At 72.7% G+C, this 55,716-nt stretch carries 55 protein-coding genes (2 of these 55 cut by a window edge); 26 read left to right on the top strand and 29 right to left on the bottom strand.

All coding sequences use genetic code 11. From position 1 onward, the window contains the following. From AC07EG_RS12640 to AC07EG_RS12615, 6 genes are all read left to right on the top strand, one after another. Positions 1-2,140: the 3' portion of a nitrate- and nitrite sensing domain-containing protein gene (locus AC07EG_RS12640; RefSeq protein WP_478253515.1), read on the top strand. 839 nt of this gene lie to the left of the window's left edge; 2,140 of the gene's 2,979 nt are visible here — the last part of the coding sequence; its start codon lies off the left edge, out of view; the stop codon is at positions 2,138-2,140. Then, complete coding sequence (locus tag AC07EG_RS12635; RefSeq protein WP_478253201.1) at positions 2,137-2,604, top strand: roadblock/LC7 domain-containing protein; 468 nt, start codon at positions 2,137-2,139, stop codon at positions 2,602-2,604. The genes AC07EG_RS12640 and AC07EG_RS12635 overlap by 4 nt, the downstream gene beginning before the upstream one ends. 24 nt (positions 2,605-2,628) lie before the next feature. Continuing rightward, positions 2,629-3,213: a GTP-binding protein gene (locus AC07EG_RS12630; RefSeq protein WP_478253200.1), complete on the top strand. Its 585-nt coding sequence runs from the start codon at positions 2,629-2,631 to the stop codon at positions 3,211-3,213. 9 nt (positions 3,214-3,222) lie between these two features. Further along, positions 3,223-4,392, top strand: a complete 1,170-nt coding sequence (locus AC07EG_RS12625) for an acyl-CoA dehydrogenase family protein (protein ID WP_478253199.1) — start codon at positions 3,223-3,225, stop codon at positions 4,390-4,392. A gap of 538 nt (positions 4,393-4,930) precedes the next feature. Beyond that, positions 4,931-6,022, top strand: coding sequence for an MBL fold metallo-hydrolase (locus AC07EG_RS12620; RefSeq protein WP_478253198.1), 1,092 nt, complete (start codon positions 4,931-4,933; stop codon positions 6,020-6,022). A gap of 53 nt (positions 6,023-6,075) precedes the next feature. After that, a complete protein-coding gene (locus tag AC07EG_RS12615; RefSeq protein ID WP_478253197.1) occupies positions 6,076-6,765 on the top strand; it encodes an alpha/beta fold hydrolase in 690 nt (229 codons plus the stop codon). On the opposite strand, the gene AC07EG_RS12610 is transcribed toward AC07EG_RS12615, so the two are convergent. Together AC07EG_RS12610 and AC07EG_RS12605 are read right to left on the bottom strand one after the other, a co-directional pair. Next, the gene (locus AC07EG_RS12610; protein ID WP_478253196.1) at positions 6,734-7,528 is read right to left on the bottom strand and encodes a PIG-L family deacetylase; all 795 of its coding nucleotides are present in this window, start codon (positions 7,526-7,528) and stop codon (positions 6,734-6,736) included. The two genes, AC07EG_RS12615 and AC07EG_RS12610, sit on opposite strands and share 32 nt — an antisense overlap. 42 nt (positions 7,529-7,570) lie before the next feature. Continuing rightward, the gene (locus AC07EG_RS12605; protein ID WP_478253195.1) at positions 7,571-8,494 is read right to left on the bottom strand and encodes an acyl-ACP desaturase; all 924 of its coding nucleotides are present in this window, start codon (positions 8,492-8,494) and stop codon (positions 7,571-7,573) included. 158 nt (positions 8,495-8,652) lie between these two features. Between AC07EG_RS12605 and AC07EG_RS12600 the strand changes: the two genes are divergently transcribed. From AC07EG_RS12600 to AC07EG_RS12590, 3 genes are all read left to right on the top strand, one after another. After that, positions 8,653-10,431 (top strand): DEAD/DEAH box helicase, encoded by a 1,779-nt coding sequence (locus tag AC07EG_RS12600; protein ID WP_478253194.1) that lies wholly within the window; start codon positions 8,653-8,655, stop codon positions 10,429-10,431. A gap of 21 nt (positions 10,432-10,452) precedes the next feature. Then, positions 10,453-10,920 (top strand): DUF309 domain-containing protein, encoded by a 468-nt coding sequence (locus tag AC07EG_RS12595; RefSeq protein WP_478253193.1) that lies wholly within the window; start codon positions 10,453-10,455, stop codon positions 10,918-10,920. A 229-nt stretch (positions 10,921-11,149) separates the two neighbouring features. Further along, positions 11,150-12,115, top strand: a complete 966-nt coding sequence (locus AC07EG_RS12590; RefSeq protein WP_478253192.1) for a GlxA family transcriptional regulator — start codon at positions 11,150-11,152, stop codon at positions 12,113-12,115. Here the strand turns inward: AC07EG_RS12590 and AC07EG_RS12585 are convergent. From AC07EG_RS12585 to AC07EG_RS12575, 3 genes are read right to left on the bottom strand one after another with little or no spacing between them, the layout of a single operon-like run. Then, complete coding sequence (locus AC07EG_RS12585; protein WP_478253191.1) at positions 12,087-13,214, bottom strand: CapA family protein; 1,128 nt, start codon at positions 13,212-13,214, stop codon at positions 12,087-12,089. The genes AC07EG_RS12590 and AC07EG_RS12585 overlap by 29 nt on opposite strands. Before the next feature lie 39 nt (positions 13,215-13,253). Beyond that, a complete protein-coding gene (locus AC07EG_RS12580; RefSeq protein ID WP_478253190.1) occupies positions 13,254-14,141 on the bottom strand; it encodes a serine/threonine-protein kinase in 888 nt (295 codons plus the stop codon). A 10-nt stretch (positions 14,142-14,151) separates the two neighbouring features. Then, positions 14,152-15,708 (bottom strand): N-6 DNA methylase, encoded by a 1,557-nt coding sequence (locus tag AC07EG_RS12575; protein WP_478253189.1) that lies wholly within the window; start codon positions 15,706-15,708, stop codon positions 14,152-14,154. Between the two features lie 66 nt (positions 15,709-15,774). On the opposite strand from AC07EG_RS12575, the gene AC07EG_RS12570 reads away from it, so the two are divergent. After that, a complete protein-coding gene (locus AC07EG_RS12570; RefSeq protein WP_478253188.1) occupies positions 15,775-16,479 on the top strand; it encodes a PP2C family protein-serine/threonine phosphatase in 705 nt (234 codons plus the stop codon). Here AC07EG_RS12570 and AC07EG_RS12565 read toward each other — a convergent pair. Beyond that, positions 16,468-17,361, bottom strand: coding sequence for a transketolase family protein (locus AC07EG_RS12565; protein WP_478253187.1), 894 nt, complete (start codon positions 17,359-17,361; stop codon positions 16,468-16,470). The genes AC07EG_RS12570 and AC07EG_RS12565 overlap by 12 nt on opposite strands. Continuing rightward, positions 17,345-18,049: a transketolase gene (locus AC07EG_RS12560; protein WP_478253186.1), complete on the bottom strand. Its 705-nt coding sequence runs from the start codon at positions 18,047-18,049 to the stop codon at positions 17,345-17,347. Before AC07EG_RS12560 ends, AC07EG_RS12565 begins: the two co-directional genes overlap by 17 nt. Before the next feature lie 53 nt (positions 18,050-18,102). Here AC07EG_RS12560 and soxR point away from each other — a divergent pair, with 53 nt between their 5' ends. The 5 genes from soxR (at position 18,103) to AC07EG_RS12535 (ending at position 21,725) form a co-directional block, all read left to right on the top strand. Next, on the top strand, positions 18,103-18,564 hold the full coding sequence (gene soxR, locus AC07EG_RS12555; protein WP_478253185.1) for a redox-sensitive transcriptional activator SoxR: 462 nt from the start codon (positions 18,103-18,105) through the stop codon (positions 18,562-18,564). 65 nt (positions 18,565-18,629) lie between these two features. Further along, positions 18,630-19,895 carry a PP2C family protein-serine/threonine phosphatase gene (locus AC07EG_RS12550; protein ID WP_478253184.1) on the top strand — a complete coding sequence of 422 codons (1,266 nt, stop codon included), beginning with the start codon at positions 18,630-18,632 and terminating at the stop codon, positions 19,893-19,895. Next, entirely contained in the window at positions 19,892-20,893 is a 1,002-nt protein-coding gene (locus tag AC07EG_RS12545; protein WP_478253183.1) for a cobalamin B12-binding domain-containing protein, read from the top strand. The genes AC07EG_RS12550 and AC07EG_RS12545 overlap by 4 nt, the downstream gene beginning before the upstream one ends. Next, positions 20,890-21,201: an STAS domain-containing protein gene (locus AC07EG_RS12540; protein WP_478253182.1), complete on the top strand. Its 312-nt coding sequence runs from the start codon at positions 20,890-20,892 to the stop codon at positions 21,199-21,201. The genes AC07EG_RS12545 and AC07EG_RS12540 overlap by 4 nt, the downstream gene beginning before the upstream one ends. Beyond that, entirely contained in the window at positions 21,201-21,725 is a 525-nt protein-coding gene (locus AC07EG_RS12535; RefSeq protein ID WP_478253181.1) for an RNA 2'-phosphotransferase, read from the top strand. The genes AC07EG_RS12540 and AC07EG_RS12535 overlap by 1 nt, the downstream gene beginning before the upstream one ends. 18 nt (positions 21,726-21,743) lie before the next feature. Here the strand turns inward: AC07EG_RS12535 and AC07EG_RS12530 are convergent, their stop codons facing one another. From AC07EG_RS12530 to hisD, 5 genes are read right to left on the bottom strand one after another with little or no spacing between them, the layout of a single operon-like run. Continuing rightward, complete coding sequence (locus tag AC07EG_RS12530) at positions 21,744-21,902, bottom strand: hypothetical protein (protein WP_478253180.1); 159 nt, start codon at positions 21,900-21,902, stop codon at positions 21,744-21,746. Next, positions 21,902-22,501, bottom strand: a complete 600-nt coding sequence (gene hisB / locus AC07EG_RS12525; RefSeq protein WP_478253179.1) for an imidazoleglycerol-phosphate dehydratase HisB — start codon at positions 22,499-22,501, stop codon at positions 21,902-21,904. The genes AC07EG_RS12530 and hisB overlap by 1 nt, the downstream gene beginning before the upstream one ends. After that, entirely contained in the window at positions 22,498-23,628 is a 1,131-nt protein-coding gene (locus tag AC07EG_RS12520) for a histidinol-phosphate transaminase (protein WP_478253178.1), read from the bottom strand. The genes hisB and AC07EG_RS12520 overlap by 4 nt, the downstream gene beginning before the upstream one ends. 28 nt (positions 23,629-23,656) lie before the next feature. Further along, the gene (locus tag AC07EG_RS12515) at positions 23,657-24,781 is read right to left on the bottom strand and encodes an aminotransferase class V-fold PLP-dependent enzyme (RefSeq protein WP_478253177.1); all 1,125 of its coding nucleotides are present in this window, start codon (positions 24,779-24,781) and stop codon (positions 23,657-23,659) included. After that, positions 24,778-26,094 (bottom strand): histidinol dehydrogenase, encoded by a 1,317-nt coding sequence (hisD, locus tag AC07EG_RS12510; protein WP_478253176.1) that lies wholly within the window; start codon positions 26,092-26,094, stop codon positions 24,778-24,780. Before hisD ends, AC07EG_RS12515 begins: the two co-directional genes overlap by 4 nt. A 39-nt stretch (positions 26,095-26,133) precedes the next feature. On the opposite strand from hisD, the gene AC07EG_RS12505 reads away from it, so the two are divergent. Beyond that, positions 26,134-26,925, top strand: coding sequence for a carbon-nitrogen hydrolase family protein (locus tag AC07EG_RS12505; RefSeq protein ID WP_478253175.1), 792 nt, complete (start codon positions 26,134-26,136; stop codon positions 26,923-26,925). Between the two features lie 274 nt (positions 26,926-27,199). Here the strand turns inward: AC07EG_RS12505 and AC07EG_RS12500 are convergent, their stop codons facing one another. Both AC07EG_RS12500 and eccB read right to left on the bottom strand, forming a co-directional pair. Continuing rightward, entirely contained in the window at positions 27,200-27,841 is a 642-nt protein-coding gene (locus AC07EG_RS12500) for a LuxR C-terminal-related transcriptional regulator (RefSeq protein WP_478253174.1), read from the bottom strand. Between the two features lie 17 nt (positions 27,842-27,858). Then, a complete protein-coding gene (gene eccB, locus AC07EG_RS12495) occupies positions 27,859-29,268 on the bottom strand; it encodes a type VII secretion protein EccB (RefSeq protein ID WP_478253173.1) in 1,410 nt (469 codons plus the stop codon). A 239-nt stretch (positions 29,269-29,507) separates the two neighbouring features. On the opposite strand from eccB, the gene AC07EG_RS12490 reads away from it, so the two are divergent. Continuing rightward, on the top strand, positions 29,508-30,554 hold the full coding sequence (locus tag AC07EG_RS12490) for a type VII secretion protein EccE (protein WP_478253172.1): 1,047 nt from the start codon (positions 29,508-29,510) through the stop codon (positions 30,552-30,554). A 126-nt stretch (positions 30,555-30,680) separates the two neighbouring features. On the opposite strand, the gene eccD is transcribed toward AC07EG_RS12490, so the two are convergent. From eccD to AC07EG_RS12470, 4 genes are all read right to left on the bottom strand, one after another. Next, positions 30,681-32,060, bottom strand: a complete 1,380-nt coding sequence (gene eccD / locus AC07EG_RS12485) for a type VII secretion integral membrane protein EccD (protein WP_478253171.1) — start codon at positions 32,058-32,060, stop codon at positions 30,681-30,683. Beyond that, positions 32,057-32,383, bottom strand: a complete 327-nt coding sequence (locus AC07EG_RS12480) for a YbaB/EbfC family nucleoid-associated protein (RefSeq protein ID WP_478253170.1) — start codon at positions 32,381-32,383, stop codon at positions 32,057-32,059. Before AC07EG_RS12480 ends, eccD begins: the two co-directional genes overlap by 4 nt. An 11-nt stretch (positions 32,384-32,394) precedes the next feature. After that, complete coding sequence (locus tag AC07EG_RS12475; protein WP_478253169.1) at positions 32,395-33,558, bottom strand: WXG100 family type VII secretion target; 1,164 nt, start codon at positions 33,556-33,558, stop codon at positions 32,395-32,397. Between the two features lie 62 nt (positions 33,559-33,620). Next, complete coding sequence (locus AC07EG_RS12470; protein WP_478253168.1) at positions 33,621-34,355, bottom strand: WXG100 family type VII secretion target; 735 nt, start codon at positions 34,353-34,355, stop codon at positions 33,621-33,623. A gap of 140 nt (positions 34,356-34,495) precedes the next feature. Between AC07EG_RS12470 and eccCa the strand changes: the two genes are divergently transcribed. The 7 genes from eccCa to AC07EG_RS12435 all read left to right on the top strand — a co-directional run bounded on the left by eccCa (position 34,496) and on the right by AC07EG_RS12435 (position 42,214). Next, positions 34,496-38,455, top strand: a complete 3,960-nt coding sequence (eccCa, locus tag AC07EG_RS12465; RefSeq protein ID WP_478253167.1) for a type VII secretion protein EccCa — start codon at positions 34,496-34,498, stop codon at positions 38,453-38,455. Between the two features lie 156 nt (positions 38,456-38,611). Next, positions 38,612-38,968, top strand: a complete 357-nt coding sequence (locus AC07EG_RS12460; protein WP_478253166.1) for a WXG100 family type VII secretion target — start codon at positions 38,612-38,614, stop codon at positions 38,966-38,968. 18 nt (positions 38,969-38,986) lie between these two features. Beyond that, positions 38,987-39,289: a hypothetical protein gene (locus AC07EG_RS12455; protein WP_478253165.1), complete on the top strand. Its 303-nt coding sequence runs from the start codon at positions 38,987-38,989 to the stop codon at positions 39,287-39,289. 101 nt (positions 39,290-39,390) lie between these two features. Beyond that, positions 39,391-39,780, top strand: a complete 390-nt coding sequence (locus AC07EG_RS12450; protein WP_478253164.1) for a hypothetical protein — start codon at positions 39,391-39,393, stop codon at positions 39,778-39,780. Beyond that, a complete protein-coding gene (locus tag AC07EG_RS12445) occupies positions 39,777-41,105 on the top strand; it encodes a WXG100 family type VII secretion target (protein WP_478253163.1) in 1,329 nt (442 codons plus the stop codon). The genes AC07EG_RS12450 and AC07EG_RS12445 overlap by 4 nt, the downstream gene beginning before the upstream one ends. A 19-nt stretch (positions 41,106-41,124) precedes the next feature. Beyond that, a complete protein-coding gene (locus AC07EG_RS12440) occupies positions 41,125-41,796 on the top strand; it encodes a RibD family protein (protein WP_478253162.1) in 672 nt (223 codons plus the stop codon). Further along, complete coding sequence (locus tag AC07EG_RS12435; RefSeq protein WP_478253161.1) at positions 41,789-42,214, top strand: deaminase; 426 nt, start codon at positions 41,789-41,791, stop codon at positions 42,212-42,214. Before AC07EG_RS12440 ends, AC07EG_RS12435 begins: the two co-directional genes overlap by 8 nt. A 344-nt stretch (positions 42,215-42,558) precedes the next feature. Here the strand turns inward: AC07EG_RS12435 and AC07EG_RS12430 are convergent, their stop codons facing one another. From AC07EG_RS12430 to nadA, 4 genes are read right to left on the bottom strand one after another with little or no spacing between them, the layout of a single operon-like run. Continuing rightward, entirely contained in the window at positions 42,559-43,755 is a 1,197-nt protein-coding gene (locus AC07EG_RS12430) for a S8 family serine peptidase (protein WP_478253160.1), read from the bottom strand. A gap of 53 nt (positions 43,756-43,808) precedes the next feature. Further along, a complete protein-coding gene (nadC, locus tag AC07EG_RS12425) occupies positions 43,809-44,687 on the bottom strand; it encodes a carboxylating nicotinate-nucleotide diphosphorylase (protein ID WP_478253159.1) in 879 nt (292 codons plus the stop codon). Beyond that, positions 44,684-46,333, bottom strand: coding sequence for an L-aspartate oxidase (locus tag AC07EG_RS12420; RefSeq protein ID WP_478253158.1), 1,650 nt, complete (start codon positions 46,331-46,333; stop codon positions 44,684-44,686). The genes nadC and AC07EG_RS12420 overlap by 4 nt, the downstream gene beginning before the upstream one ends. Next, positions 46,330-47,364, bottom strand: a complete 1,035-nt coding sequence (nadA, locus tag AC07EG_RS12415; RefSeq protein WP_478253157.1) for a quinolinate synthase NadA — start codon at positions 47,362-47,364, stop codon at positions 46,330-46,332. The genes AC07EG_RS12420 and nadA overlap by 4 nt, the downstream gene beginning before the upstream one ends. Before the next feature lie 105 nt (positions 47,365-47,469). Here nadA and AC07EG_RS12410 point away from each other — a divergent pair, with 105 nt between their 5' ends. Both AC07EG_RS12410 and AC07EG_RS12405 read left to right on the top strand, forming a co-directional pair. After that, positions 47,470-48,114 (top strand): NUDIX hydrolase, encoded by a 645-nt coding sequence (locus AC07EG_RS12410; protein WP_478253514.1) that lies wholly within the window; start codon positions 47,470-47,472, stop codon positions 48,112-48,114. A gap of 130 nt (positions 48,115-48,244) precedes the next feature. Further along, positions 48,245-48,922, top strand: a complete 678-nt coding sequence (locus AC07EG_RS12405) for an LON peptidase substrate-binding domain-containing protein (RefSeq protein ID WP_478253156.1) — start codon at positions 48,245-48,247, stop codon at positions 48,920-48,922. Between the two features lie 137 nt (positions 48,923-49,059). On the opposite strand, the gene AC07EG_RS12400 is transcribed toward AC07EG_RS12405, so the two are convergent. The 7 genes from AC07EG_RS12400 to AC07EG_RS12370 form a co-directional block, all read right to left on the bottom strand. Beyond that, positions 49,060-50,106, bottom strand: a complete 1,047-nt coding sequence (locus tag AC07EG_RS12400; protein ID WP_478253155.1) for a M48 family metallopeptidase — start codon at positions 50,104-50,106, stop codon at positions 49,060-49,062. 72 nt (positions 50,107-50,178) lie between these two features. Further along, positions 50,179-50,757, bottom strand: a complete 579-nt coding sequence (locus AC07EG_RS12395; RefSeq protein ID WP_478253154.1) for a DUF2567 domain-containing protein — start codon at positions 50,755-50,757, stop codon at positions 50,179-50,181. Positions 50,758-50,789: 32 nt separating this feature from the next. Further along, entirely contained in the window at positions 50,790-50,978 is a 189-nt protein-coding gene (gene bsaP / locus AC07EG_RS12390; RefSeq protein WP_478253153.1) for a biotin synthase auxiliary protein BsaP, read from the bottom strand. Continuing rightward, positions 50,975-51,994, bottom strand: coding sequence for a biotin synthase BioB (gene bioB / locus AC07EG_RS12385; protein ID WP_478253152.1), 1,020 nt, complete (start codon positions 51,992-51,994; stop codon positions 50,975-50,977). The genes bsaP and bioB overlap by 4 nt, the downstream gene beginning before the upstream one ends. 73 nt (positions 51,995-52,067) lie before the next feature. After that, positions 52,068-52,790, bottom strand: coding sequence for a dethiobiotin synthase (gene bioD, locus AC07EG_RS12380; RefSeq protein WP_478253151.1), 723 nt, complete (start codon positions 52,788-52,790; stop codon positions 52,068-52,070). Positions 52,791-52,801: 11 nt separating this feature from the next. After that, positions 52,802-55,021: a SulP family inorganic anion transporter gene (locus AC07EG_RS12375; protein WP_478253150.1), complete on the bottom strand. Its 2,220-nt coding sequence runs from the start codon at positions 55,019-55,021 to the stop codon at positions 52,802-52,804. A gap of 236 nt (positions 55,022-55,257) precedes the next feature. Beyond that, positions 55,258-55,716, bottom strand: the 3' end of a protein-coding gene (locus AC07EG_RS12370; RefSeq protein WP_478253149.1) for an adenosylmethionine--8-amino-7-oxononanoate transaminase. 825 nt of this gene lie beyond the right edge of the window; 459 of the gene's 1,284 nt are visible here — the last part of the coding sequence; its start codon lies beyond the right edge, outside the window; the stop codon is at positions 55,258-55,260.

Here is a 55,716-nt window from a genome sequence, read left to right as displayed (position 1 = left end):
CGCCGCGGCGGACAACCTGGCCTCCGACGCGCTGGTCGCCTTCTGGCAGTTCGCCGGCATCGTGCTGCTGGCCCTGCTCTTCGCCATCGCGCTGATGCTGGTCATCGCCCGCTCGCTGCTGCACCCGCTGCGCACGCTGCGGACGAACGCGCTGGACGTGGCCTACGCGAAGCTGCCGACCACGGTCCAGGGCATCCTGGACAACCCGAACCCGCTGGAGGCGGCCAAGCGCGCGGTCGAGCCGGTGCCGGTGCTCACCCGCGAGGAGATCGGTGAAGTCGCCAGGTCGTTCGACGCGGTGCACGCCCAGGCGGTCAAGCTGGCGGCCGAGCAGGCGCTGCTCCGCGAGAACGTCAACGGCATGTTCGTCAACCTCTCGCGGCGCTCGCAGCGGCTGGTGGAGCGCCAGCTCGGCGTGATCGACCGGCTGGAGGCCGACGAGCAGGACCCGGACCACCTCGCCAGCCTGTTCGAGCTGGACCACCTCGCCACCCGGCTGCGCCGCAACGGTGAAAGCCTGCTGGTGCTCTCCGGCGCCGGGCTGACCAAGTCGGTGGCGCGCCCGGTGCCCGCGGTCGAGGTGATCGGTGCCGCGGTCTCGGAGATCGAGCAGTACGCCAGGGTCGAGGTCGGCCAGGTGCCCGAGGTCTCCGTGCAGGGCCGCGCCATCCAGGACCTGGTGCACCTGCTGGCCGAGCTGCTGGACAACGCGACCTACTTCTCCGAGCCGGAGACCAAGGTGACCATGCGCGCCGCGGTCACCCGCAAGCGCTCGCTGGCCATCCAGATCACCGACAAGGGTGTCGGGATGTCCGAAGAGGACATCGAGGAGGCGAACAAGCGGCTGGCCGACCCGCCCGCGTTCGACGTCTCGGTGACCAGGCGGATGGGCCTGTACGTGGTCGCGCGGCTGGCCAAGCGGCACGGCATCGAGGTCCGGCTGCGGGACAACGAGGAGATCGACAACGGCATCATCGCGCGGATCGTGGTGCCCGCCGAACTGCTGGTGGCCACGCCTTCGCAGACGCCGGGCGGTCCGCCGTCGCAGCCGCGGATCCCGGCCCAGTCGCCGGCGCCGACCTTCCCGTCGGCGATGCAGTCCTCGCTGCCGCCGATCACCCCGGCCCGCCAGCAGAAGGCGCCGGAACCGGCCACCGAGACCTGGACCCCGGCCCCGCCGCCCACCCCGGCGGAGACCTCGGCCGCGACGAACGGGCTCACCCCGCTGGCGCAGCCGATCTCGCTGGACGACCTGGTCGCCGGTTCGTCGAACGCGGCGTTCACCAGCAGCCCGACCGACGCGCCGCTGACCAGTCCGTACCCGGTGCCCCAGCAGCTGCCGGTGCGCCAGGTGCCCGCTCCGCCACCGCCACCCGCGCCGGAGCCCGCCGCGCAACAGGACTACGGTTTCCCGACCGAGGAACCGGACCAGCCGCGCACCGACCACAGCGACTACGAGGCGCTGGCCAAGCAGCCCGCCGAAGACGACCCGGACGCGCCGACCCGCCGCCTGCCGATCTACCAGTCGGTGATGTCGCGCTGGTTCAGCGAGGTCGAGGACGAGCTGGACCAGCAGGAGTCGCAGGCACCGGCCTCGACGGACCTGGCCGGGCCCGCCGGGAACGGCGACCGGGCCCGCCAGCCGGAGCCCGAGCGCACCCCGGAACCCGAGCCGCAGCCCGAGCCGGAGCCGGAAGCCCCCGCGGTGCCGGAGCAGCCGACCAGCACACCGGAGCCGGAGCTGACCGAGGGGCCGCCGCCCAAGCCGCGGCCCGTGGTGGCCTCGACCTGGCAGAGCGCCTCGGACCACGGCTGGCAGGCCGCGCAGGCGCTGCTGGAGACGCGGAACGAAGAGGTCACCGAGGCCGGGTTGCCGAAGCGGGTGCCGAACGCCTACCTGGTGCCCGGTTCGGTCCGGACCAGCGAGCCGGACGCCTTCCGCGACACCTCGGCCGGCCAGCCCGGCCCGAGCGCGATCTCCCGGTCGGCGGCCGCCGCCCGCAGCCGCATGGCCAGCTTCCAGCGTGGCTTCACCACCGGGCGGCACGCGCTCTCGGAGAACTCGGGGGAACCCGGCTCCTACCCGGGAGCGGGCAGCAACAGCAGAACAGAGCAAGGCAGCACTAGGGAGTGGCAGTGACAGGGGCGCAGCCGGAAGGCACCAGCCAGCCGAGCACGCTGGCGAACGGCGGATTCGCCTGGTTGATCACCGATTTCGTCCGCCGGGTACCGGGGGCCGCGCACGCCGTGGTGGTCTCGGCCGACGGGCTGATGCTGGCGCACTCCCGCGGCCTGCCCAAGGACAAGGCCGACCAGCTGGCCGCCGTGGCGTCTGGGCTGACCAGCCTGGCCCGCGGCGCGGCGAAGATCTTCGAGGGCGGCACGGTCGCGCAGACCGTGGTGGAGATGGCCGGGGGCTTCATGTTCCTGATGTCGGTCTCCGACGGGTCCTGCCTGGCCGTGCTGGGCTCGCCGGAGAGCGACATCGGGCTCGTGGTCTACGAGATGACCCTGCTGGTGGACCGCGTCGGCAAGCAGCTCACCCCGGCCCAGCGCGCCCAGTTGCGTGGCGCCGGCGGCCCCCAGCCGGTCGTTTCCCTGTAGAACCCGGAACGAGGAGAAACCGCGGTGAACGCACCACGCCCGTCCAGCGGGCCGACCTCATCGGCGAAGATCGTGGTCGCCGGTGGCTTCGGTTCGGGCAAGACCACCCTGGTCGGGGCGATCTCCGAGATCGACCCGCTGACCACCGAGGCGTCGATGACCGAGGCGGGCGCCGGGGTGGACGACATCTCGGCGACGCCGAACAAGACCACCACCACGGTGGCCATGGACTTCGGCCGGATCACCCTGGACTCGGACATCGTGCTGTACGTGTTCGGCACGCCGGGCCAGCACCGGTTCTGGTTCATGTGGGACGACCTGGCCCTCGGCGCCATCGGCGCGGTGGTGCTGATCGACACCCGCCGCCTCGCCGACGCCTTCCCGTCGATCGACTTCTTCGAGAACCGGAAGCTGCCGTACGTGGTCGCGATCAACTGCTTCGACCGCCTGCTGCACCACCAGATCGAAGACGTCCGGCACGCGCTGACCATCTCGCCGAACGTACCGATCATGGCCTGCGACGCGCGGGACCGGGAGTCGGCCAAGCAGGTGCTGATCTCGGTGGTCCAGCACGCCATCCAGCACGATTCGGCCCGCCGCGCGGGTTAGCATGACCGCATGAGCACCCCGGACCCGCACGACTTCCTCGATCTCGACGCCGAACTGAGCGGGGAGGAGCGCGACATCCGCGACGCCGTGCGCGGGTACGCGGCCGAGCAACTCGCCCCGAACGTCGCGGACTGGTACGAAACGGGCGCGCTCCCGGCGGCGGAGCTGGCCAAGGGCTTCGGGCAGCTGGGCCTGCTCGGCATGCACCTTCAGGGCTACGGCTGCGCCGGCACCAGCGCGATGGCCTACGGCATCGCCTGCCGTGAGCTGGAGGCCGTGGATTCGGGGTTGCGCAGCTTCGTCTCGGTGCAGGGTTCGCTGGCGATGTACGCCATCCACCGCTGGGGCTCGGCCGAGCAGAAGGCGGAGTGGCTGCCGCGCATGGCCACCGGTGAGGCGCTCGGCTGCTTCGGGCTGACCGAGCCGGACGCGGGCAGCGACCCGGCGAGCATGCGCACGCGCGCCGTGCGCGACGGTTCGGACTGGGTGCTGACCGGCACCAAGATGTGGATCACCAACGGCACCGTGGCCGAGGTCGCGGTCGTCTGGGCGCAGACCGACGACGGCGTCCGCGGTTTTGTGGTGCCGGCCTCCACCCCGGGTTTCACCGCGAACGAGGTCAAGCACAAGCTCTCGCTGCGTGCCTCGCTCACCGCCGAACTCGTGCTGGACGGCGTGCGCCTGCCCGATTCGGCGGCCTTCCCCGAGGTGCGCGGCCTGCGGGGCCCGCTGAGCTGCCTGAACGAGGCGCGGTACGGCATCCTGTTCGGCGTGGTCGGCGCCGCGCGGGCCTGCTACGAGTCGGCGCTGGAGTACACGCTCTCACGCACCCAGTTCGGCAAGCCGCTGGCCGGGTTCCAGCTGACCCAGCGCAAACTGGCCGACCTGCTGGTCGAGGTGAACCGGGCCGGCCTGATCGCGATGCGGATCGGCCGCCTCAAGGACGCCGGTTCGCTGCACCACCACCACGTGAGCTTCGGCAAGCTGGCGAACGTGCGCTCGGCGCTGGACGTGGCGCGCACCGCCCGCTCCATGCTCGGCGCGAACGGCATTTCCCTGGAATACCCCGTCATGCGGCACATGGCGAACCTGGAGACCGTGCTCACCTACGAAGGCACCGAGGAGATGCACGCCCTCACCCTCGGCCAGTCCGTCACCTCGCTGCCCGCCTTCCGCTGATCCCGGGTCCGATCCGCGCGCGGCGCGGGAAGCCGGAAACCGGGGGCGGCGGTTGGCTTGCCGGGACGGGGCTGCTGGGTGGCGAGGCCGCCCGAGTTCAGGTGGCGAGGCGCGGCGATCGGCCTGGTGAGGCGCCGGGATCCGAAGCGGTAGAGCCCCAGGATTCGAGGCGGCAAGGCACCCGAACCCGGAACGGCGAGCACCGGAGCCGGAGGCACCCGAACACCCGGCTCCGGGCGGCGAGGCACCGCGCTCAACCTGGCAAGACACCGAAGCCCGAAGCGGCAGGACGCCAAGTTCCGAGGCGGCAAGGCACCGGAGCCCGAGCCGTGGGAGCCGAAGCCGGAGTCACGGACGTGGTCGAGCCGAGTGGCGGGCTGCGGCCGAGCCTAGGGCCGCGAAAAACAGCCGAGCCGAGTGGCGGGCAACCACCGAGCCGGGGGCCGCGGAAGCGGTCGAACCGGGCGAAGGGAACGGGCTCCACTCCGGTGGGCGGCGTCGCGCTGCGGGGCGGGGGGAACCGACTCAAAATGGGGGTATGCGTACGAGAAACCTGGTCGCGGCCGCCGCGGGGATCGCTGGGCTGGGGCTGCTGGGGCTGGCCGGTCGCGGGGTGCCCGTGGCCGTCGGCGGGCGGCCTGATCCCGAGTTGCTCCGCCGCTCGCCGCAGTTCCGTGACGGCCGGTTCCGCAACGAGGCACCGCGCCGGGTGGTCGAGCAGGGCACCTACCGCAAGATCCTGCACGACATGGTGTTCGGCAACGAGCCGCGCCACCCCAGCGGCCCGGTGCCGGTGGTCGCCACCAGCACGCCCGCCCCGGCCGACGGGCTCCACCTGACCTGGTACGGCCACGCCTCCACGCTGGTCGAACTCGACGGCGCCCGCGTGCTGCTCGACCCCGTCTGGAGCGACCGCTGCTCCCCCTCCCCGCTGATCGGCCCCAAGCGCATGCACGCCCCGCCGATCGCGCTCGAGGACCTCCCCCGCCTCGACGCCGTGATCATCTCCCACGACCACTACGACCACCTCGACCTGCCCACGGTCCGCACCCTGGTCCGCCACCAGGACGCGCCGTTCGTGGTGCCGCTCGGCGTCGGCGCGCACCTGCGCCGCTGGCGCGTGCCCGAGGACCGGATCGTCGAACTGGACTGGCACGCCGAGTTCACCACCGGGCCGCTGCGCCTGGTCGCCACCCCGGCCCAGCACTTCTCCGGCCGCTGGCTGGCCAACGACGGCACGCTGTGGGCCTCCTGGTCGATCATCGGCCCGGAGCACCGCGTGTTCTACACCGGCGACACCGGCTACTTCCCCGGCTTCACGAAGATCGGCGAGCAGTACGGCCCGTTCGACGCCACCCTGGTGCAGATCGGCGCCTACGCCGCGGGCTGGCCGGACATCCACATGACGCCGGAGGAGGGCGTGGCCACCCACCTCGACGTGCGCGGCGGGCTGCTCATCCCGGTCCACTGGGCCACCTTCAACCTCGCCATGCACGCCTGGACCGAGCCCGCCGACCGGGTGTGGCGCGAGGCGAAGGCGAAGGACATCGGCCTGGCCGTGCCGCGGCCGGGTGAGCGGGTGGACGTGTCGGCGCCGCCGCCGGTCGACGGCTGGTGGCAGACGCTCTGAGCCGGTGGCGAAACCCGGTGCCGGGCCGGGTGCCGCCGTCCTCTGCTTGGGGCATGCGAGTCGTTCACGTGCACGGTTCCTGCGCCGGTGACGCCGGCTGGTGGTGGCAGCGCATGGCCGAGCCCCTGCGCGAACTGGGTTTCCGCACCGAGGCGGTGAGCCTGCCCAGCTGCCGCGGCACCGGCGCCACCCTGCACGACGACGCCGACGCGGTGCGCGCCGTGCTGGCCGCCGGCGGCGAACCGGCCATCCTCAGTGGACACTCCTACGGCGGCGTGGTCCGCACCGACGCCGCCGTCGGCTTCGAGTCCACTGTGGAGCGCCTGGTCCACCTCGCCGCGGTGGTGCCGGAAGAGGGGCAGTCGCTGGCGGCGGCGGTCCCGGAACCCTCACCGTGGCTGGACCACCACGACAACGGCACGGTCGCGGTGAAGCCCGGCCTGGACCTGACCGGCATCTTCCTGCAGGACTGCCCGCCCGACCTCGCCGCCGAAGCACCCGCCCACCTGACCCCGCAGTCGGTGGCCGCCTTCACCCAGGCACCGCGCGGCCTCGGCCGGCGCACGATCCCGTCCACCTACGTGGTGCTCACCGAGGACCGCGCCACCCCGCCCGCGCGGCAGCGCGAATGGGCACGCCACGCGAGCGAAGTGGTCGAGTTCGAGGCCGGGCACCACCCGTTCCTCTCCCGGCCCGCCGACCTCGCCCGGCTCACAACCCGGCGAGCAGGTCCTTCTCGGTGATCCCGGGACCCTGCCCGGCGCGGATGAACCACTCGGTGCCGAACTGCAGCCGGAAGACCTCCTCCGGCTGCGCCAGGAACCACGAGTCCTCGGCGATCTGGCTGGCGTGCGCCCGCATCGCCTGCCGCTTGTGCTCCAGGTAGGCCGTCACGTCCACCTTCGCGGTCAGCTCCGCCTCCGGCTTGCCGATGCCGCTGAGGTCGCCGAAGTCCGGCATTTCGCCGCCCTCGTTCTCGGCCTCGGCCGCCGACGCCTCGATCCAGCGGCGGATCTCGTCGCGGTTCTGCGTGGCCTGGTAGACGCGTTCCGTGCCGGCCAGTTCCGCGGCCCGCACGCCGACCCGGTGCACCTGGATGTGGTCGGGGTGGCCGTAGCCGCCGTTGTCGTCGTAGATGGTGAGGACGTCGGCCTGCTCCTCGCGCAGGATCGCGGCCAGCTTCTCGGCGGCTTCCTCGACCGACGCCGTCCAGAACGAGCCCTCGGCGTCGTTCTCCGGCTCGCCCATCATGCCGGAATCGGTGTAGCCCAGGAACTCCACCCGCTGCACGCCGAGAATACCCGCCGCCGCGTGGGTTTCGGCGATGCGCCGCTCACGCAGCGTCTCACCCTCGGTGAGGAAGCCCTCCTCGACTTCCCCGTGCTCGCCCTGGGTGGCGACCACGAGCACCACCCGGTGCCCTTCTTCATAAGCCTTGCGCATCACGCCGCCGACGGTGATGCACTCGTCGTCGGGATGGGCGTGGAAGGAAACCAGTGTCGCCATGCCGTCGAACCTACCCGAGCACACCGGCAGAACCGGGTGGTTTCAGCCCGGCTGACGCGCCTGCGCCTGCGCGCGGCGTTCGACGAACCGCGTGGCCTGCTCGTCCAGCCCGGTCAGGAACCCGTGCAGTTCCTCCCGTGCCCGCTCCCCGGTTTCCCGCAGTCCCTCCAGTTCGAACAACCGCCAGTGCCGCAGCAGCGGCCAGATCACCTCGTCGTGGTGGATGCGGAGGTCGTAGATGCCCGCCTTGGCGATCTGCGCGGCCTTGCGCACGAAACCGGGGATGACGCTGCCGGGCATCTGGAAGCCGATCACCTCGTCGGCGATCGCGCGCACCATCGCGTCCGGCGCCACCTCCAGCGCGGCGGTGACCAGGTTCCGGTAGAAGATCATGTGCAGGTTCTCGTCCATCGCGACCCTGGCCAGCAGCCTGTCCGCGACCGGGTCCCCGGTGTACCGGCCGGTGTTGCGGTGCGAGAGCCGGGTGGCCAGTTCCTGGAAGGACACGTAGGCGAACACGTGCAGCAGCGGCTTGTCCCCGCTGTCGAAACCGGCCTGCATGGTCGCCATCCGGGCGCGTTCCAGCTCCACCGGGTCGACCGCCCTGGTCACCAGGAGGTAGTCGCGGATGCAGATGCCGTGCCTGCCCTCCTCGGCGGTCCAGCGGTGCACCCAGGTGCCCCAGGCGCCCTCCCGGCCGAAGGCGCGTTCGATCTCCCGGTGGTAGCTGGGAAGGTTGTCCTCGGTGAGCAGGTTGACTTCGAGCGCGGTCCGGGCGATCGCCGAGACGCCGGACTGCCCCGGTTCCCAGGCTTCCCCGCCGAGATCGGCGAAGTCGCGGCCGCGGCTCCACGGCACGTACTCGTGCGGCAGCCATTCCTTGGCCACGCCGAGGTGCCGGTTGAGGTTCTCTTCGGCGACGTGCTCGAGGTCGAGCAGCAGGCGTGCGGTCTCCGAAATCGGCATGGGCCAGCCTTCCGGCGGAGGGATCCGAACCTACGCAACCGTAACCTACGGCACCGTAACCAGCAACCGCCGCGGTGGCGCAGGTCACTCCGGGCCGCCGCCTACACTGATCCGCACTGGCGCCGGCACCCGCGGCCCCTTCCACGTTCGGAGCGCACATGTCGGGCCGCCGCCCCTCCCCAGCCCAGCCCGGTTTCGCCGACCTCGGCGTACCGGCCCCGCTGATCGACGCGCTCGCCGCGGAAGGCGTGCTCAGCCCGTTCCCGATCCAGGCGGCCACGCTGCCGCACTCGCTGGCCGGGCGCGACGTGCTCGGCCGCGGCCGGACCGGTTCGGGCAAGACCTACGCCTTCGTGCTCCCGGTGCTCGCCCGCCTGGCGGCGAAGCCGGTCGAGCGGCGCCCCGGGCGGCCGCGTGCGTTGATCCTGGCGCCCACGCGTGAACTCGTCACCCAGATCGACGCCTCGCTGGCGCCGCTGGCGAAGGCGCTGTCCCTGCGCACGCTGACCGTGTTCGGCGGGGTCAGCCCGAACCCGCAGATCACCGCGCTGCGCGAGGGGGTGGACATCGTGATCGCCTGCCCCGGCAGGCTCAACGACCACCTCGCCTCCGGCCACGCCCACCTCGACGCCGTCGAAACCACCGTGCTCGACGAGGCCGACCACATGGCGGACCTCGGTTTCCTGCCCGGCGTCCGGCGCATCCTCGACGCCACCCCGCCGGACGGTCAGCGCCTGCTGTTCTCGGCCACCCTGGACGCCGGGGTGGACGTCATCGTCCGGCGCTACCTCACCGATCCGGTCACGCACAGCGTCGATTCCGCGCAGTCGCCGGTGGCCACCATGTCGCACCACGTGCTGCACGTGCACCCCGACGACCGGCTGCCGGTGCTCGTCGACCTGACCTCGGCGCCGGGGCGCACGCTGGTGTTCACCCGCACCAAGCACCGGGCGAAGGCGCTGACCCGCAAGCTGGTGGCGTCCGGGGTGCCCGCCGTGGAGCTGCACGGGAACCTGGGGCAGAACGCCCGCACCCGCAACCTCGCGGCGTTCTCGGACGGCTCGGCGAAAACGCTGGTGGCCACCGACATCGCGGCCCGCGGCATCCACGTCGACGACGTGACGCTGGTGATCCACGCGGACCCGCCGGTGGAGCACAAGGCGTACCTGCACCGCTCGGGCCGGACCGCACGGGCGGGCGCCTCGGGCACGGTGGTCACGCTGATGACCGACGAGCAGGTGCCGGACGTCCGCGACCTCACGCGCAAGGCCGGGATCAAACCGCAGACCACCCGCCTCGACGCCGGGCACCCGCTGCTCGCCGAACTGGCGCCGGGTGAGCGCTCGTTCGTCAAGCCCGCCCCGAAGGCGCAGAACGGTGGAGGGGCCAAGGCCCCCCAGAGCCGCGCCAAGGCACAGAACGGAACCCAGGCTGCGGGCCGCACCAGGCCGCAGAACGGAACCGGGGCGCCGGGCCGCAACAAGCAGCAGAACGAGACCCAGGCGGCGAGCCGCAACAAGCAGCAGAACGAAACCCAGGCGGCGGGCCGCATCAAGGCCCAGAACGGGGCTCAGGCACAGGGTCGCGCCAAGCCGCAGAACGAGACCCGGGCGTCAAGCCGCGCCAAGGCCCAGAACGGGGCTCAGCCCCAGGGTCGCGTCAAGGCACAAAACGGGGCCCAGGGACAGGGCCACCCCAAGGCCCAGGGCGGGAACCAGGCGTCGGGCCGGGCCAAGGCGCAGGGTGGCAGCCAGGCCAGCCAGTCGAAGGGGCAGGCCAGGGCCCAGGCCAACAACCGGCCCAAGGCGCAGGCGAAAGGCCAGAAGAGCCAAGCGGGCACCCGGGGCAACGGGCAGGCCGGGCCCCAGGGGCAGTCGTCGGGAGCGGCGAAGTTCTCCGCGGGTACCCGCGCCGGGCGACGGGGTCGCGTTCGCTGAAAAGCGTGCCAGAATCCGGGTATGCGAGACCGTGACGAGGAAGGCCGCGCCCGCAACGCCAGGCCGAGGGACGGCCTCGGCAGGCCGCTGCCCTACGGTTCCCCCGGCGTCGAGCGGCAACCGGAGGGGGTCGAGCGGACGCCGGCCGAGACGCTGGCGGAGGCGCAGCGCCTGCTCGACACCGGAATGCCGTTCCACGCGCACGAGGTGTTCGAGGACGCCTGGAAAACCGGCGCCGAGGCCGACGAGGGGCTGTGGCGCGGGATGGCCCAGCTCGCCGTCGGGCTGACGCACGCGGCCCGCGGCAACGCCGTCGGTGGCGCCTCGTTGCTGCGCCGCGGGGCCGCGAACATCGAGCCGTACCGGGAGCCGTACGGCATCGACGTGCCGGGACTCGTTCAGTGGGCCGCCAACCTAGCCGCGGAACTGGACCAGCGGCCGGAGGTCGTCGATCCGGTGCGCGCGGCGCCGCGGCTGCGTGCGGCCTGAGCTCGCAGTTCGGCGCGCACCCGGTTCAGGTCGCGGTCCTCGGGGCCGCTCCCGGTGTACGACGGCCGGGCCTGGCGGCGGTGGTTGCGTTCGACGGCGTAGGCGGACAGGGCCAGCAGGAGGATCAGCACCAGGTAACTCATGGCAATAATTGTTCGCTCGCACAATCCCTGCCACCAGTGGCAGATCTGACCTTGTGCCACAAAATCCTGCCACCTAGGCTGCTCGCATGCTGAAAACCGTGGCCGCGCTGGTGATCGACGGAGTCGCGCCGTTCGAACTGGGTGTGCTGTGCGAGGTGTTCGGCGTCGACCGGCGCGACAGCGGCATCCCGCCGCTCGACTTCCGGATCTGCGGGGAGCACGCCGGGCGTCCGGTGCGCACCAGCGCGGGCATGTCGATCACCCCGGACCACGGCCTGTCCGGGCTCGAGGGCGCCGATCTGGTGGCGCTGCCCGCCTACGACATCCGCGACGACTACCCGGAGGCGGCGCTCGCCGCGGTCCGGGCCGCGAACGCCCGCGGCGCGACCGTGCTGTCGGTGTGCAGCGGCGCCTTCTTCCTCGGCGCCACCGGGCTGCTCGACGGCAGGCGCTGCACCACGCACTGGCACCACGCGGCGAGGTTCGCCGCCCGCTTCCCGCGCACGGAACTGGATCCGGACGTGCTCTTCGTCGACGACGGTGACCTGATCACCAGCGCGGGCACCGCTTCGGGCATCGACGCCTGCCTGCACCTGGTGCGCCGGGAACTCGGCGCCGAGATCGCCACCCGCATCGCGCGGCACATGGTGGTGGCGCCGCAGCGGGAGGGCGGGCAGCGGCAGTTCGTCGAGACGCCGCTGCCCGAGTGCACCGGCGACAGCCTGCAGCCGCTGCTGACCTGGCTGCTGGAGAACCTGACCGCCGAACACACCGTCGCCGGCCTGGCGCGGCGGGCGAAGATGTCGGAACGCACCTTCGCCAGGCGGTTCGCGGCCGAGACCGGCACCACGCCGAACCGGTGGCTCTCCACGCAACGAGTGCTGCACGCCCGGCGGCTGCTGGAGGAAACCACGCTGGGCATCGACGAAATCGCCGCGGAGACGGGATTCGGTTCGGGCGCGCTGCTGCGGCACCACTTCCACCGGGTGGTCGGCGTCTCCCCCAAGGACTACCGGCGCACCTTCACCCGGGCTGCTTCCCCGGCCGGGTGAGGCCGTTTTCGCCGCCCTTCCTGCTGAGGACCACCTCATCGGTGCGCTCGAGGGCTTCCCGCTGTCGTGCCGTGGTGGCGGGGGTGGCGTCCACCAGCCGGATCGGCGGCCCCAGGTCCACCAGCGTCGGCACGTATTCGGCGCGGTCGACCTTCCAGCCACCGCCGTCCTTGGTGAAGTGGAACCGCGCCGCCACGCCCTCTTCCGTGGTTCCCCGCGGCTCGGAGTGCTTCGCGATGTGGTTGCCCAGCCCGTACGCCACCCACTTCTCGCCGATCTTCTCGAACGGCTGCACCACGTGCGCGTGGTGCCCGATGATCAGGTCGATCGCGTCGTTCTCGAGCAGTTCCTTCGCCAGTTGCGCCTGCTCCTTCGTCGGCTCCGAGCGGTACTCGGTACCCCAGTGCAGGCTCGCGATCACCACTTCCGCCCCGGCTCCACGCGTCTTCTCGGCCGCCGCGATCACGTCGGCGGCATCCAGCGTGTTCGACATCCACGGCTTGCCTTCGGGCAGTTCGATCCCGTTGAAACCGAAGGTGAACGACACGTGCCCCACCTTGGTGCCCGCCGCGTCCAGCACCAGCGGCGTGCCCGCCTCCTTCGACGACCGCGCCGAGCCGGTGTGCTTCAGCCCGGCCGCGTCCAGCCCGTCGAGCGTGCGCTCGACCCCGTCCTCACCCTGGTCCAGGGTGTGGTTCGAGGCCGTCGAGCAGGCGTCGTAGCCGATGTCCTTCAACGCCGCGGCGATCTCCGGCGGCGCGTTGAACGACGGGTAGCCGCTGTACGGCCCACCCGGCTCGGCCAGCGGCACCTCCAGGTGGCACAGGCCGAGGTCGGCCCCGGAGACCACCGGCCGCACCCCCTCGAACTGCGGCCGGAAGTCGATCTCGCCGCCGCCGTCGGCCTCGGCCTGCTCGGTCAGCGCCGGGTGCACCAGCACGTCACCGGTGGCGACCACGGAGAACCCGGGAGCCGGCGGCACCGACGGGGCATCCAGGCGTGGAGCGGCCGGAGGCGCTTCCTCCGCGGGTGGCGGAGAACTACAGCCCGTGACCAGCAGTCCCCCGACAAGGGCAGCCGAAAGGAACCGTCGCGGCATCGTGTGCTCCCAATCCACCCCGTCGATCGCGGACGGTGATCACCCTGCCATACCGTGCCACTGGCCGACCATGCTGGCGTACATCCGCGCCGGGCTGACCGACGGTGACAGGTAACCGGGCAGCATCGGCGGGTCCGCGGTGAACGGCCGCAGCCGCTCGAACAGCTCCGCAGCGGTCGCGGGCCGTTCCTCGGGTGCCTTCGCCAGCACCTGGCCGAGCAGCGCGCCCAACCGGCCCGGCAACCGCGGCGGCTGCTCGCGGACCTGCTTCTCGAACACCGCGAACGCGGTCGGCCCGGTGAACAGCTGCTGCCCGGTCAGCATCTCGTGCAGCACGCAGCCCAGCGCGTACAGATCGCTGCGCGGCTCGGCGACCCCGCGCTGGATCTGCTCCGGCGCCATGTACGCGGGGGTCCCGAGCAACTGCCCGGCCCTGGTGAACTGCGCGACGTCCGCCTCCCGCAGCATCGCCAGCCCGAAGTCGAGCACCTTCACGCTGCCGTCCGGGCAGAGCATCAGGTTCGTCGGCTTGAGGTCGCGGTGGCAGATCGACAGCTCGTGCGCCGCCGCCAGCACCGCGCTGGCCTGCGCGGCGATCGCGGCGGCCCACGGCACCGGCAGCGGCCCGTGCTCGGAGACCAGGTCGGCCACGGTCACCCCGTCGATGAACTGCATGACCTGGAACAACCGCTGGTCGAACATGCCGAAGTCGTAGAGCACCGGCACGCCGGCGTGCTCCAGCCGGGCCAGGATCCGCGCCTCGCGGACGAACCGGCGTTCCAGCTCGTCGTCCGGACCGCCGGGCAGGCGCAGGAACTTCACCGCCACCCGCCGCCCGAGGTGCTTGTCGGTCCCGGCGTGCACCGCGCCCATCCCGCCCTGGCCGAGCGGGAGGTCGTCCAGCTCGTACCGATCGGCGATGAGCATCCGACCTCCCTCAGAGTTCCGGCCCCAGGTGACCGTCCGCCAGCCCGTCGAAGCCTAGCCGCACCAGCCTTTCCCCCAGTTCGGCCGCCTCCGCCAACTCCGCCTCGAACTCGGCGAGCCGCCGGAACGCCCGCCCGTAGGCCCGTTGCTCGGCCAGCGGCAGCCGGGGCACGCGCACCCGGCGCAGGTCCAGCCGGGTGGAGTTGGAGGTCATCCGGTGCATCGCCGAACGCAGCAGCCCGGCCAGGAAGTCCGGGTCGATGCGCTCGGGGTCGACCCGGTATTCGGTGCCCGCCGGGGAACTGACCGGCACGCCGTCCCCGGATTTGCGCACCAGCCCGGCTTTGATCAGTTCCCCGATGGTGGTCTGCGGCCACGAACGGTCCTGCGCCAGCACGGGCAGCTCCGGTGCCGTCGGCGTCCTGGCGCGGAAACCCGCCAGTGCGGCGAGGAAGCTCTCGCCCCCGTCGGCACCGCGATGCCGCGCCGGGCTCAGGTCCACGTCGTCGTCGAGCAGGTCGATCACCCGGGTCACCCAGGATTCCGGCTCGGCCCAAGCCTTCTCCACCGCCGAAAAGTCCTCTGTGGACTCCGCGAGCAGCACCCGGTCACCGCCGGCGCCGGGTTCCGGGCGGCGCAGCAGCCACAGGTCCCTGGTGCCGTCCGGCATGGTCACCACCGCGCGCAACGCCCCGGCGCGCAACAGGTTCCCGCGGATCCGCCGCCCCGACCGGCGACCGGCGACCGCGGGCGGCAGCAGGATCGCCACGGTGCCGCCGGGGCGCACGTGCGCCAGGCAGTGCTGCACCCAGGCCAGTTCCGGTTCGCCACGCGGTGGCACGCCGAACTCCCAGCGCGCGTCGCCGGCCAGCTCCTCGTGCCCCCAGGCCCGTTCGTTCAGCGGCGGGTCGCACAGCACGGCGTCGGCGAGTTCGCCGCCGAAGGCGTCCTGCCGCAGTGAATCCCCGGCGAAGACCCGCGCGTCGGCACCGGCCAGGCGCAGGCGCGTGCCGGTCATCGCGGCGGCGGTCTCGTCGAGGTCCTGCCCGAACGCCCGCGGTGCGCCGGCCGCGAGCAGCAGCGCGCCGGTGCCGCAGGCCGGGTCGAAGACCGTGTCCACCGCACCGGCCAGCCGGGCCATCAACTCCGCGATCGGCCCCGGCGTCACCGGCAACCGGCGGACGTGGACCTCCTGGTAGCGCTCGTAGAGGAACTCGAACAGGGCGCGGCGGCCGAGTTCGGCCACCGCACCGGTGAGCAGTTCGTCCCCCCGGTAGCCGCCGTCTTCCAGCGCCGTTCCGGTGGCCGCGACCAGCTCGCCGAGCGCCAGGTCGTCCGCTCCCGCGCGCAGCCGTTGCCAGACCCGCTCGGCGAGCGAAACCTCGAACCGCTTACCGTTGCGCCGCAACCAGTCTTCGATCTCGGCCAGCGAGAACAGCGGACTGGACGCGGTTCCGCCGACCGGACGCGGGAAGTCGTCGTAACGGCGGCGCCAGTTGCTCACCGCCGCGCGGCCCACGTCGACCAGCCGCGCGATGTCGCCGGCGGTCACGGTCGCTTCGTTCATAACGGACATGCTAATCCACGAGCCAATCACTTGTGTATTGAGTTCACAGCGTGCTCTACTGGAAGCATGACACAAGAACTCCGTGTGGTGGTCGACACGGATCCGGGGCTCAACCGCAGGGACAACGAGGACGCGGCCTACGCCGGTTCCCGGGTTTTCGTGCTCGCCGACGGCATGGGCGGGCACACCAGCGGGGAGGTGGCCAGCGCGCTCGCCGTCGAAGCACTGCGCGAACTGGACAAGGAACCGCACGAGGACCTGACCGGTGCGCTCGCCGGAGCGGTGGCCGAAGCGGGCCGCCTGCTGAACGAGCACGCCCCGGCGGGGGCGGGCACCACGGTCACCGCGATGCTGTGGAACGGCGCCAGGTTCGGCCTGGCGCACATCGGCGACTCACGGGGTTACCTGCTGCGCGACAGCGTGCTCTACCAGATGACCCGCGACCACACCCTGGTGCAGAGCCTGGTCGACGAAGGGCGCATCACGCCGGAGGAGGCCGAGGTGCACCCGCGGCGGTCGATGCTGGTGCGCGCGCTGCAGAGCGGGAGCACGCACGAACCCGATCTCTCCGAACACGAAGCCGTGCCCGGGGACCGGTTCCTGCTCTGCTCGGACGGGCTGACCGACGTGGTCCGCGACGAGGCCATCCGCGAGGTGCTGGACGAGGTCGCCGATCCGGACGAAGCCGTGCGGCGGCTGATCGAACTGGCCAACGCGGGCGGCGGCCCGGACAACATCACCTGCCTGCTCGCGGATTACTCAGCCGACTAGGAAGGCGCGCACGGACGCGGCGATGCCGTGCTCGTCGAGGCCGTGCGCCACGTCGTGGTCGGCCATCCCGCCGTAGATCCGCACCTCCCGGTCGCGGCGGACACCCAGCGAGAGCAGCCGGTGCGGGCGGTCGGCGAGCGCCTCGGCGACCTGGTGCGCCGACGTGCCCGCCAGGTACGGCTCGACCAGCACCACGTCCGCGGTCGCGGCGTCCACCGCGGTCCGCAGCCCGGCGGCGTCGAACGGGCGCACCGTCGAGGTGTAGAGCACGGTCACGTCCAGTCCGGCGGTGGCCGCGAGCACGCGGTCCAGCACCGGCCCGACGGCGAGCACCACCGCCCGCCCACCACGCCGGACCGGCTGGAAACCCACGCCGATGAACGGTTCCGCGTTGGCCGCTTCGGACAGTCGCAAGTAGACACTGGCGTCACCGGGCAGCGCTTCGCAGAGCAGCCTGCGGGCTTCGTCGGCGTGCCCCGGCACGTGCACGGTCCAGCCGGGCAGCGAATCGATCAGCGCCACGTCGCCGGGCGACTGGTGCGTGCGCCCGGCGTAGGACATGTCGTAGGAGGCACCGGAGGACACCAGCACCGCACCGGCGCCCTGGTGCCCGAGGTCGAGCTTCACCTGCTCGAACGGGCGCTCCACCAGGAACGCGGCGAAGGTGTGCACCACCGGCCGCATCCCGGACAGCGCCAGCCCGCCCGCCACCCCGACCAGCAGCTGTTCCCGGATGCCGACGTTGAGCACCCGGTCCGGGTGGCGCCGCTGGACCGCCTGCAGCCGGTCCACCGAGATGTCGGCCAGCACCAGCGCCAGCCGCGGGTCCACCGCCATCGCCTCATCCATTGTGGACACGAACGCGTCACGCATGCTCGTCATCGGTTCCACCCTTCCGTTCCACCACGGCGACCACGGCCAGCGGGCGCCCCGGGTGCGGGGCGGTGAAGGCTTCGTGGAGCGCGTCGTGGTCCCGTCCGTCGACCGTGCGGGTGGCCCAGCCCTCCACCGCGAACCGCCGGTCGATGCCGCCCGGCCAGCCGTGGCTGGCCGACTGGTTGTCCACCACCACCGCGGTCAGCGCTTCCATGCCCTCCCGGCCGGCCAGCGCGATCGCCTCGTGGTTGGACCCCTCGTCCAGTTCGGCGTCCCCGAGCAGCACCACCACCCGGGCGCCGATCCGCTGGGCACGCAGGCCGTAGACCTGCCCGACGGCCAGCCCGAGGCCGTGGCCGAGCGAGCCGCTGGAGATCTCCACGCCGGGCACGCGCAGCCGGTCCGGGTGCATGCCGAGCCGGGACTCCACCCCCGCCCAGCCGGGCAGGTCGGCCTCGGGCAGGAAGCCCTTCGCCGCCAGCACCGCGTAGTAGGCCATCGGCCCGTGCCCCTTGGACAGCAGGAACCGGTCGCGGTGCGGGTCGTTCGGCCGCTGCGGGGAAACGTCGAGCACCCGGTCGTAGAGCACCCACAGAACGTCTGCAGTGGACGTCGCGGCCGCGGAGTGCTTCTCGTCCCCGGTCATCAGGCCGATCAGCCGGGACAGCTGGGCGTAGCCGGTGGCGTTGGTCATGTTCACGACGGTGCAACCTCGACCTAAGTCGAAGTCAAGGCTATGGTGGCGGGGTGACCAAACTCGCCGACCACCTCAGCATCGGGCAGGTCTCCGAGCGCAGCGGGGTGCCGCACACCGCGCTGCGCTTCTACGAGGACAAGGGCTTGATCCATTCCGAACGGTCCGCCGGGAACCAGCGCCGGTACCCCCGGTCGGTGCTGCGGCGGATCGCCTTCATCCGGGCCGCGCAACGGGTCGGGCTGAGCCTGGAGCAGATCAGCGAAGCGCTGTCCACGCTGCCGAAGGACCACGCGCCGACGAAGGCCGACTGGAGCCGCCTCTCCCGCAACTGGCAGGCCGAGATCGACGCTCGGATCGACGCGCTGCAGCGCCTGCGCGACCGGCTCACCGGCTGCGTCGGCTGTGGTTGCCTGTCGCTGCGGGTGTGCGGGTTGTACAACCACGACGACCAGATGGCCCGGTTCGGGCCCGGCGCGCGACTGCTCAAGCCCGCCGCCGAAGGCGGGATTTGACAGAGCCGTCCGGGGGGCCGTCCCGGCAAGTACCCTCGAAGAGCGTGTAGCCGAGAAGGAGCCTGATGCAACCTGGGACGGACGCCGCGACGACCGGGCCGTGGACCGGCCTGGCCGAGCGGGTCACCGGTGAGCTGGCCGGTTCGCTGAACCCGCGCCGCACCCGGCTGCGCCTGCTCGACCTGCTCGTCCCGGCGTTCGCCGACTGGGCGGTGCTGGCCCTGCCGGAACTGCGCACCGGCAGGCTGGTGCTGCACGGCGGGACCGAGCTGACCGCCACCGCCCCGGTCACCACCAGGGTCGAGCCGGACTCCGGCCTCGGGCGGGTGCTCTCCGCCGGTCGCACCGAGGTGCTGCACGTCGGCCACCAGGCGGGCGACGGGCTCGACGCGATGGTCCCGCACTCCGGCCTGCGCGACCAGGCCGCCGCACTGGGCCCGGCCGACGTGGCCGGGGTGCCGCTGACCGCCCGCGGCACCACCATCGGCGTGCTGGTCCTGGTTCGGGGGGTGAACCGGGGGTTCCCGGCCGAGGACGTCGAACTGGCCGAGCAGCTGGCCGCCCGCGCCGCGCTGGCCATCGACTCGGCGCAGCTCTACGAGGACCGCACCCACGTGGCGTCGGTGCTCCAGTCCGGGCTGCGCCCGCCGGAACTGCCCGACCTCCCCGGTGCGCGGATCGCCGCGCGCATCCGGTCCGCGGCCGAGCACCTCGACCTCAGCGGCGACTTCTACGACGTGCACGGCTCCGGGAACGACTGGCTGCTGGTGCTCGGCGACGTCTGCGGCAAGGGCGTGGAGGCGGCCGTGCTGACCGGCCGCACCCGGCAGAGCATCCGCACCGCCACCTACTTCGACCGCCGTCCGTCCCGGGTGCTGACCGCGTTGAACACCGTGCTCTACGAAGCCGACGCCAGCCGGTTCGTGGCGGTGGTGTGCGTGCGGCTGCGCCCGATCGGCGACGGCAGTTCCGCGGTGGCCAGCGTGGCCGTGGCCGGGCACCCGCCGCCGGTGGTCATCCGCGCCGGCGGTTCGGTGGAGCTGATCGAGGCCACCGGCACGGTCGCCGGGGTGCTGCCGGACCTGGAGTACCGCGAGGTCGACGTGCGCCTGCACCTCGGCGACACGATGCTGCTGTTCACCGACGGCATCTACGAGGCACGCGGGGCGGACGACTTCTACGGCATGACCCGCCTGGTCGAGCTGCTGCCGTCGTACGCGGGTGCCGGGCCGGAACCGCTGTGCGAGGCGGTCGAGCAGGACGTGCACGAGTACCTCGGCGGGCGGCCGCACGACGACATGGCGTTGTTCGCGGTGACCTGGGGCCGATGACCGAGCCGGAACTCGCCGACGCGGCGGCCCGGTTCGAGCGGGCACTGGCCGCGGTCGACACCCGGGCCGCCACCGGGCTGGTCGGGCGGCTGCTGGCCGACGGCGCCGACCCGGTGGCCGTGCTGGTCGAGGTGATCGCCGCCGGGCAGCGCTCGGTCGGGCTGCGCTGGCAGCGCGGGGAGTGGCCGGTGGCCAGGGAGCACGCCGCGACCGGCGTCTCGGCGGCGGCCGTCGAGGTGGTCGCGCGGCACGTCCGGCACCGGCCGGCGACCCGCGGCCGGGTGGTGGTCGGCTGCGCCGAACGCGAGTGGCACGCCCTGCCCGCCGCGCTGATCGGCCACGCCCTGCGGGCCAGCGGCTGGGCGGTCACCCTGCTCGGCGCCTCGACCTCGGCCACGCGGCTGAACCAGCACCTGCACGACCTCGGCCCCGACGCGACCGCGGTCAGCTGCTCGGTGCTCGGCGCGCTGCCCGCGAGCCGCCGGTTCATCGAGGCCGCCACCGCCGCGGGCATCCCGGTGCTGGCCGGTGGCTCGGCGTTCGGCCGCGACCCGGTGCGGGCGCTGGCGCTGGGGGCGACGGCCTGGGCGCCGGGCGCGTACGCCGCCGTGGAAGCCGTGGCGAAGCTGCCGGCCGTGGTGCCCGCGGCCCCGCCGCTGCCCGCCGCGCCCGCCGCCGAGCAGGCCGAACTGGAACGGGCGCACCCGCGGCTGGTGGCCGCCCTGCGCGCCAGGTGGACACCGGCGCACGAGGCGGCGGACAAGATCGCCAAGGAGCTGCTCGACCAGGTGCTGCACGCGGTGTCGGCGGCCCTGCTCACCGGTGACCCGCGGCCGATCCCGGAAACCGCGGCCTGGGTGGCCGAACTGCTGTCCGCCCGTGGTGCCGGGGTGCGCCCGGTGGTGGAACTGGGGGAACTGCTCGCCGGTGGCCTGCGAGAATACCCATTGGCGCGCGAACTGGTCGTGGCGCACTGGGCCGGTGGGAGGGAGCGATGAACGAGTTCAGCTATGACGTGACCGTGTCGGCCGGGCACGCGGTGGTCACCACCGCCGGCGCGCTGGACGCGCACACCGGCGTCGACTTCCGGTCGGAGCTGCCCGAACTCGCCGAGGTCCACCCCGACCTGGTGCTGGACCTGGCCGGGCTGACCTATGTGGACTCGAGCGGGCTGAGCGCGTTCATCGCCGCGCACAAGCGGGCCAGCCGGCGCGGCGGCCGGGTGCGGCTCAGGGGCGTGCCGCCGTTCCTGGCCAGGCTGCTCGCGGTGACCGGGCTGAACAGCGTGCTGGCGGTGCAGCGGTGATGGACGACGGGCAGCTGGTCCGGCTGTCCAAGCGGCTGGCGAAGGTGCTGCGCCACGACCCGGCGTCGGCGGGGCTGACGCTGGACGAAGCGGGCTGGGTGGCGGTGACCGAATTGCTCGACGCCCTCGGCATGACGCGGGAGCAGCTGGACGAGGTGGTGGAGCGCAACGACAAGCGGCGCTACGCCTTCGACGGGACCGGCACCCGCGTCCGGGCGAGCCAGGGGCACAGCGTGGCGGTCGAGCTGGACCTGCCGGTGGCGGACCCGCCGGAGTTCCTGTTCCACGGCACGGTCGCGGCCGCGCTGGCGGCGATCCAAGCGGAGGGCCTGCGCCCGATGCGGCGGCACGCCGTGCACCTGTCCCCCGACGAGGAAACCGCCCGCCGGGTGGGGGCGCGCCGGGGCAAGCCGGTGATCCTGCGGGTGGCCGCCCAGCGCATGGTGGCCGCGGGGCACGTGTTCCGCCTGAGCGCCAACGGGGTCTGGCTCACCGAAGCCGTGCCGCCGGAGTACCTGGGCTGATCCACCGGCGACTCCCGGCTAACCCACCAGCCAGGCGATCGCGCCGCCGACGGCCAGCACCGCGCCGACACCGAGCAGCAACGCCAGCCCGCGCGCCGTCTTCCACGTGCTGTACACCCCGCCGGCCAGGAACCCGGCCAGTGCCAGCAGGCCGACGACGACGACTTCCTTCGGCACTACAGCACCCCCTTGGTCGACGGGACGCCGTGCGCCCGCGGATCGGCTTCGGTGGCCGCGCGCAGGGCCCTGGCCACCGCCTTGTACTGCGCCTCCGCGATGTGGTGCGGATCGCGCCCGTGCAGCACCCGAACGTGCAGGGCCAGCTGCGCGTGGAACGACAGCGAGTCGAACACGTGCCGCGTCAGCACGAAGGGGTAGTTCCCGCCGATGGTGAAGGTGTTGAACTGCTCGGGCTCGCCGAGTTGCACGCAGTACGGCCTGCCGGAGACGTCGATCGCCGCGTGCGCCAGTGTTTCGTCCATCGGGATCCACGCGTCGCCGAAGCGGCGGATGCCCCGCTTGTCGCCGAGCGCCTGGCGGATCGCCTGCCCCAGCACGATCGCGGTGTCCTCGACCGTGTGGTGCGCGTCGATGTGCACGTCACCGGTGGCGTCCACCTTGAGGTCCAGCGAACCGTGCGCGCCGAACGCGGTCAGCATGTGGTCGAAGAACGGCACCCCGGTGGCGACCTCCACCTCGCCGGTGCCGTCGAGGTCCAGCTGGACCGAGATCGAGGACTCCTTGGTGGTGCGCTCCACCTTGCCCACGCGGCTCACCTGGGCACCTCCTTCGCAAAAACGTCCTTCGCGAACACTTCCTTGGCGACGCCGAGGAAGGCGTCGTTCTCCTCCGGGGTGCCGACGGTCACCCGCAGGTGCCCGGGGATGCCCACGTCCCGGATCAGCACCCCCTGGTCCGCGAAGGACTGCCAGGTGGCCGGGGCGTCGGCGAAGCGGCCGAACAGGATGAAGTTGGCGTCGCTGGGCACCGGGGTGGCGCCGAGGCCGGCCAGCGCGTCGATCACCCGGTCGCGTTCGGCGGCGAGCTTGGCCACCGAGGCGAGCGTGGCGTCGGCGTGGCGCAACGCGGCCCGCGCGGCGGCCTGGGTCAGCAGCGAGAGGTGGTAGGGCAGCCGGACCAGCTGCAGCGCGTCCACGACGGCCGGTGCGGCGGCGAGGTAGCCCAGCCGGCCACCGGCGAACGCGAACGCCTTGCTCATCGTGCGCGAGACGATCAGCTTCCCCGGGTGCTCGGCCAGCAGCGTCACCGCGCTCGGCTGGCTGGAGAACTCCGCGTACGCCTCGTCCACCACCACGATGCCCGGCGCCACCCGCAGCACCGCAGCCAGCCCGCCGACCGGGATGGACCCGCCGGTCGGGTTGTTCGGGCTGGTCAGGAACACCACGTCGGGGGCGCGCTCGGCGACCACCGCGGCGGCGGCCCCGGTGTCCAGGGTGAAGTCGTCCCGGCGCGGAGCGGGCACCCATTCGGTGCGGGTGCCCGCCGAGATGATCGGGTGCATCGAGTACGACGGCTCGAAGCCGAGCGCGCTGCGGCCCGGCCCGCCGAACGCCTGCAGGATCTGCTGCAGCACCTCGTTGGACCCGTTCGCGGCCCAGAGGTGCCGCTCGGTCAGCGGCACGCCGGTGCTCGCGGCCAGGTAGGCGGCGAGGTCGCGGCGCAGCTCGACGGCGTCGCGGTCCGGGTAGCGGTGCAGTCCGGCGGCCACCTCGCGGACGGCCGCGGTCACGTCCTCGACCAGTGCGTCCGGTGGCGGGTACGGGTTCTCGTTGGTGTTCAGCCGGACCGGCACGTCCAGCTGGGGCGCCCCGTACGGGCTGCGTCCGCGCAGGTCCTCCCGCAACGGCAGCTCGTCCAGCGTCACAGCGTCCAGCTCGTCCACGGCCCCAGCCTAAGGCGTGGCGAGCACCTCACCGCAGGCCGGTCACCGCGGTGAGGAACGCGTCGAGCTGCGCGTGGGTGACGAAGTAGTGCGGCGACGCGCGGACCATCGAACTCAGGCCCCGCCGTCCCATGTCGAACCTGGTCGACCCCTCGGAGGTCACGCTGACCACGATGTCCTTCTCCCACAGCAGTTCCTTCACCCGCCGGGCCTCGACCCCGTCGACGGTGAAGGTGACCAGGCCGCTCGGCCGCTCCCCCAGGTCGTGCACGGCCACGCCGGGGATCGCGGCCAGCCCGGCCCGCAGCCGCGCCGACCGTTCCCCGACCTCCGCGGCGATCCGCTCCAGCCCCAGCTCCAGGGCGTGCTCGGCGGCCTTGACCAGGCCGAGGCGCTCGGCCACGCCGAACTCCCACAGCTCGTGCACCCGCGCGTCCCGGCGCAGCCGGTACTCCCACAGCCCGGACCAGTCGGCCCCGCTGTGGTCGAACAACCGCGGCCGCAGCCGGTCGGCGGCTTCGCGGCGGGCCACCAGGAAACCGGTGCCACGCGGCCCGCGCAGCCACTTGCGCCCGGTGCCGCTGAGCAGGTCCACACCGAGGTCGGCGACGTGCACCGGCAGCTGGCCGACGGATTGGCAGGCGTCCAGCAGCACCAGCGCACCCGCCTCGTGGGCGGTCTCGGCGACCTCGCGGACCGGGTTCACCAGCCCGCCGTTGGTCGGCACGTGCACCAGCGACACCAGCTTGACCCGCTCGTCCAGCCGGTTCCGCAGCGCTTCGACGTCCAGCTGACCGGACGCGTCCGAGGGCACCAGGTCGACCCGCGCGCCGCTCAGCTCGGCCAGCCGCAGCAGCGCGACCGCGTTCGCGCCGTACTCGGCCTCGCTGACCAGCACCCGGTCGCCGGCTTCCAGCGGGATCGAGTCGACCAGGGTCAGCCAGGACCGGGTGGCGCTGTCGGTGAAGGCCACCTCGTCCGGCTCGCAGCCGAGCAGTTCGGCGAACACCGGGTAGGCGCGTTCCAGGTCCGCCTCGCGCTCGGCGGCGGCGCGGTAACCACCGACCTCGGCCTCGCGGCGCAGGTGCCCGACCACCTCGTCGAGCACGCCGGGTGGCGGCGGGCAGGCACCCGCCGCGTCCAGGAAGATCACTGCTCGAACCTCGCCGTGATGGCCTCGCCGTGCGCGGGCAGGTCCTCGGCGTTGGCCAGCGCGACCACCTTGCCGGCCACCTCGCGCAGCGCCTGCTCGCTGTAGTCGACCACGTGGATGCCGCGCAGGAAGCTCTGCACCGACAACCCGGACGAGTGCCGCGCGAAGCCGCCGGTGGGCAGCACGTGGTTCGAGCCGGCGCAGTAGTCGCCGAGCGAGACCGGGGCGTAGGCACCGACGAAGACCGCGCCGGCGTTGCGGACGCGGGCGGCCACCGCCCGCGCGTCGGCGGTCTGGATCTCCAGGTGCTCGGCGGCGTAGGCGTCCACCACCCGCAGCCCTTCGTCCACAGTGGACACCAGCACGATGCCGGACTGCTTGCCGGAGAGGGCTTCGGTGACGCGCTCGGTGTGCTTGGTCTTCGGCACGCGGCGGGCCAGCTCGGCGTCGACGGCGTCGGCGAGCTGCTCGGAGGTGGTCACCAGCACGCTGGCGGCCAGCGGGTCGTGCTCGGCCTGGCTGATCAGGTCGGCGGCCACGTGCGCGGCGTCGGCGGTTTCGTCGGCGAGCACCGCGATCTCGGTCGGGCCCGCCTCGGAGTCGATGCCGATCAGGCCGCGCAGCAGGCGCTTGGCCGCGGTCAGGTAGATGTTGCCCGGCCCGGTCACCACATCCACCGGGGTGAGTTCGGTGCCGTCGGTGTCGGTGCCGCCGTGGGCCAGCAGCGCCACCGCCTGCGCCCCGCCGACCGCCCACACCTCGTCCACGCCGAGCAGTTCGGCGGCGGCGAGCACGGTCGGGTGCGGCAGGCCGCCGAACTCCGCCTGCGGTGGTGAGCAGAGCACCAGCGAGCCGACGCCCGCGGTCTGCGCCGGGACCACGTTCATCACCACGGTCGACGGGTAGACCGCCAGCCCGCCCGGCGCGTAGAGCCCGACGCGCTCGACCGGCACCCAGCGCTCGGTGACCGTGCCACCCTCGACCACGGTGGTGGTGACGTCGGCGCGGCGCTGGTCGGCGTGCACCTTGCGGGCCCGGGTGGCCGCCTCCTCCAGCGCCTCGCGCACCGCCGGGTCCAGCTCGGCCAGCGCACGGGTGCGCTCGGCGGCGGGCACCCGGACCGCGGCGGGCCGCACGCCGTCGAACCGCTCGCCGTACTCCAGCGCCGCCTCGGCACCGCGTTCGCGGACCGCGTCCACGATCGGCCGGACCAGGTGCAGCACGGCGTCCACGTCGGTTCCGGCGCGCGGCAGGGCGGCACGCAGTTCGGCGGGGGACGGGGTGCGACCTCGCAGGTCCGTGCGGTTGAGCATGGCCATGAGGGTAGCTTCGACGGCGGAGAGGAGACGCCCGTGCCCCGAATCGCGCTCTGCCAGTTGAACTCCGGTGCCGATCCGGCCGCCAACCTGGAACTGGTCCGCGACTGGACCGCCCGCGCCGCCGGGGAGGGTGCCCGCGTGGTGGTCTTCCCGGAGGCGACGATGGCCGCCTTCGGCGTGCCGCTGGGCCCGCTCGCCGAACCGCTGGACGGGCCGTGGGCCACCGCCGTCGCGCAGGTCGCCGCCGAGCACGACGTGCTGGTCGTCGCGGGCATGTTCACCCCGGCAGGCGACCGCGTCCGCAACACGCTGCTGGTCACCGGGCTCGGCACGCACCTGGGTTACCACAAGATCCACCTGTACGACGCCTTCGGCTTCCAGGAGTCGAAGACGGTGGCCCCGGGCGAGTCGACCGCCACGGTCACCGTCGACGGCACCGTGCTGGGCCTGGCCACCTGCTACGACGTGCGGTTCCCGGAACTGTTCCAGCGACTGGCCGTCGAGGGCGCGGCCGCGGTGCTGCTGCCCGCTTCGTGGGGTGCCGGTGCGGGCAAGCGCGAGCAGTGGGAACTGCTGGTGCGGGCGCGGGCGCTGGACTCCGGCAGCTGGGTGCTGGCCTGCGACCAGGCCGATCCCGCCGTGACCGGGGCGCAGGTGAGCCCGAAGGCCCCGACCGGCATCGGCTGCTCCACCGTCGCCGACCCGTTCGGGCGGGTGCACGCGCAGCTCGCCGGGGACGCCGAACTGCTGGTGGTCGACGTGGACCCGGCCCTCTCGGCGGCTTCCCGCGAGGCCACCGCCGTCCTGCCGAACCGGCGCCTCTGACCCCGCGCACCGCAGCCACGGGCGCGAACGCGACTCCCACCCCCGGGCCGCACCCAACGCGGACCCAGCCACCCACCGCAGCCAAGGGCGCAGACCCGGGCCCGCCTACCCACCGCAAGCCCGGGCACCCAACGCGGCCCCACCCGCCGCCCGGAGCACAACGCGACCCACCCACCGCAGGCCGGGCACCCGAACACAGCTCCCGCCCAGACCCCCCACCCCGCCCCGGTCCACCGCCAAAAACACGGCGAGGACGAGGCGGAACCCCCTCGGATCAGGACGGATGCGCAATCCCCTCTTCGATCGCCAGCCGGGTCAGTTCCGGCCGTCGGCGCCTGCCGGTCTTGTCGCGGATCCGGTCCAGGTAGGACCGCACCGTCCGGACGCTGATCGACATCGCCTCGGCGATGTCCTGGTCCCGCTCCCCGGCCGCGACCAGCGAAAGCACCTGCCGCTCCCGTTCCGACAGCACCAGCTTCGGCCCGGCGTTGCGGTCCCGCGTGGAGTTCAGCACGAACGAGGCCAGCGTCGGCGAGACGTAGGAGTTGCCCGAGGCGATCTCCCTGATCGCCCTCAGGATCTCCTCGCCGTCGGCGTCCTTCGACAGGTATCCGCGGGCGCCGGCGGAGATCGCGCCCAGCACTTCGGACTGCCCGGCGTGCGCGGAGACCACCAGCACCTTGTGCCCCATGCCGACGATCTCCATCACCGCGGCGGCGTCGGCGATGCCCCGCAGCTTCAGGTCGAGCACCACCACGCTCCCGGCGGGCTGGCGGCAGACCGCGAACCGCGCCACCGAGTCGGCGACCGCGCCCAGCTCGATGTCCTCGGCCTCGTCGAGCACCCTGGCCACCGCCGCCCGGTAGAGCGGGTGGTCCTCGATCACCCCGACCCTGATCGCTTGCGTGCTGACCACTCCTGCCTCACCCCAGTTCACGCGAATCCGGCGGCCGCCGCCGGGTCCAGCGCGGGCCCGCTCGGCACCAGCGCGAGCAGACCGGCGGACACCGGCAGCTTAGGTACAGCACCATAACCCAGTGCGGCCAGTGCTTCACCGCTCGCAACGGGGTACTTGGTGCCGAGATCGGTGACCACGTACACCGTGCCGGACGGCTGCTCGGCCAGCACCGCCCCACCCGACGGCGGCACGTAGACCTCGTCGGCGGTCCGGCCGTCACCCGGCGGCACCGGTTGCGTGCGGGCCCCGCCGGGCAGTGGCGGGTTCGCGCCGACGGTCACCTTCGCCGTGCCGAAGCCGTCGCCCTCGGCGCAGATCGCCACCGCGTCGCCGTTGACCTCGACCGCCACCGGGATGCGGTCCGGGTACCCGGCCGGATCGGCACCACCGGCGGTGCCCGCGTCCTCGGCCAGCCCCGCCGCGGCGACGTCGGCCGCGGACACCTCGATCGTCTGACCGGCGCCGCTGGACACCTGGGCCGCCGCGTTCGCCGGGGCCTGCAGGATCAACGCCGCTTCGGTCTGCGTGATCGGGGTCAGCCCTTCGGCGCGCACCAGGTAGTAACCGGGCGAGCTGGTGCCCGCGACGCTGAGCACCTGGCCGACCTCGGTGTCGCGCCCGCCGACCCGCTGCCCCTTGCGCCCGGCTCCCTCGACCCCGATGAAGTCGAGGTCCCGCCCGGCGGGCACGCTGTTCAGCCAGCGGCTGGAAACCACGATCGGCACGCGGCGGTCGTACCCGAGCGCCGCACCGGCCTCCGGGCTGAGCCGGAACCGGTGGCCGGAGCTGATCAGGTACCGCTCCCCACCGGGCAGGCGGACCAGGAGTCCTTCCCCGGCGGCGATTTCCCGGCCGGTGGACGGGGCACCCAGCAGCACCGAGGTGTGCGGCTCGGCGTCGGTGGGCTGATCACGGCTGGTGCGGGAGCAGGAGACCCAGGCGCCGGTCAGCAGCCTTTCCTTGCCCGGCAACGAATCCGGGGCGCCGGGAATGCCGACGCGGGCGCCGCGCCCGGCTTTGGCCAGGTTCTTCGCCGGCACCTTCACCGTGGCCGAGCCGTCGCCACCGGCCAGCAGCCGCGCGGAGGCGTAGTTGAGCACCGGGTGCAGCGTGCCGTCCTCACCGGCGATGAACCGCGCGCCGGTCTCCTCCTCGACGATCACCTTGCCGCCGGAGAGCCAGTCCTTGCCACCGGACGGTTTCAGCAGCCCGATCACCCCGAACACCGCGGTGATCAGCAGTGCCACCGCGATGCCGATGATGGTGCCGAGCACCAGCCTGCGCCCCGGCGAGACGGGGTGGTTGGCGTCGGCCGAAACGAGTGCCGAGACCAGTCGGCGGCGCAGGAACTGGTACGCCTGGATCTGGTCCCGCTGAGTCCACACCGGTTGTTACCCCCGAAGAGAAGCCGTGCCGCGGGCCCAATGCTAGGTATGAATGCACTCGCGTGATGTGGGCAATTTTTCCGGCAGCGCCGCGGTCGGTGTCCGGATACCGTTTGCCCAGGGGGAGTTCGAGAGGGGCCTTGCCTGTGTCGTTGTCTTCGCCTGCCCCCTGGCAGAGCCGGAGTTCCGTGCCGCTCCCGGCTGGGGGTCGGGAGCCCGGTTCCATCGCCGACCCGGCCGTGGCGCCGTGGATCCTGCCGATCCGCGCCCGGCAGGTGGCGCTCTGGGAGGTCGCCGCGCTGGTCGCGGTGGCGGCCTACGGCCTGGCCGACGGGTTCACCGCGTGGTCGATCACCGCGATCGCGCTGGCCGTCGTGGTGGTGCTGACCACCTCGGTGCGGATCACCGGCAAGCACCTGGCGGGCTGGGCGTGGACCTGGCTGTGGTTCCGCCTGCGCCAGCACGACGACCGCCGCGCGGGGGCCGGGCCGATGCACTCGCTGGTCGGCGAGACCGCGATCCGCCAGCACACCGACCGGGCGGGCAACCGGCTGGGCATCGCCGGGGTCGGCGACGGCTGGACCTCGGTGGTGCGGCTGACCGGTGGTGGCCTGCCCGCCGTGGCCACCCTGCTCGACGTGCTCGGCGCCACCTACCGCCGGGCCGACATCCCGCTGGACAGCGCGCAGCTGGTGGTCTGGACCGCGCCGCGGCCGGGGCGGACGCCGCTGCGGGTGTGCTGGCTGGCCGTGCGCTACCGCCCCGCCGACGCGCCGATCGCCGCGCTGGCCAGGGGTGGCGGTGAGCTGGGTGCCCTGCGCACCACCGCGAGCGCGGCGCTGGGGCTGGCGGGCGCGCTGGCGGATGCCGGCTACGAGAGCACCGTGCTCGAAGCCGGGGAACTCGGTGAGGAACTGCGCGTGGCGCTCGGCGCGGAACCGGACTTCGGCGCCGAGGTCCCGGAGTTCACCGACGGCTGGCGCTGGTGGTCGGCGGGCACCGGCGAGGGCCGCATCCGCCAGTCGTGCTTCCGGCCGCTGTCCGGGCGCGACCTGCCGAAGCTGGTCACCGGGCACGTGCCGACGGCGGCGTTCACCACCGTCTCGTACACGCTGAGCCGGACGGCCGCCGGGCGGGAACGGGCCGAGGTGACCGTCCGCGTCGGCACCCGCGGCGACGCCGCCCCGCCGTCGGGCTCCCCGACCCTGTGCGGGGTGCCGCTGGTGGCGGTGAACGGACGGCACGCCGAACACGTCCGCCGCTCCCTCCCGCTGGCCCTGCCGTGACTTGGCCGCGCCTCCGGCGCGGCGGGCGAGGTCGCTTTGAGCCGTTCATCGGGCCGCGGCACGCCGTGCCGCTGGGCGGCCCGACGCGCCACGGCCCGATGAACGGCGCGACCTCGCGAAAATCCCTCAGTTCCGAACGGCTTCGTAAACGCCGATGATCACGCCGACGATCGGCACCAGCGACAGCAGCACCACGAACTCCGCGATGTCCATCAACCGCGACCAGTACGGCGAGCGGTGCCCCTTGGCCACCCGCGCCGCGTAGACCAGGCAGACCACGGCGGCCAGCACCACGGCCAGCGCGGCGGCGAAGACCAGCGAACGGTCGGCGCCGCCGCCCAGCCAGAAACCGGCGCAGGTCAGCACGGCGAGGCCGAAGGCGATCAGCACCAGCCGCTGCGGGCCGCCGGCGTAGGACCGCGACCGCAGCACCCAGGCCAGGCCGAGCAGCGCGGCCAGACCGGCCTCCCACGCCCCGCCGTCGAGCACGAGCACCACCGCGCAGCCGAGCACCACGCTGCCCAGCGCGACCAGCAGGCCGGTGAGCAGGCGTTGCGCGTAGGCGGTCTGACCGGCCATCGCGGCGCCGAGCGACGGGCGTTCGTCGGCGCGGAAGGAAGCCATGTCGTCCGGGACGCGGGGCAGCGGCAGCCTGCCGAGCCGCAGCGCGAGCATCGGCGCGAACGCGGCCAGCGCGGTGGCCAGCACCGCCAGCACCCCCGCGGCGCTGACCGGCCGGACCCCGGTGAGCAGCACGATGCCCGCCGCGGGCGCGGCGAGCACGGCGGAGACGGTGACCGCGGCGAACCACGGCAGCCGGTCGGCCACCGTCACCGCGGACAACGCGCCGAACACCGCCACCGCGGCGAGCCCGGTGCCCAGCGGCCCGGCCTCCAGGGAGAACAGCGGGTGCGGCGGGAACGCCGACATCCCGGCGAGCAGGGCCGCACCGATCCCGGCGAGCGCGGTGGCGGCCCCGGCCTGCGCGTCGCCGTAGGCCCGGCTCAGCGCCCCACCGCCGAGCAGCGCCACCAGCGCCAGCAGCCCGCAGCCGAGCGGGGCGAACAAGCTGCCCGCGAAACTGGCCTGCAGCAGCACGGCGGCGCCGAGCAGCAGCACCACCGCGGCCGTGATCCCGGCGCGGCGGGCCAGGCCGGCGCCCCATTCGCGGTCGGACTCGCTCGCGCTGGCGATCGAGTCCACCACGTCGTCGAACAGCAGCGGCGCGCGCGGGCGTTCCCGCGGCGTCAGGTAGAGCACTTCGCCGTCACGCATCCCGGCGGCGGCCACGGTCAGCCCGGGGGCCAGCGGCGCGCCGCCGAGCCGGGTCAGCACCCAGCCGGGGTGCTCGGGCAGCGCCTGCCCCTCGGCCCCGGCCAGGCGGACGAGCTGCGGCACCAGCTCGGCGAGCGTGCTCTGCGGCGGCAGCGCCACATCCACCCTGGCGAGCGGGGTCACCACGGTGACCCGGCGGGTGGTCGTGCCGGAGGTGACGGTCTCGGTCACTGCTGCGCTGCCCCCGCGGCGTCGATCACCGGCGCGAACTTGGCCCGGCTGGCCTCACCGAGCTTGGTCAGCCCGTTGTTGACCGCTTCGAGCACGATCTCGCCCAGCTCCCTGGCCGGGAAGCGGCGCACGGCGTCCGGATCGATGTTGATGTCGGTGAACCGGCCGTCGCCGCGCAGCGTGGCGACCACCTCGTTGCCGCGCGAGTAGCCCTTCACCTCCATCCGCTCCACCGACTTCTGGATCCGCTGCACCTGCTCGGTCTGCGCGCGGACCTCCTCCAGCAGTGCGTTCATGTCCGGGACCTGGTACGGATCGCTCATCTGCGCCCCCTCTAGCGGTCGACCGACACGGTGCCGTCGGCATCGATGTCGATGTGCTGCTCGTACTGCTTGCCGTCCACGGTGAACTCGAGGTCGAGTTCGATGTCGCGGCCCATCGGCACCTCGATCGAGGTGGCCACGTCACCGCGCTCGGTGCGGATGACGATCTCCTCGCCACCACCGGCACCGGCACCGCCGCCACCGGGTGCCGGGTCGGCCGGTGCGGGCAGCGTCTGCGCCGGCACCCCGGCCGAGGCGCCGGGGTCGACCGGGATCCAGGCGTTGCGCGGGTCGATCAGGCCGGGGGCCAGTGAACCACCGGCGGTGCCCCCACCACCGGTGGCCCACTCCCAGGGCGACTGGCCCTGGTTGCCGGTGAACCCGGTCAACGCGGGCGGCACGTAGTTGGTGAACCCGCTGGGTGAGGTGCCCCCGCCGGCGCCGCCGAAGCCGCCACCCGTGCCACCGCCGTACCCGCCCGCGCCGTACCCGCCGGAACCGCCGACGGGCAGGCCGCCGTTGCCCGCCACCTGCTGGCCGGACGGGCTGGCCACCGCGGGCGGGGCCTGCGGCGGCGCCACCGGGGTGCCGCTGACGCTGCCGTTGTTCGGCCCGCTGCCGGTGCCCGCGCCCTTGTCGCCGCCGCCGAACAGCTTCTCGATCTCGCCGATGATGGTGACCAGCTGGCTGATCTGCCCGGCCAGGTCGACCACGCCCAGCGTCTTCAGCAACGCCGCGATGGCCTGGATGAAGCCCTTCAGCGACGCGCTGGTGGCGGTGGACAGCGCCACCGCCGCGCCGTAGGTCCACGGGTTCGACATCAGCGAGGCGACCGTCGGGTTCACCGCGGAAACCACCGACCGGTACGCCTGCTGGGCGGTCTGCACCAGCGTGCCGGAAATGCCGAGCAGATCCGCCCCGCGGCGCACCACGTCGATGATCTTGTTCAGCGAGGCCAGCGAGTCGGCGATCTTCTTCAGCGCGGATTCACTGGCTTTCCCCGACCAGACCTTTTCCAGCTGCTTGGCCGCCCCGGCGAACTCGTTGAGCAGCGTGGCGAACTCGGTCGCCTTCTTCAGCAGTTCACCGACGTGCTTGACGATCTGCTCCGGAGAACCGGTGACGATCTGCGGCAGAATGGTGATCGGCCCGCCGGACGACGCCGTCGCGTCCATCGCACTGGAATTCGGGAAATACACTGCACACCTCTTTTTCTCTCCACGGGCCGGAAAAGTATTCAGGCGAACGCCGGTCGGTAGACGCTCACTTTCGCCGGCCCGTGGACCCCGGAGTCCACCAGGCCGTGGTTGTACAGCTGGCCGTTGTTGCCCGCGACGCCGATGGTGGTGTCCGCGACGATCACCACGTCGCCGCCGCGCACCCCGCCGGGTACGTCGCCCAGGTCACGCGCGGTGCCCGAGTAGACCTCGATCACCCCGACCCTGGCCTGGTTGTCCGCGTTGCCCTCGAGCCAGGCGTTGAACTGCTTCGCGTCGGTGAACTCGGCCCCCGGCTCGCCGAGACCGGCTTGTTCCAGATAGCGCAACACGTTGCCCACCGAACCGGGTTCCCCACCCGCGCCGGCGCTGTCCCGCACCGCGCAGGCCGCCAGTTCGGCGGCCACCGGGGTGCCCCAGATCGCCGGGAGCACCGGGCCCGAGCCCGCCGGGCGGCCGCCGTACCCGGTCGCGGCCGCCTCGTCGGCGGCCTGGTACTCGTCGGCGCACTCGCGCACCAGGTCGTTGACTTCCTGCATGAGGTTGAGCAGGGTGCGGACCGCGGTGACCTGCTGGCTCCGCAGCGCCGCGCCCGCCGCCGCCACGGCGTCCCCGATGCCGGCGAAGGAGGCCGGGGGTACTTCGAGCCGTTCGAGATCGCCGACGGAGTTGACCCCGCGGAGGATGATCCCGCCCACGTTGCCCGCCGCCGAGCGCATCGCCTCGGGCTCGGCCCGGAACTCCTGGCTCCCCATCACCCTCCTTCCACCGGTCGCGACCAGCGTAAGGACGGCCGAGAAGGGCGACGGACGGCAAAAGTACCCACCGTGACCGCCTGGCGAGTGGCCAAAATGAGCGGCAAAGTACCCACACGCACCAACAAGAACGGCGTTTGATGACCCTGGCCCGAGACCGGTTGCCACTATCGGGTGAGCAGCCGAGCGAGATCGTCCTGCAGTCACCGCCGATGCTGCCCAAGGGCGGCTCCGGTGGCGCGCTCCAGCTGATGTTGTTCCTGCCGATGATGCTCGGCATGGGTGCCATGTCCTTCGTCTACATCGGACGTGACGGCGGCGCGATGACCTGGGTCTTCGGCGCCCTGTTCATCACCGCGATGGGCGGCATGATCGTGATGTCGCTGGCCAGGGGCGGGCAGCAGAAGAAGGCGCAGATCAACGAGGAGCGCCGCGACTACCAGCGCTACCTGGCCGGCCTGCGCGGGCAGGTGCGCGACATCGCGGACAACCAGCGTTCGGCGATGATCTCCGCGCAGCCCGAGCCCGCCGACCTGTGGGCCTACGTCACCGCCGGCCGGTTGTGGGACCGGCGGCGGCTCGACGGGCACTTCGGCCAGGTGCGCGTGGGCACCGGCCCGCAGCGGCTGATGACCCCGCTCAAGGCACCGCAGACGGTGCCGCTGGAGGACCTCGACCCGGTGTCCTCGACCAGCCTGCGGCACTTCATCCGCACCTATTCCACAGTGAACGGTCTGCCGGTGGCCATCTCGCTGCGCTCGTTCGCCACGGTTTCGCTGAGCGGGCGCCGGGGCGAGGTGCTCGACCTGGCCAGGGCGGTGCTGGCGCAGCTGGCCACCTTCCACTCACCGAACGACCTGCGCATCGCGTTGTGCGCGCCGCCGGACCGCCAGGCCGAGTGGGAGTGGCTGAAGTGGCTGCCGCACGCGGCCTCCAGCGCCGGTACCGACGCGGCGGGCCCGGCCCGGCTGGTCGCCGCCGACCTGGCCACCCTGGCCGGCGCGCTGGGCCAGGACCTCGGCGAGCGCGCGGCGTTCACCCGCGCCCCCGGTCTCGGCCACGACCTGCCGCACCTCGTGCTGGTGGTGGACGGCGGCAAGACCGAGGGCGACACCCGGCTGATGCCCCACGGCGGCAAGCACGGGGTCACCGTGCTCGACGTCGGCCGGGAGGAGCCGAGCGCGGTGCCCAGCGACCGCACGCTGTGCCTGCACACCGACCGCACCCAGCTGGGCATGGTGGTCGGCGAGGGCAGCGAGCAGCAGCTCGGCTTCCTCGGCGTACCGGACGGTTTGGACGCCGGCGCCGCCGAAGCGCTGGCGCGGCGGCTCACCGCGTTGCACCAGGTCGGCACCGTGGTCACCGGTGACAACCCGATGTCGTCCACCTTCGGCCTGTCCGGACTGCTCGGCATCGGCGATCCGCGTGACGTGGACACCGCGATCACCTGGGCGCCGCGGGCCGCCCGCGACCGGCTGCGCGTGCCGCTCGGGGTGGACCCGGACGGGCGCCCGGTCGAACTGGACCTCAAGGAGTCCGCCGAGGGCGGCATGGGCCCGCACGGGCTGGTCATCGGCGCCACCGGGTCCGGCAAGAGCGAGCTGCTGCGCACCCTGGTCACCGCGCTCGCCGTGACGCACTCGTCGGAACGGCTGAACCTGGCGCTGATCGACTTCAAGGGCGGCGCCACCTTCGCCGGCATGACCGGCCTGCCGCACACCTGCGCGGTGATCACCAACCTGTCCGAGGAGCTCATCCTGGTCGACCGCATGGCGGACGCGATCAACGGCGAGGTGATCCGGCGGCAGGAACTGCTGCGCGCGGCCGGGAACTACGCCTCCGCCCGCGACTACGAACGGGCCCGTGAAGCCGGGGCGAACCTGCGGCCGCTGCCGTCGCTGCTGGTCATCATCGACGAGTTCAGCGAACTGCTCTCCGCCCGGCCGGAGTTCATCGACCTGTTCGTCTCCATCGGACGGCTGGGCCGCAGCCTCGGCATCCACCTGCTGCTGGCCTCCCAGCGGCTCGAAGAGGGGCGCCTGCGCGGCCTCGACTCGCACCTGTCCTACCGGATCGGCCTGCGCACCTTCTCCGCCTCCGAAAGCCGTGCGGTGCTCGGGGTCGCCGACGCCTACCAGCTGCCACCGGTGCCCGGTTCGGCCTACCTCAAGGCCGACACCGACTCGCTGATCCGGTTGAAGGCCGCCTACGTCTCCGGTGAACTGCCGCCGCGGGTGGTGGTGCGTGAACGGGGGGCTCCCGAGCAGCACCTCGTGCCGTTCACCCTCGGCCCGGTCAGCTCGCCCGCCCCGGTCGAACCACGGGACGACGAGGAAGTGGTCCGGACCGAACCCGCCGAAAGCACCGGCGAAACGGTCATCGACGCCATGCTGTCCCGGCTCGACGGTCCCGCCGCGCACCAGATCTGGCTGCCACCGCTGGCCGAACCGCCCACGCTGGACCAGCTGCTGCCGCCGCTGGGCGAGGACCCGGACCGCGGCCTGTGCCCGGTCGGCTGGGGCGGCAACGGCCGCCTGACCGTACCGGTGGCCCTGGTCGACAAGCCGATCGAGCAGCGGCGCGACCTGCTCTGGGCGGACTTCTCCGGCGCGGGCGGGCACGCCCTCGTGGTCGGTGCGCCGCAGACCGGCAAGAGCACGCTGCTGCGGGCGGTGATCGGCGTGCTGGCGCTGACGCACACCCCGGCCGAGGCCCAGTTCTTCCTGCTCGACATGGGTGGTGGTGCGCTGTCACCGGTGGCCGGGCTGCCGCACGTGTCCGGGTACGCCACCCGGCGCGACGCGCAGCGCTGCCGCCGGGTGGTCGCCGAGGTGACCACGCTGCTCGAACAACGCGAGGAGTTCTTCTCCGCCAACGGGATCGAGTCGGCCGCGGAATTCCGCAACCGGCGCGCCGAGTTCACCGAGAGCACCGACGGCCGCGAGTTCGGCGACGTGTTCCTGGTGGTCGACGACTGGGCCACCGTGCGCAAGGACTACGAGCAGCTGGAGGAGCAGATCACCGGGCTGGCCGCCCGCGGCCTCGGCTTCGGCATCCACGTGGTGATTTCGGCGAACACCTGGATGGGCGTGCGCGCGCAGCTGCGTGACGCCATCGGCACCCGCTTCGAGTTGCGCCTCGGTGACGCGGGTGACTCGCTGATCGACCGCAAGGTGGCCCGCAACGTGCCGGCCGAGGCCCCCGGCCGCGGCATCACCCAGGACAAGCTGCACTTCCTCGGCGCGCTCCCCCGCATCGACGGCGACCAGCGCGCGGGCACGATCGGCGTGGGCGCCACGGACCTGGTGCGCCGGATCAGCGAGTCGTGGCGCGGCGGGCAGGCACCCCAGGTGCGCCTGCTGCCGCCGAAGATCGATCTCGACAGCCTGCCCGCGGCCCCGCCGCGCCTGGTCACGCTCGGCATCGCGGAGTCCACTTTGGCACCGGTGCTGCTGGATTTCGCCGCGGATCCCCATTTCCTGGCCTTCGGCGACGTCGAAGCGGGCAAGAGCGCACTGCTGCGCACGATCGGGCAGGGCATCATGGCAGCCTATCCGGCGGACGACGCGGCGATCATCGTCGCCGACTACCGGCGCGGCCTGCTCGACGCGGTCAGCGGGCGGCACCTGCTCGGTTACGCGGGCTCGGAACCCACGCTGAGCGGCCTGATCAGCGAGGTGGTGCAAGCCATGCGCCTGCGACTGCCGGGCCCGGACGTGACCGCCGAGCAACTCCGCAACCGGTCCTGGTGGACCGGCCCGGAGCTGTTCGTGCTCGTCGACGACTACGAACTGGTGGCCACCGCGGGCAAGAACCCGTTGCTGCCGCTGCTGGAGTTCCTGCCGCAGGCCAGGGACATCGGGCTGCACCTGGTGATCGCGCGGGGTGCCGGTGGCGCCGGGCGGGCCCTGTTCGAGCCGGTGGTGCAGCGCGTGCGCGAACTCGGCTCGCCGGGCCTGGTGATGTCCGGGTCCAAGGACGAGGGACCGCTGATCGGCGACGTCAAGGCCGGTCCGCTGCCGCCGGGACGGGGCACGCTGGTCAGCAGGCGGCTCGGCACCGGGCTGCTGCAGGTGGCCTGGACACCCCCGGCGGACTGAGCCGTGGGTACAAGTACCGCCACCGCGACCGGCAGTTGTGCCGTTTGAACGTACTGGCGGCTTTTCTAGCGTGTGATTCGCAACGAGCCGGAGAAGAACTTCAGCTCTGGCTCTCCCGGAGATCTTTCCCGCGAGTTGAGAGGAGGTGGCCAGCCCGTGAGCAGTGCCGGCTACCAGAGTGATGCCGCGGCCATGACGCGTGCGGTCCAGGGGTTCGAGGAAACCGCTTCGAGCGCCAAGACCACCATGGCCAGCTTGGAAGCGGAGCTGACCGAAACGCTGCGCAACTACAAGGGCGACCAGGCGGTGGCGTTCTGGGACCTGCAGCGCAGGCTGCAGGAGAAGATGGCGCTGGCCGTCCGCGAGCTGGACACCATGTCCAGCCTGGTCAACCAGAGCTTCCACAACTACGGCAGCGGTGACGCCGACGTGGCGCAGCAGCTGCACAGCGTCTCCAGCCTCGCCTCCGACGCCGGTGGCTCCGTGCTCGGCCGCCTGTCCGGCGCGAACTGACCCAGAGGGGAATCCGACATGGCCGACATGGTCGAAGTCAACTTCAACGCGCTGCAGTTCAGCTCCGCCTCGCTGGCGGAGAAGGCCAAGCAGCTGACCACGCACCTGGAGACGCTGCAGCAGAACCTGCAGCCGATCAAGGCCACCTGGTACGCCTCTGGCAGCTCGGCCGGTCAGGCCGCCGAAGCCTCGGAAACCCGGCTCCGCCAGGCCACCGCCGACATCGTCGCGATCATCGCGCAGTTCGGCGGCAAGGTGGGCGAAGCGCACGACCTGCAGTACGCGCTGGAGAACCGGAACACCAACTACTTCGCCGTGTGACCGGCGGAGTATCCCGGCCGGCCGGTGCGAGCCCACCCCCCACTCGCACCGGCCGTCCGGCCTGCCGTCCCTGATTTGTGAAGGAGAACGAGGGAGTCGGGATGCAAGACCGGTCGTACTACGTTCACCTGGAGTCCCTGAAGGACTTCGCCAGGGAGCTGGAGATCCAGCTCGAGTGCATGACCAAGCCGAACGACTTCCTGCTCACCCTCGGCGGTGAGCCGCTGCGGTTCGGGGAGTTCGGCGAAGCGAGTTCCCTCGCCGAAGCGCACCACGCCGCGGTCGCCGAGATGCAGGGTTTGCTCGACCAGGTCAAGGGCGCGATCACCTTCGCCCAGGACGTCACCCACACCGTGGCCGAGGGCTACCAGCAGGCCGACCAGAGCGTCGCCACCGATCTGCACGTGACCGCGGGCAACGTGATCGGCGGCATCGTCGCGGGCATCGGCAACCTGCTCGGCGGCGGGGACGGCAAGGGGGCCAAGGGATGAACGCGCGCACCAACTTCGGTTCGTTCAGCCACCAGCAGCTGTACGCGATGCTGCACGCCGGGGACTCCGGCGGCGCCCGCGCGGCGGCGGAGAAGTGGCGGGCGGCTGGCTTCGGCCTGTTCGAGCAGGCCGAGAACCTGACCTCACAGCTGTCCGAGTTCGAGGGCCACTGGACCGGTGGCGCCGCGGACAAGTACAAGATCATGATCGACGACCTGGTGGGCGGCATCCGCAAGGTCGGGCAGACCGCGGTTGCCATGCGGCACCTGCTCGAGGACGCGGCCGACGAGCTGGACACCGCGAAGGCGGAGATGCCGCCGCCGGTGAACGTGCCGGAGGTCTCGCCCGCCGACCTGTCGCTGGCGGTGAACCCGCCGCTGCTGCCGGCGGACGCGTCGCCGGAGCTGGTGCAGGCCGCCGCGCAGCGCCGGGCCACCGCGATCGGCAACGTCGAAGCCCAGCAGCAGGCGGCGAACGCCGCGAACGCCGCGCACAGCAAGGCGATCCAGGTGATGACCGATCTCGCCGGCGACTACACCGCCGCCGAGGAGTCGATCCCGGCGTCGCCGAACGCGGCCGTCACCCCGCCCGTTCCCGGGCCGGGCACCCCCGGTGGCGGGGCCGGTGGTGGCGGTGGGACCGCGCCCGGGCCGGTGCCCCCCGGCGGCGTTTCCGTGCAGCCGGGGGCACCGCAGACCCTGCTGCCCGGTGACGGCACGCAGCCGGTTCCGCCGTCGGACCAGCCGAAGCCGTCCAGCCCGTTGTTCGGCAACATGTTCACCGCCGGGCTGGCCGCCGCGTCGGCCGCCGCCTTCGGCCGCTTCGGTTCGATCATGCCGAAGGTGCCGCCGTGGGCCGGTGGCAAGAAGGACGGCGACGAGAAGCTGCCCGGCGGTGGTGACGGCACCGGTTCCGGCAAGCTCGGCGACGGCTTCGGCGGTGCGGCGGCCGGTGGTGGCGGCGGGGTGCCGATCGGCGGTGGCAGCGTGGGCGGCCTCGGCGGCGGTGGGGTCGGCGGGGTCGGCGGGGTCGATCTCGGCAGCCCCGGCGACGGTGCGGCCGCGGCACCCGGCATGGCCGGTGCCGGTGCGGCGGGCAGTGCGGCGTCCGGGCTGGCCGGTGGTGCCGCCGGGGCGGCCGGTGCCGCCGCGGCGAAGGGCATGATGCCGATGATGCCGTTCATGCCGATGGGTGGCATGGGGGCCGGCGACATGGGCTCCGGCAGGCGGATCCCGCCTTGGCTGGTGGAGACCGAGGACGTTTGGGGGGAATCGTCGGTGGTAGCGCCGTCGGTGATCGGCGAGGAGCCGGACGCCCAGCGGTGAGCGGCGGTACGGTGGCCTGGTGCCAAGGCCACACGTACTGCTGTCGGTAGCCGCCTCGCTCGACGGGTGCATCGACGACACCAGCGCCACCCGGCTCGTCCTGTCCGATGCGGACGACTGGGACCGGGTGGACGCCGAGCGGGCGGCCGCCGACGCCATCCTGGTCGGCGCGGGCACCATCCGCGCCGACAACCCCCGCCTGCTGGTCCGCTCGGCGGCGCGGCGGGAAGAACGGGTCCGCTCCGGCCGGACCCCGTCCCCGGTGAAGGTGACCTTCACCCGCAGCGGTTCACTGGATCCGGCTTCGCTTTTCTTCACCACGGGTGATGTCCCGAAACTGGTTTACGCTCCCCCCGGGGTGGTGCCGGAACTTTCCTCGCGATTGGGCGATTCCGCTTCCGTGATCGCTTCCGGTGGTTTGACGCACGCGCTGGCTGATCTGTCCGAGCGGGGCGTGGAGAAGCTGATGGTCGAAGGTGGCGGCCAGGTGCACACGCAATTCCTGGCCGCCGACGTGGTCGACGAAATCCACCTGGTCTACGCCCCGTTCTTCATCGGCGACGCCGACGCCCCGCGATTCGTGCACCCGGCTCCCTTCCCGCAGTCGCCGGCCCGGCCGATGGCACTGGCCGAGGCGCGGCAGAGCGGGGACCTGGTGCTGCTGCGTTACCTGGTGGGCCGTGATGGATGACCGCGCGCTGCTCGCCGAGGCCATCGCACTGGGCGACCGGTGCCCGCCGTCGACCACCTTCCGCGTCGGCGCGGTGATCACCGATGCCGGTGGCACCGTGCTGGCCACCGGGCACTCCGGGGAAACCGACCCCCACGACCACGCCGAAGAGGCCGCCCTCGCCAAGCTCTCCGGCGACCTCTCGGACGCGACCATGTACACGTCGCTGGAGCCGTGCAGCACCCGCAGCTCCCGCCCGAAGACCTGCACCACGCTGATCCTGGAGTCCGGCATCCGCCGGGTGGTCTTCGCCTGGCGCGAACCCACCGTCTTCGTCGACTGCGTGGGCGCCGAAACCCTGTCCGCCGCCGGGGTGACCGTCATCGAACTACCGGACCTGGCTCCCGCCGTGCGCGCCACCAACGCCCACCTGCTCTGACCGCACCGCTCAACAGGCGGAAGCCACTCACCTGACTCGCCGCCGGCAACCGGGCCGCCACACCCGCAGCCTCGTTCACCGGGGGGGCGAAGCCGGAGCGGTGGCAGGCACGATCTCCCCTGCCACCGGCGGCACCGATCACCATGCCCACCTGCTCAAACACCCCTCAACAGGCGGAAGCCACCACCTGACTCTCCCAGCGGCAACCAGACCGCCACCCCAACAGCGGCGGCCCCACTCACCAGCAGCCGAACCGGAGCGACACAAGCACGATCACACCCGCAACCAATGGCGGCAGCGGCACCAGGCCATCAAAATCCACCAGCCCAACAGGCGGAAGCCACCTAACTCACCCGTCGGCGGCCTGGTCGCCAGCCCCGCGAACGACCCCGCCGGAACGCCGCCACCACCAGACCGACCAAAGCCGCCACCCCCACACCCGCGATCGCCACCACACCGGCGGCCTCGTTCACCGGCGGCCGAGCCGGAGCGGCGGCGGGCACGATCGCGCCCGCGACCGGCGGCGGAACCGGGCCACCCGGGCCGACCGCGTTCGGCGGGATGTCGGCGGAAACCGCGGTGTAGGCATCGACCAGGCCCCAGCCGCGACGCGGGTCGTGGGTGCCGCCGGGTGGGCGGTTCGCGGTCAGCGTCAGCCGGGTGATCACCTGGTCGGGCGTCAGTTCCGGGTGGTAGGCCCGCAGCAGCGCCGCCACCCCCGCGACGTAGGCGCCCGCCATCGACGGGTCCGTCACCGGCCAGCGGTGCGCGAGCTTCCCCTGTCCCCCGGCCGAAACGCTGACCAGCTCCGCCCCGGGCGCGGACAGCGACAGGTGCCTGCCCGCCTCCCGCTGCACCGGCTGCATCTGCTGGTTCAACGACCCGACGGCGAGCACACCCGGCGTCGCCGACGGGTATGTGACGGTGCCGTCCTCCTTGGCCGCGGCCGCCGAGATCACCACGGAACCCCGTCGCCGCGCGTCGTTGACCGCGGCGTTCAACGCGGGCGAGTCCACCGGCGACGGCACGGCGACCAGGATGACGCCCGCCTTCGCGTCGGCGGCGGTGATGATGGCCGCGGCCAGTGCGTCCGGATCGGCGTTGTCGCCGGCGTTGCTGCCCGGCCGCAGGTAACGCACCGGCAGGACCTTCGCGCCCGGCGCCACCCCGGCGAAGGTGGTCGACCGGTGCTGCCGCGCGGCCACGATGCCGGCCGCGACCGTGCCGCGGCCGTCGCAGTCGGGCGCCGGGGCGGTGGCGCCCGCGCCGATCCCGCGCACCGGCAGCACCTGCCCCGGTGCGAACTGCGCGTTGTCGGCGTCCACACCGGTGCCGATCACGGCGACCGTCTGCCCCGAGCCGTCGGTCAGCGGCCACACCCGCGAGGCGTCGACCACCCGCTGCCCCCACGGCACCGCACCGGGGTACACCCCGGACGGGTTGGCGCAGGTGTTCTGCTCGGCGGGCGGCTGGGCCGCCGCGCCAGGGGTGAGCACCGTCGCCGCCACCAGGACGGCCGACACCGCGCTCCACCACCTCACGCGGCGACCCTAAGCCGCGCGGTGCCCTCGCCGCGCGGGTATTTTTGCCCCTCCTACCCCAGATCCACGCCGAGGTCCAACGCCGCCGCGGAATGCGTCAGCGCCCCGACCGCGAGGTAGTCGACCCCCGTTACCGCGTACTCCCGCGCGTTCTCCAGCCGCAGCCCGCCCGAGGACTCCAGGCGCGCCTTCACCCCGAGGGAGTCGCGCAGGCGGACGGCCTCGGCGCACCGGGCGGGGGTGAAGTTGTCGAGCAGCACCTCGTCGGCCCCCGCCCGCAACGCCTCCTCCAGCTGCGCCAGGTCGTCCACTTCGACCTCGCACGCCAGTTCGGCGGCGTGCGCCCGCGCGGCGTCCAGCGCCGCGGTGACCGAACCCGCCGCCACCACGTGGTTGTCCTTGATCAGCACCGCGTCGCCGAGGCCGAACCGGTGGTTCACCCCGCCACCGCACCGCACCGCGTACTTCTCCAGCAGGCGCAGGCCCGGCAGGGTCTTGCGGGAGTCGCGGATCGCGCAGCCCGTACCCTCCACTTCGGACACCCAGGCCGCGGTGGTGGTGGCCACGCCGGACAGGTGGCACAGCAGGTTCAGCGCCGTCCGCTCGGCGGTCAGCAGCCCGCGCACCGGCCCCCGCACCACCAGCGCCGGTTCGCCGGCGGCCAGCCTGGTCCCGTCCACGCGCCGGTCCAGCACCTCGTACTCGTCGAGCACCCGGTCGAGCACGGCCAGCGCCGCCCCGACGCCCGCCAGCGTGCCCGCCACGCGCGGGGTGAAGGACGCCGTGGCAACCGCCCCCTCGGGCACGGTCGCCAGCGTGGTCGCGTCGGCGCCGTACCGCAGGTCCTCGGCGAGCGCCGTGTCGACCACCCGGAGCACGTCGGTCACGTCGAGCCCGGCGTCGGCCAGGACCCGCTGCGTCAGCTCCTTCACGCCACCACCTCCTGCAGGATCGGATCGGCGAGCACCGGCTGCCCCGACGGGCTCAGCCGGATCAGCTGGCTCCGCTGCCAGCCCCGCTCGTCGCGGCCGGGGAAGTCCAGCCGCACGTGGCAACCCCGGGATTCGGTGCGCCGCGCGGCCGCCGCGGCCAGTGCCTGCGCCGCCAGCGTCAGCGCCGCGTCCTCCACCTCCGCCTGTGTCCGGAGTGGACTGTCCGTGGTGGACAGGTCGAGCACCGAACCGAGTACCGCGAGGCCCTCGGCGTCCCGGCCGATCGCGGCGTAGCGGCTCATCGCGCGCTGCAGCGAATCCCGCTCGGCCGCTTCGACGTGCCTGCCCTCCGGGGCCAGTCCGTGCCGCGGATCGGCCAGCACACCGGCGGCCAGGTCGGCGGCCGCGGCCTCGGCCACCCGCTCCCCCAGCACCAGGCCCTCCAGCAGGCTGTTCGACGCCAGCCGGTTGGCCCCGTGCAGCCCGGTCCTGGCCACCTCACCCGCCGCGTACAGCCCGGTCACCCCGGTGCGCCCGGTCGTGTCGGTCACCACACCACCACAGGCGAAGTGCGCGGCGGGCGCGACCGGGATCGGCTCACGGAGCGGATCGACCCCGGCGGCCACGGCGAACCCGTGGATGGTCGGGAACCGCTTGGCGAACCCGGTGATCCGGGTGGCGTCGAGGAACACGTGGTCGTCGATGCCGCCGGGCGCCTCGGCCAGGCGGCGGGTGATCGCCCCCGACACCACGTCCCGCGGCGCCAGGTCACCGAGCGGGTGCACGCCGGGCATGACCAGTTCGCCCGCCCCGTCGACCAGCCGCGCGCCCTCACCCCGGACCGCCTCGCTGACCAGCGGGCAGCGCCCGCGCGCCCCCGGGGTGAACAGCACGGTCGGGTGGAACTGCACGAACTCCACGTCGGCCGCCTGCGCCCCGGCGCGCAACGCCAGCGCCAGGCCGTCGCCGGTGGCCGGTTCGGGATTGGAGGTGACCTGGTACAGCTGCCCGAGACCGCCGGTCGCCAGCAGCACGGCGGGGGCGCGGACCACGCCGAGCACCCCGTCCGGGTCGAGCACGGACACCCCGGCCACCGCGCCCGACGGCGTGCGCAGCGCGTCGACCGCCACGTGCCGCTCCAGCACCGGCAGCCGCACCCCGGTGGCTTCCGCGACCAGCGCGCGTTCCACCTCGGCCCCCGTCGCGTCACCCCCGGCGTGGATCACGCGGAAGGTGGAGTGGCCGCCCTCGCGGGTCCGGGCCAGCCCGCCGCCGGCACCGGCGTCGAACCGCGCCCCGGCCTCGCGCAGGCGCGCCACCGCACCCGGCCCGCCGTCGAGGATCGACTGCACCACGGCCTCGTCGCAGAGCCCGGCTCCGGCGGTCAGCGTGTCCTCGACGTGCTTGGCCACCGAATCGCCGTCGTCGTGCTCACCGGGCAGCACCACCGCGACGCCGCCCTGGGCCCAGCGCGTGTTGCCGTCCTCGACCGCCGCTTTGGTGACCACCAGCACCCGCAACCCGAGCGCCCGGCCGCGCAACGCGGCGGTGAGCCCGGCGACGCCGCTGCCGATCACCACGAGATCGGCGGCCGCCTCCCAGCGGGGTGTGGTTTTCGCCTCACGAGCAGTAACCGGCTGGCTCATTCGCCGCCGCCGGGCTGCCCGATCTCGATCATCCGCTGCACCGAGGCACGGGCGCGCGCGGCGGTCTCGACGTCGACGTCGACCTCGTCGAGCCCCTCGCGCAGGCAGCGCAGCAGGGCGGCCGGGGTGATCATCTTCATGAACCGGCAGGAGGCGCGGTCGTTCACCGCGCGGAAGTCGATGCCCGGTGCGGCCTTGCGCAACTGGTGCAGCATGCCGATCTCGGTGGCCACCAGCACCGAGCCCGCGCTGGTCGCCTTCGCCTCGTGGACCATGTCGCCGGTGGACAGGATCTTGACCCGGTCCGGGGCCACCGCGCCCTCGCCCGCCAGGTAGAGCGCCGAGGTGGCGCAGCCGCACTCGGGGTGGATGAACAGGTCGGCCTCCGGGCTCGCGGCGGCCCGCGCGGCCAGCTCGGGACCGTTGATCCCGGCGTGCACGTGGCACTCGCCCGCCCAGACGTGCAGGTTCTCCCGGCCGGTCACGCGCTTGACGTGGGCGCCGAGGAACTGGTCCGGCAGGAAGAGGACCTCCTGGTCGGCGGGGATGGAGGCGACCACGTCCACCGCGTTCGACGAGGTGCAGCAGATGTCGGTCTCGGCCTTGACCTCGGCCGTGGTGTTGACGTACGAGACCACCACCGCTCCGGGGTGCTCGGCCTTCCAGGCCCGCAGCTGCTCGCCGGTGATCGAGTCCGCCAGCGAGCAGCCCGCCCGCGCGTCCGGGATCAGGACGGTCTTCTCCGGGGACAGGATCTTGGCCGTCTCGGCCATGAAGTGGACCCCGCAGAAGACGATGGTCGAGGCGTCGCTGCTGGCTGCGATCCGGCTCAGCGCGAGTGAGTCGCCGGTGTGGTGGGCGACGTCCTGGATCGCCGGGACCTGGTAGTTGTGCGCGAGCAGCACGGCGTCGCGCTCCTCGGCGAGCCGCCGCACCTCCTCCGCCCAGCTCGCGTCCGGCTCCACCCCGCCGAACGGGATGAGGTCGGTTTCGGGCAGTTCGCTCGCCCGCAGGGTCGTCGTGCCGGCCATGGTGGCCCTCCTAGACTGACGCGGGTTTTCGCCTTACAATCGAAAACCGTGCGGAGCCATATTAACAGCAGCGCCCCCCTGGCACACGAGGTTTTGGCGGCGGTGCTGCAAGTGCGATCGGACACACTCCAGGTGCTGCTGTGGCGCCGCGCCCTCGATCCGCACATCGGCCGGTGGTCGCTGCCGGGCGGCAGGCTGCGGCCCGACGAGGACGTGGAAACCTCCATCCGGCGCCAGCTCGCCGAGAAGGTCGACGTCAAGCAGCTCAAGCACGTGGAGCAGCTCGCCGTGTTCAGCACGCCGGACCGGGTGCCGGGGCCGCGGGTGGTGGCCACCGCGTTCCTCGGGCTGGTGCCCTCGGACGTGGACCCGGAGGTGCCGGAGGACACCTCGTGGCACCGGGTGGCCGAACTGCCCCGCACCGCCTTCGACCACGCCGAGATCGCGCTGCGCGCGCGGGACCGGCTGCGGTCCAAGCTGAGCTACACCAACCTCGGCTTCGCGCTCGCCCCGGACGTGTTCACCATCTCGGAGCTGCGCGGGCTGTACTCCGCGGCGCTCGGCTACAAGATTTCGGCGACCAACCTGCAGCGCGTGCTGGCCCGCCGCGGGCTGCTCGAACCGACCGGCGAGACCGCGCCGTCCGGCCGCAGCGGTGGCCGTCCGGCCGCGTTGTTCTCCTTCGCCTGCAAGGGAATCCAGGTGACCGACCCGTTCGCCGTGCTGCGTCCCCCGCCGGTCAGGCGATAACTCCGCACCGGTCGCGCGTTTTCCGTTGCCCGGCACGGCATTCGAGTGATGGCCTGCGCGCCGGTCGGCTTCGTCGTACCGTGTACCCGTGGCCGAGGGCGCAGCGGGAGACAGTACGGGAACGACGACCTTGCCGTTGTTCCCGCTGCAGACCGTGCTGCTGCCGGGGGCGCACCTGCCGCTGCACATCTTCGAGCCGCGGTACCGGCAGCTCACCGTGGACCTGGTCACCGGGACGGTCCCGGGCCAGGAGTTCGGCGTGATCGCCCTGCGCACGTCGCTGACGCGGGAGGTCACCGGGCTCGACCAGCTCCACCCCATCGGCTGCACCACCCGCCTGCGCGAGGCCAAGCGGCTGCCGGACGGGCGGTTCGACGTGGTCACCACCGGGCAGCAGCGGTTCCGGCTGCTGGAGCTCGACACCGAGGCCGCGCCGTACCTGGTGGGCACGGTCGAATGGGTGGCGGACACGCCCCTGCCCCGCGGCTCGGCGGACGCGGGCGCGCGCATGGCGCAGGTCGCGCGGGCCGCGCACCGGCGGTACTGCCGCTCGGCCTGGGAGCACGACGCCTGGACCGAGCCGCCCGCCGACACCCCGCTCACCGACCTGGCCTACCAGCTGGCGATCGACTGCCTGCTCCCGCTGGACGACCGGCAGGCACTGCTGGAGGAAACGCAGCCGCTTCGCCGCCTGCGGGACGTCTGCCGCCTGCTCACCCGGGAGGCGGGCTTCCTCACCGCACTGCGGGCCGTGCCCGCGCCACCGGCGGAACTGACGGCCCTGACCCGCCCGGCGAGCCTGAACTAGCCCGAACGCGGAGCTGGTCGCGAACGCGAGTTCCCAGCCCAAGCGCCCGAGATCCCAGCGCGCGGGCGTGAGGCCCCGCGAACCCGAGGGGCCGCGAATGCCGGATTCAGCCGCCTGGCTGCGGGAACGGCGGAGCGTCAGGAGGTGGTGGGCTCGCCGTTGCCGGAGCGGTTGCCGAACTTGCCGAACACCTTGCCCGCGGCCCCCGACAGCGCCTCCCCGACGTCGGTGAACACCTTGGCCAGCGGGTCGCTCGAATTGCTGAACGAGTCCTTGTACGACTTCGCGGCCGAACGGATGTCTTCGGACCAGGTGCTCGACGGGGCATCGGCGTCGCGGCGGGGGTAGTCGCCCGCCAGGATCGCGCGGTACTCCGCCGACGCCGCCCACTTCTGCAGCTGCGCGGCCCGCACCACGGCCAGCGGGTGCGACATGTGCTCCACGTTGCGCAGCTTCAGCAGGCTGTCGCGGATGTCGTCGACCGATTCGTACTCCTCGGCCTGCTGCAGGAACGACGGGATGTCGATGCGCGACGGGTCGATCCCGCCCGCCATCAGCACGTGCACCCGCAGCGCGGCCGCCGGGTCCTGCCCGCACAGCAGCCCGGCGCGGTCGCAGGACAGCTCCGACTTGCGGTACCACTCCTTCAGCGCGGCGATCACCGCCCGCAGCCCGAACGCGCTGACCGGGGTCCACGACATCGACATCTGCATGCTGATCAGCCGGATCAGCATGGTCCGGTACACCGCGTGCCCGGAGAGCACGTGCCCCATCTCGTGGCCGATGACGAAGCGCAGGCCGTTGGTGTCGAGCAGTTCCACCAGCCCGGTGCTGAGCACGATGAACGGCTCGTCCATGCCGATGGTGTACGCGCTGACCGACGGGTCCTGCGCGACGAAGACGTTCGGCACCGGGGAGATGTCCAGCGCCTGCGCGCACTCCAGGCGCAGCTGGTGCAGCTCCGGGTACTGCTTCTCCCCCACCCGGATCGACGACGCCAGCGCCATCAGCCGCTCACCGCGCTCGCTGAAGAACCCGGCCACCGCCTTGAGCACCTCGGCGAACCCGGGAATGGTGCGCAGCGTGGCCAGCGCGCCCCGGTCGACCGGGTGCTCGTAGGCGCGCGGGCTGATGCCCGGAAAGCGGATGCGCCCGTTCGAGCCGGAAACCACGTCGTCGGTCATGTGATGAAGCCCTCCCTCGGTTGCGGCCAGCCTACGGAAACCGGGCGGGCCGCGCTGCCGATCAGGCGAATTTCAGCCGAGCCTGCGGCCGAGGTCGTCCCGGCCGTTCCAGCCGGCCAGCAGGCCGTAGGTGGCGGCCACCGCCAGCGGCTGCGCCAGCAGCACCCACGGCGACTCCAGCACCGGCGCGGTCTCCAGCACGTCACCCACCTGGGGCGCGGCGGCGACCTCGTAGAGCATCCCGGCGAAGGTGCCCGGCCCGAGCATGGACGCCAGCCACCAGGCCAGCACCGAACCGCCGACCGCGGCCAGCAGCACCACCGGCCCGCGCCGCTCGCGCAGCAGCCACACCACCACGCCGACCAGGATGCCCGTGCCGAAGGCCAGCAGGGCGAACACGGCCAGGTCGTCGAAGCGGTGCCAGCTCTCCAGCTGCAGCGGGATCGGGTCCTCGGTGGCCGAAACCACGCGCACGCGCTGCGGCGGCGCCAGCACCGACCACAGCGCGGCCAGCGGGATCCCGGTGAGCATCACCATCGACAGCACGGTCACCGCGGGCAGGACGTCCGCGGCCACCACCACCTTCGGCCGCTCCCGCGGCACGGTGAAGAAGTGGTGCGCGGGCCGCACCCCGACCGAAGGATCAGCCACCGGTGTACCTCCATAACTACGGTGCGGAGAGCTTAACCGGTGAGTTCGCCGTGCCTGCTGCAGCGCGCGGTCCAGCCGACCGGGGTCACCTGCACCACCATCCGCCGCGCGCAGCGCGCGCAGAACCGCGGCGGCTCCAGCGCGGTGCGCGGGGTGCGGCAGGCGCTGTGGTCCCCGGCCTCGGGTTGTCCACAGTGGACACAGAACGCCGGCTGGCTCACAGCGAGTCGCTCAGCGCCTTGACCGGCATCTTCAGCTCGGTGAGCATCTGCAGGTCGCGCCCGGCCGGGCGGCCGAGGTTGGTCAGGTAGTTGCCGACGATGATGGCGTTGATCCCGCCCAGCATGCCCTGCTCGGCGCCGAGGTCACCGAGGGTCAGCTCACGGCCGCCGGCGAAGCGCAGCATGGTGCGCGGCATGGCCAGCCGGAACGCGGCGACGGTGCGCAGCGCGTCCTTGCCCTCGACGATCTCGTAGTGCTCGTACGGGGTGCCCGGCTGCGGGATGAGGAAGTTCATCGGCACCTCGTGCGGGTCCAGTTCGGCCAGCTGCCCGGCGAACTCCGCGCGCTGCTCGACCGTCTCCCCCATGCCGATGATGCCGCCGCAGCAGACCTCCATGCCCGCTTCGGCCACCATGCGCAGGGTGTCCCAGCGCTCCTCCCAGGTGTGCGTGGTGACCACCTGCGGGAAGTGCGAGCGCGCGGTCTCCAGGTTGTGGTTGTAGCGGTGCACGCCCATCTCGACCAGTTCGTCCACCTGCTCCTGCGTGAGCATGCCGAGCGAGCAGGCGATCTGGATGTCGTTGCCGTCCTCGCGGATGGCTTTGACCCCTTCGCGCACCTGGGACAGCAGCCGCCGGTCCGGCCCGCGCACGGCGGCCACGATGCAGAACTCGGTCGCCCCGGTCTCCTTGGTCTGGCGGGCCGCCTTGACCAGGCCGGGGATGTCCAGCCAGGCCGAGCGCACCGGGGTGGGGAACCGGCCGGACTGCGAGCAGAAGTGGCAGTCCTCCGGGCAGCCGCCGGTCTTCAGGCTGATGATGCCCTCGACCTCCACCTCGGGACCGCACCAGCGCATGCGCACCTCGTGCGCCAGCGCGAGCAGGTCGGAGAGCTGCTCGTCCGGCAGGCGCAGCACCTGGAGCACCTGTGCCTCGGTCAGCCCCTCACCGCGCTCGAGCACCTGCTCCCGCGCCGTGATCAGGACGTCGGTCGCGCGTTCGGGTGCTGAGGTCACGGGATCTCCTTCTCGCTCGGGCACGTCCGGCACAGTGTGCCCGAAACAGCCCGTCCCGAAGAAGCGAGCCAGGTCACTTCTGCGCGGATTCATCCTTCGCGAAGCACTCCGGGTCGAACTCGCCGCCGAACCACGGCGAGAGGCCACGACGAGCCTCTTCGAGGAACTCCCCCGGCGCTGCCCGCCCGGCCCCGGCGGGCAGCGCCCCGAGCAGGGGTGCCCCCGCCGCGACCGGCAGGTCCTCGACGTTGGACCGGGCCGCGAGGTCCGGCCGCGCCGGCCAGGCGCCGATCACCACGCCGCCCACGTTCAGCCCGCGCCGGGTGGCCACCTCGGCGGTCAGCGCGGTCGCGTTCAGCGTGCCCAGCCCGGCTTCGGCGACCACCAGCACCAGCGAGCCCAGCGACCACGCCACGTCGGCGAGCGTGCCGCCGTCCGGGTCGAACCGCACCAGCAGCCCGCCCGCGCCCTCGACCAGCACCAAGTCGTGGGACTCGTCCAGCTCGCCGGCGGCGCTGGCGGCCTCGGCCGGGGTCACCGGCTCGATGCCGCTGCGCCGCGCGGCGGCTTCGGGCGACAACGGATCGGGGTAGCGCCGCAGCTCCCTGGTGGTGACGTCGCCGGCCAGGCGGCGGACCTCGTCCAGGTCACCGGGCTCGCCGTCGGTCACACCGGTCTGCGCGGGTTTGAGCACCGCGACCCGCCTGCCGTCGGCCCTGGCCAGTGCGGCGATCGCCGCCGTGACCACGGTCTTGCCGACACCGGTTCCGGTACCCGAGATCACCAGGACAGTCACGGCCCCCGACCCTAGTCCTGACGGCAAGCCGCCGGTTCCCCGGCGGGCTCGAAAGCCCCCGATTCGGGGTCGAAGAGGTACACCTGGGCCGCGCCGACGTCGAAGTACATCCCGGTCAGGTGCAGCTCCCCGCGGGCTTCGGCCTCGGCCACCACCGGGTAGCGCCGCAGGTTGCGCAGCTGCTGGAGGATGTTCTGCAGGGCCAGCTGGTCGCCCTCGGACTCGGGCAGCCGCCCGTTCAGCGACACCGGCGAGTTCTGCCGGTGCCGCCGCAGGCTGGGTTCGGCGTGCTCGAGCCACTCCCGCACGGCGGGCAGGTCGGCGGTCGGGTCGAGCACCAGCTTCATCGCACCGCAGCCGGAGTGCCCGCAGACGACCACCTCCGGCACCCGCAGCACCCCGACGGCGTATTCGATCGACGCGCCGACCGAGGAGTCCTGCGGCCCGGCGGCACCCGCGACCGGCACCAGGTTCCCGATGTTCCGCACGGCGAAGAGGTCACCGGGACCGCTGGTGGTGATCAGGTTCGGCACGATCCGCGAGTCGGCGCAGGTGATGAACAGGGTGTGCGGGTGCTGCCCGTCGGCCAGCCCGCTCAGCGTGTCCTGCACCAGCGGCGCGGTCCGGCGCTGGAACTCCGAGGTGCCCAGCCGCAGCTGCGCGGTGGACGGCGGCGCGGTGCGCTGGTCCGGCAGCTGCGGGCCGGTCTTGGCCTGCCAGTCCGACCACGACGCCAGCCAGCGCGGCAGCACCGGCGCGGCGGCCAGCCTGCTCACCGTCGGCGCGCCGGACTTGCCGCGTTCGTAGTACGGGTGCCCGATCTCGTCCACCACCACGGTGCCGCCCGCTCGCTCGTGGGCCAGCTGCCAGTTCGACAGGTGCTCGAAGGCGGCGTGGTCGAGGTAGTCCACCACCAGGTCGATGTGGACCTCGGTGCGCTCCGGGATGGTGGCGAGCACCTTGGCCAGCTTGGGGATGGCCAGGAAGATCAGCGCACCGTCGACCACCACGCGCCAGCGCTCGCCGTCGGTCTCGGCGTGGATCTTCGACCGGGTGCGCAGCAGCATCATCACCAGCGAGGCGGCGATGCCCAGCAGCACGCCGCTGAGCATGTCGATGAACACCACGCCGAACAGGGTGAGCAGGTAGATCGGCAGGTCGCCGTGGCGGTGCACGTCGCGGATGTGGCCCACGTGCAGCAGTTTCGCGCCGACGTGCACCAGCAGGCCGCCGAGCGCGGCCAGCGGGATGCTCTCCAGCAGCCCGGCCAGCAGCACGCTGAACAACAGCACCCAGATGCCGTGCAGCACCGCGGAAGCCCGGGTGCGCGCGCCCGCGGCCACGTTGGTGGAGCTGCGCACGATCACGCCGGTGACCGGCAGGCCGCCGATCGCACCCGAGGCGATGTTGGCCATGCCCTGGCCGACGAGTTCGCGGTTGAGGTTGGCGCGCGGGCCGGTGTGCAGCTTGTCCACCGCGATCGCCGAAAGCAGGCTCTCCACGCTGGCGATCAGCGCCAGGGTCAGCACGGCGATGCCGATGTCGAACCAGCCGCCCTGGGGCAGCTGGGGGGTGAAGGTGAGGTCCAGCAGGTTCTCCGGCAGCTCGATGCGGGGCAGCTGCATGCCCGCCACCAGCGCCAGCACGGTGGCCAGGGTGATCGCGGCCAGCGGGCCGGGCACCTTGCGCACGGCCTGCGGCAGGCGCGGCCACAGCAGCAGGACGCCGATGGTCAGCACGCCGATGAAGGCGGCCGCGTCGTGGCTGCCGATCAGCTGGCCCGGCAGCGCGAGCAGGTTGTCCAGCGCGGAGCTCTGCGCGGAACCGCCGAGCACCACGTGCAACTGGCCGAGCACGATGGTCAGCCCGATGCCGCCGAGCATGCCGTGCACGATGGCGGGCGAGATGGCCAGCGCGGCCCGCGCGATCCGGCTCAGCCCGAGCAGGACCTGCAGCACGCCGGCGGCGACCACCATGGCGCAGGTGGCCGCCCAGCCGAAGCGGCTGATGGTTTCGGCGACCACCACGGTCAGCCCGGCGGCCGGGCCGCTGACCTGGAGGACCGAACCGCCGAACAACCCGGCGACCACCCCGCCGACCACGGCGGCGATCAGCCCCGCGACGATCGGGGCACCGGACGCCAGTGCGATGCCGAGCGAGAGGGGCACGGCGACCAGGAAGACAACTAGTGAAGCGGGCACGTCACGCCGCAATAGGGTGGCGAAGCTCATGATCACCAGAGAACACGGAAACGCGTGAAAAGTCCGCTTTGTGAAGACATCCTCATGTTCTGTTCACGTCGGCTTCGTCACGTATTCGGAATCACCAACCGCAATCTCGCTCAATCACGTGGTCTGCGTCTCACCCGTTCCCCACAACAAGTACCGATAATTCTCGCACTCCGTGTCCAGATAACCCGAATAACATTCAGTTAACCGGCGTTCTCACCGGATCGAGTGAATTCCACTCAGGATACCGCCGCGGCTGCCACCATGGCTCGTGTCACGGCCGCCACGTCGGCGTCGGTGCTCACGTACGGCGGCATCGTGTAGATCAGGTCGCGGAAGGGCCGCAGCCACACCCCGTGCTCGGTGACGACCCGCGTGGCGGTGGCCATGTCCACCTGGTGGTCCAGCTGCACCACGCCGATCGCGCCCAGCACGCGGACCTCGCGCACCGCGGGCAGTTCCGCGGCCGGGGCCAGTCCACCCTGGAGCCCGGCTTCGACGCGCCGGACCCCGGCGCGCCAGTCCTGCCCGAGCAGCAGCCCGATCGACGCGTTCGCCACCGCGCTGGCCAGCGGATTGCCCATGAACGTCGGCCCGTGCGCGAGCACCGGCAATTCCCCGCGCGAAATGCCCCACGCCACTTCCGGGGTGCACAACGCGGCGGCCATGCTGAGGTAACCGCCGGTCAGCGCCTTTCC

The organism is Amycolatopsis sp. NPDC045836, assembly GCF_056431745.1.
Note: the sequence above shows the minus strand (reverse complement) of the source record. Positions and strands in the feature narration are given on the sequence as shown.

What these genes read in the sequence shown, in the direction of transcription:
- AC07EG_RS12625 (WP_478253199.1), top strand. Translation starts at nt 3,223, where the DNA reads ATGAGCACCCCGGACCCGCACGACTTCCTCGATCTCGACGCCGAACTG.
- AC07EG_RS12620 (WP_478253198.1), top strand. Translation starts at nt 4,931, where the DNA reads ATGCGTACGAGAAACCTGGTCGCGGCCGCCGCGGGGATCGCTGGGCTG.
- AC07EG_RS12615 (WP_478253197.1), top strand. Translation starts at nt 6,076, where the DNA reads ATGCGAGTCGTTCACGTGCACGGTTCCTGCGCCGGTGACGCCGGCTGG.
- AC07EG_RS12610 (WP_478253196.1), bottom strand. Translation starts at nt 7,528, where the DNA reads ATGGCGACACTGGTTTCCTTCCACGCCCATCCCGACGACGAGTGCATC.
- AC07EG_RS12605 (WP_478253195.1), bottom strand. Translation starts at nt 8,494, where the DNA reads ATGCCGATTTCGGAGACCGCACGCCTGCTGCTCGACCTCGAGCACGTC.
- AC07EG_RS12600 (WP_478253194.1), top strand. Translation starts at nt 8,653, where the DNA reads ATGTCGGGCCGCCGCCCCTCCCCAGCCCAGCCCGGTTTCGCCGACCTC.
- AC07EG_RS12595 (WP_478253193.1), top strand. Translation starts at nt 10,453, where the DNA reads ATGCGAGACCGTGACGAGGAAGGCCGCGCCCGCAACGCCAGGCCGAGG.
- AC07EG_RS12590 (WP_478253192.1), top strand. Translation starts at nt 11,150, where the DNA reads ATGCTGAAAACCGTGGCCGCGCTGGTGATCGACGGAGTCGCGCCGTTC.
- AC07EG_RS12585 (WP_478253191.1), bottom strand. Translation starts at nt 13,214, where the DNA reads ATGCCGCGACGGTTCCTTTCGGCTGCCCTTGTCGGGGGACTGCTGGTC.
- AC07EG_RS12580 (WP_478253190.1), bottom strand. Translation starts at nt 14,141, where the DNA reads ATGCTCATCGCCGATCGGTACGAGCTGGACGACCTCCCGCTCGGCCAG.
- AC07EG_RS12575 (WP_478253189.1), bottom strand. Translation starts at nt 15,708, where the DNA reads ATGAACGAAGCGACCGTGACCGCCGGCGACATCGCGCGGCTGGTCGAC.
- AC07EG_RS12570 (WP_478253188.1), top strand. Translation starts at nt 15,775, where the DNA reads ATGACACAAGAACTCCGTGTGGTGGTCGACACGGATCCGGGGCTCAAC.
- AC07EG_RS12565 (WP_478253187.1), bottom strand. Translation starts at nt 17,361, where the DNA reads ATGACGAGCATGCGTGACGCGTTCGTGTCCACAATGGATGAGGCGATG.
- AC07EG_RS12560 (WP_478253186.1), bottom strand. Translation starts at nt 18,049, where the DNA reads ATGACCAACGCCACCGGCTACGCCCAGCTGTCCCGGCTGATCGGCCTG.
- AC07EG_RS12550 (WP_478253184.1), top strand. Translation starts at nt 18,630, where the DNA reads ATGCAACCTGGGACGGACGCCGCGACGACCGGGCCGTGGACCGGCCTG.
- AC07EG_RS12545 (WP_478253183.1), top strand. Translation starts at nt 19,892, where the DNA reads ATGACCGAGCCGGAACTCGCCGACGCGGCGGCCCGGTTCGAGCGGGCA.
- AC07EG_RS12540 (WP_478253182.1), top strand. Translation starts at nt 20,890, where the DNA reads ATGAACGAGTTCAGCTATGACGTGACCGTGTCGGCCGGGCACGCGGTG.
- AC07EG_RS12535 (WP_478253181.1), top strand. Translation starts at nt 21,201, where the DNA reads ATGGACGACGGGCAGCTGGTCCGGCTGTCCAAGCGGCTGGCGAAGGTG.
- hisD (WP_478253176.1), bottom strand. Translation starts at nt 26,094, where the DNA reads ATGCTCAACCGCACGGACCTGCGAGGTCGCACCCCGTCCCCCGCCGAA.
- AC07EG_RS12480 (WP_478253170.1), bottom strand. Translation starts at nt 32,383, where the DNA reads ATGAGCGATCCGTACCAGGTCCCGGACATGAACGCACTGCTGGAGGAG.
- AC07EG_RS12475 (WP_478253169.1), bottom strand. Translation starts at nt 33,558, where the DNA reads ATGGACGCGACGGCGTCGTCCGGCGGGCCGATCACCATTCTGCCGCAG.
- AC07EG_RS12470 (WP_478253168.1), bottom strand. Translation starts at nt 34,355, where the DNA reads ATGGGGAGCCAGGAGTTCCGGGCCGAGCCCGAGGCGATGCGCTCGGCG.
- eccCa (WP_478253167.1), top strand. Translation starts at nt 34,496, where the DNA reads ATGACCCTGGCCCGAGACCGGTTGCCACTATCGGGTGAGCAGCCGAGC.
- AC07EG_RS12455 (WP_478253165.1), top strand. Translation starts at nt 38,987, where the DNA reads ATGGCCGACATGGTCGAAGTCAACTTCAACGCGCTGCAGTTCAGCTCC.
- AC07EG_RS12450 (WP_478253164.1), top strand. Translation starts at nt 39,391, where the DNA reads ATGCAAGACCGGTCGTACTACGTTCACCTGGAGTCCCTGAAGGACTTC.
- AC07EG_RS12445 (WP_478253163.1), top strand. Translation starts at nt 39,777, where the DNA reads ATGAACGCGCGCACCAACTTCGGTTCGTTCAGCCACCAGCAGCTGTAC.
- AC07EG_RS12435 (WP_478253161.1), top strand. Translation starts at nt 41,789, where the DNA reads ATGGATGACCGCGCGCTGCTCGCCGAGGCCATCGCACTGGGCGACCGG.
- AC07EG_RS12420 (WP_478253158.1), bottom strand. Translation starts at nt 46,333, where the DNA reads ATGAGCCAGCCGGTTACTGCTCGTGAGGCGAAAACCACACCCCGCTGG.
- nadA (WP_478253157.1), bottom strand. Translation starts at nt 47,364, where the DNA reads ATGGCCGGCACGACGACCCTGCGGGCGAGCGAACTGCCCGAAACCGAC.
- AC07EG_RS12400 (WP_478253155.1), bottom strand. Translation starts at nt 50,106, where the DNA reads ATGACCGACGACGTGGTTTCCGGCTCGAACGGGCGCATCCGCTTTCCG.
- AC07EG_RS12375 (WP_478253150.1), bottom strand. Translation starts at nt 55,021, where the DNA reads ATGAGCTTCGCCACCCTATTGCGGCGTGACGTGCCCGCTTCACTAGTT.